The sequence below is a fragment of the Burkholderia sp. CpTa8-5 genome, from assembly GCF_017815045.1.
In the GTDB taxonomy this organism is placed as follows: domain Bacteria; phylum Pseudomonadota; class Gammaproteobacteria; order Burkholderiales; family Burkholderiaceae; genus Burkholderia; species Burkholderia sola.
Window position 1 is genome coordinate 115,344 of sequence record NZ_JAGIQD010000006.1, and the last position, 54,211, is coordinate 169,554.

59 protein-coding genes, 3 tRNA genes and 1 pseudogene (2 of these 63 only partly in view) are annotated in these 54,211 nt (G+C 67.1%); 43 read left to right on the plus strand and 20 right to left on the minus strand.

Annotation, left to right across the window (positions count from 1 at the left end):
- Positions 1-115 carry the 3' end of a cytochrome b/b6 domain-containing protein gene (locus J8I35_RS11945; RefSeq protein WP_050012542.1) on the plus strand. It extends 437 nt beyond the left edge of the window, so the window shows 115 of its 552 coding nt (coding positions 438-552); its start codon lies off the left edge, out of view; it ends in the stop codon at positions 113-115.
- Positions 116-225: 110 nt separating this feature from the next.
- On the opposite strand, the gene J8I35_RS11950 is transcribed toward J8I35_RS11945, so the two are convergent.
- A tRNA-Leu gene (locus J8I35_RS11950) sits at positions 226-312 on the minus strand.
- Between the two features lie 249 nt (positions 313-561).
- On the opposite strand from J8I35_RS11950, the gene rnr reads away from it, so the two are divergent.
- From rnr to J8I35_RS11980, 6 genes are all read left to right on the plus strand, one after another.
- Positions 562-3,039, plus strand: coding sequence for a ribonuclease R (gene rnr / locus J8I35_RS11955; protein WP_050012543.1), 2,478 nt, complete (start codon positions 562-564; stop codon positions 3,037-3,039).
- Between the two features lie 148 nt (positions 3,040-3,187).
- Positions 3,188-3,931: a 23S rRNA (guanosine(2251)-2'-O)-methyltransferase RlmB gene (gene rlmB / locus J8I35_RS11960; protein ID WP_050012544.1), complete on the plus strand. Its 744-nt coding sequence runs from the start codon at positions 3,188-3,190 to the stop codon at positions 3,929-3,931.
- A gap of 104 nt (positions 3,932-4,035) precedes the next feature.
- Positions 4,036-4,908, plus strand: a complete 873-nt coding sequence (locus J8I35_RS11965) for an N-acetylmuramoyl-L-alanine amidase (RefSeq protein WP_209925544.1) — start codon at positions 4,036-4,038, stop codon at positions 4,906-4,908.
- 92 nt (positions 4,909-5,000) lie between these two features.
- Positions 5,001-5,696: a ribose-5-phosphate isomerase RpiA gene (gene rpiA / locus J8I35_RS11970; RefSeq protein WP_069621409.1), complete on the plus strand. Its 696-nt coding sequence runs from the start codon at positions 5,001-5,003 to the stop codon at positions 5,694-5,696.
- A 282-nt stretch (positions 5,697-5,978) separates the two neighbouring features.
- The gene (locus J8I35_RS11975) at positions 5,979-6,695 is read left to right on the plus strand and encodes an FCD domain-containing protein (protein WP_069621410.1); all 717 of its coding nucleotides are present in this window, start codon (positions 5,979-5,981) and stop codon (positions 6,693-6,695) included.
- 101 nt (positions 6,696-6,796) lie between these two features.
- Entirely contained in the window at positions 6,797-7,786 is a 990-nt protein-coding gene (locus tag J8I35_RS11980) for a Gfo/Idh/MocA family oxidoreductase (protein ID WP_209925546.1), read from the plus strand.
- A gap of 70 nt (positions 7,787-7,856) precedes the next feature.
- Here J8I35_RS11980 and J8I35_RS11985 read toward each other — a convergent pair whose 3' ends face one another.
- From J8I35_RS11985 to J8I35_RS12015, 7 genes are all read right to left on the minus strand, one after another.
- A complete protein-coding gene (locus J8I35_RS11985) occupies positions 7,857-8,549 on the minus strand; it encodes an amino acid ABC transporter permease (protein WP_006484207.1) in 693 nt (230 codons plus the stop codon).
- A gap of 122 nt (positions 8,550-8,671) precedes the next feature.
- Entirely contained in the window at positions 8,672-9,466 is a 795-nt protein-coding gene (locus J8I35_RS11990) for a cystine ABC transporter substrate-binding protein (protein ID WP_050012549.1), read from the minus strand.
- A gap of 99 nt (positions 9,467-9,565) precedes the next feature.
- Positions 9,566-10,603, minus strand: coding sequence for a quinone-dependent dihydroorotate dehydrogenase (locus J8I35_RS11995; RefSeq protein WP_209925547.1), 1,038 nt, complete (start codon positions 10,601-10,603; stop codon positions 9,566-9,568).
- 98 nt (positions 10,604-10,701) lie between these two features.
- Positions 10,702-11,532 (minus strand): arginyltransferase, encoded by an 831-nt coding sequence (locus J8I35_RS12000; RefSeq protein ID WP_050012550.1) that lies wholly within the window; start codon positions 11,530-11,532, stop codon positions 10,702-10,704.
- A gap of 33 nt (positions 11,533-11,565) precedes the next feature.
- Positions 11,566-12,330, minus strand: a complete 765-nt coding sequence (gene aat, locus J8I35_RS12005; protein ID WP_050012551.1) for a leucyl/phenylalanyl-tRNA--protein transferase — start codon at positions 12,328-12,330, stop codon at positions 11,566-11,568.
- Between the two features lie 10 nt (positions 12,331-12,340).
- Positions 12,341-12,886, minus strand: a complete 546-nt coding sequence (locus J8I35_RS12010; protein ID WP_006476111.1) for an NUDIX hydrolase — start codon at positions 12,884-12,886, stop codon at positions 12,341-12,343.
- Between the two features lie 183 nt (positions 12,887-13,069).
- Positions 13,070-13,146 (minus strand) — tRNA-Met (locus J8I35_RS12015).
- A 197-nt stretch (positions 13,147-13,343) separates the two neighbouring features.
- Between J8I35_RS12015 and J8I35_RS12020 the strand changes: the two genes are divergently transcribed.
- Genes J8I35_RS12020 through J8I35_RS12030 form a run of 3 tightly spaced genes read left to right on the plus strand, consistent with a single transcriptional unit; the run spans position 13,344 to position 15,369 of the window.
- Complete coding sequence (locus J8I35_RS12020) at positions 13,344-13,841, plus strand: heme-degrading domain-containing protein (RefSeq protein ID WP_069621415.1); 498 nt, start codon at positions 13,344-13,346, stop codon at positions 13,839-13,841.
- Positions 13,842-13,844: 3 nt separating this feature from the next.
- A complete protein-coding gene (locus J8I35_RS12025) occupies positions 13,845-14,183 on the plus strand; it encodes a multidrug efflux SMR transporter (protein WP_011545307.1) in 339 nt (112 codons plus the stop codon).
- A 31-nt stretch (positions 14,184-14,214) separates the two neighbouring features.
- Entirely contained in the window at positions 14,215-15,369 is a 1,155-nt protein-coding gene (locus J8I35_RS12030) for an enoyl-CoA hydratase/isomerase family protein (RefSeq protein ID WP_209925550.1), read from the plus strand.
- Positions 15,370-15,500: 131 nt separating this feature from the next.
- Here the strand turns inward: J8I35_RS12030 and J8I35_RS12035 are convergent, their stop codons facing one another.
- Complete coding sequence (locus J8I35_RS12035; RefSeq protein WP_006484223.1) at positions 15,501-15,929, minus strand: hypothetical protein; 429 nt, start codon at positions 15,927-15,929, stop codon at positions 15,501-15,503.
- A 341-nt stretch (positions 15,930-16,270) separates the two neighbouring features.
- Here J8I35_RS12035 and ssuD point away from each other — a divergent pair, with 341 nt between their 5' ends.
- The 9 genes from ssuD (at position 16,271) to J8I35_RS12080 (ending at position 22,649) form a co-directional block, all read left to right on the plus strand.
- Positions 16,271-17,428 (plus strand): FMNH2-dependent alkanesulfonate monooxygenase, encoded by a 1,158-nt coding sequence (ssuD, locus tag J8I35_RS12040; RefSeq protein ID WP_050012553.1) that lies wholly within the window; start codon positions 16,271-16,273, stop codon positions 17,426-17,428.
- A gap of 16 nt (positions 17,429-17,444) precedes the next feature.
- Positions 17,445-18,257 carry an aliphatic sulfonate ABC transporter permease SsuC gene (gene ssuC, locus J8I35_RS12045; protein ID WP_050012554.1) on the plus strand — a complete coding sequence of 271 codons (813 nt, stop codon included), beginning with the start codon at positions 17,445-17,447 and terminating at the stop codon, positions 18,255-18,257.
- Positions 18,254-19,213 carry an ATP-binding cassette domain-containing protein gene (locus J8I35_RS12050; protein WP_050012555.1) on the plus strand — a complete coding sequence of 320 codons (960 nt, stop codon included), beginning with the start codon at positions 18,254-18,256 and terminating at the stop codon, positions 19,211-19,213. The genes ssuC and J8I35_RS12050 overlap by 4 nt, the downstream gene beginning before the upstream one ends.
- Before the next feature lie 56 nt (positions 19,214-19,269).
- Positions 19,270-19,485, plus strand: coding sequence for a TOBE domain-containing protein (locus J8I35_RS12055; RefSeq protein WP_006476104.1), 216 nt, complete (start codon positions 19,270-19,272; stop codon positions 19,483-19,485).
- Positions 19,486-19,632: 147 nt separating this feature from the next.
- On the plus strand, positions 19,633-19,830 hold the full coding sequence (locus J8I35_RS12060) for a hypothetical protein (RefSeq protein ID WP_050012556.1): 198 nt from the start codon (positions 19,633-19,635) through the stop codon (positions 19,828-19,830).
- A 7-nt stretch (positions 19,831-19,837) separates the two neighbouring features.
- Positions 19,838-20,083 (plus strand): hypothetical protein, encoded by a 246-nt coding sequence (locus tag J8I35_RS12065; RefSeq protein WP_050012557.1) that lies wholly within the window; start codon positions 19,838-19,840, stop codon positions 20,081-20,083.
- A gap of 129 nt (positions 20,084-20,212) precedes the next feature.
- On the plus strand, positions 20,213-21,199 hold the full coding sequence (gene dusA, locus J8I35_RS12070; RefSeq protein WP_239468935.1) for a tRNA dihydrouridine(20/20a) synthase DusA: 987 nt from the start codon (positions 20,213-20,215) through the stop codon (positions 21,197-21,199).
- A gap of 54 nt (positions 21,200-21,253) precedes the next feature.
- A tRNA-His gene (locus J8I35_RS12075) sits at positions 21,254-21,329 on the plus strand.
- A gap of 804 nt (positions 21,330-22,133) precedes the next feature.
- Positions 22,134-22,649 (plus strand): GNAT family N-acetyltransferase, encoded by a 516-nt coding sequence (locus J8I35_RS12080; protein ID WP_124556419.1) that lies wholly within the window; start codon positions 22,134-22,136, stop codon positions 22,647-22,649.
- Between the two features lie 94 nt (positions 22,650-22,743).
- Here J8I35_RS12080 and J8I35_RS12085 read toward each other — a convergent pair whose 3' ends face one another.
- Positions 22,744-23,208, minus strand: a complete 465-nt coding sequence (locus J8I35_RS12085; RefSeq protein ID WP_124680750.1) for a hypothetical protein — start codon at positions 23,206-23,208, stop codon at positions 22,744-22,746.
- A gap of 280 nt (positions 23,209-23,488) precedes the next feature.
- Between J8I35_RS12085 and J8I35_RS12090 the strand changes: the two genes are divergently transcribed.
- Entirely contained in the window at positions 23,489-23,899 is a 411-nt protein-coding gene (locus J8I35_RS12090) for a hypothetical protein (protein ID WP_209925552.1), read from the plus strand.
- A 647-nt stretch (positions 23,900-24,546) separates the two neighbouring features.
- Here J8I35_RS12090 and J8I35_RS12095 read toward each other — a convergent pair.
- Positions 24,547-25,290 carry a DUF695 domain-containing protein gene (locus J8I35_RS12095; RefSeq protein WP_124556397.1) on the minus strand — a complete coding sequence of 248 codons (744 nt, stop codon included), beginning with the start codon at positions 25,288-25,290 and terminating at the stop codon, positions 24,547-24,549.
- Between the two features lie 183 nt (positions 25,291-25,473).
- On the opposite strand from J8I35_RS12095, the gene J8I35_RS12100 reads away from it, so the two are divergent.
- The 5 genes from J8I35_RS12100 (at position 25,474) to J8I35_RS12120 (ending at position 28,094) form a co-directional block, all read left to right on the plus strand.
- A complete protein-coding gene (locus J8I35_RS12100; RefSeq protein ID WP_011545327.1) occupies positions 25,474-25,782 on the plus strand; it encodes a hypothetical protein in 309 nt (102 codons plus the stop codon).
- Between the two features lie 46 nt (positions 25,783-25,828).
- Positions 25,829-26,071: a hypothetical protein gene (locus J8I35_RS12105; protein ID WP_124556399.1), complete on the plus strand. Its 243-nt coding sequence runs from the start codon at positions 25,829-25,831 to the stop codon at positions 26,069-26,071.
- A 103-nt stretch (positions 26,072-26,174) separates the two neighbouring features.
- Positions 26,175-26,693 carry an aspartyl-tRNA synthetase gene (locus J8I35_RS12110; RefSeq protein ID WP_124556400.1) on the plus strand — a complete coding sequence of 173 codons (519 nt, stop codon included), beginning with the start codon at positions 26,175-26,177 and terminating at the stop codon, positions 26,691-26,693.
- 185 nt (positions 26,694-26,878) lie between these two features.
- Positions 26,879-27,352, plus strand: coding sequence for a VOC family protein (locus tag J8I35_RS12115; protein ID WP_089488409.1), 474 nt, complete (start codon positions 26,879-26,881; stop codon positions 27,350-27,352).
- Between the two features lie 514 nt (positions 27,353-27,866).
- On the plus strand, positions 27,867-28,094 hold the full coding sequence (locus J8I35_RS12120) for a hypothetical protein (RefSeq protein ID WP_209925554.1): 228 nt from the start codon (positions 27,867-27,869) through the stop codon (positions 28,092-28,094).
- A 147-nt stretch (positions 28,095-28,241) separates the two neighbouring features.
- Here J8I35_RS12120 and J8I35_RS12125 read toward each other — a convergent pair whose 3' ends face one another.
- Both J8I35_RS12125 and J8I35_RS12130 read right to left on the minus strand, forming a co-directional pair.
- On the minus strand, positions 28,242-28,865 hold the full coding sequence (locus tag J8I35_RS12125; RefSeq protein ID WP_027784365.1) for a phospholipase D family protein: 624 nt from the start codon (positions 28,863-28,865) through the stop codon (positions 28,242-28,244).
- Positions 28,866-29,196: 331 nt separating this feature from the next.
- Positions 29,197-29,685: a helix-turn-helix domain-containing protein gene (locus J8I35_RS12130; RefSeq protein WP_006476090.1), complete on the minus strand. Its 489-nt coding sequence runs from the start codon at positions 29,683-29,685 to the stop codon at positions 29,197-29,199.
- Positions 29,686-29,872: 187 nt separating this feature from the next.
- On the opposite strand from J8I35_RS12130, the gene J8I35_RS12135 reads away from it, so the two are divergent.
- Together J8I35_RS12135 and J8I35_RS12140 are read left to right on the plus strand one after the other, a co-directional pair.
- The gene (locus J8I35_RS12135; RefSeq protein ID WP_050012568.1) at positions 29,873-30,310 is read left to right on the plus strand and encodes a PaaI family thioesterase; all 438 of its coding nucleotides are present in this window, start codon (positions 29,873-29,875) and stop codon (positions 30,308-30,310) included.
- A 141-nt stretch (positions 30,311-30,451) separates the two neighbouring features.
- The gene (locus J8I35_RS12140) at positions 30,452-31,504 is read left to right on the plus strand and encodes an NADP(H)-dependent aldo-keto reductase (RefSeq protein ID WP_050012569.1); all 1,053 of its coding nucleotides are present in this window, start codon (positions 30,452-30,454) and stop codon (positions 31,502-31,504) included.
- A gap of 87 nt (positions 31,505-31,591) precedes the next feature.
- Here the strand turns inward: J8I35_RS12140 and J8I35_RS12145 are convergent, their stop codons facing one another.
- Both J8I35_RS12145 and J8I35_RS12150 read right to left on the minus strand, forming a co-directional pair.
- Positions 31,592-32,878 (minus strand): MFS transporter, encoded by a 1,287-nt coding sequence (locus J8I35_RS12145; RefSeq protein ID WP_089488411.1) that lies wholly within the window; start codon positions 32,876-32,878, stop codon positions 31,592-31,594.
- Between the two features lie 35 nt (positions 32,879-32,913).
- A complete protein-coding gene (locus J8I35_RS12150; RefSeq protein ID WP_124556404.1) occupies positions 32,914-34,335 on the minus strand; it encodes a M20 family metallopeptidase in 1,422 nt (473 codons plus the stop codon).
- Positions 34,336-34,498: 163 nt separating this feature from the next.
- On the opposite strand from J8I35_RS12150, the gene J8I35_RS12155 reads away from it, so the two are divergent.
- The 4 genes from J8I35_RS12155 (at position 34,499) to J8I35_RS12170 (ending at position 38,231) form a co-directional block, all read left to right on the plus strand.
- Complete coding sequence (locus tag J8I35_RS12155; protein WP_050012572.1) at positions 34,499-35,452, plus strand: LysR substrate-binding domain-containing protein; 954 nt, start codon at positions 34,499-34,501, stop codon at positions 35,450-35,452.
- 64 nt (positions 35,453-35,516) lie between these two features.
- Complete coding sequence (gene mnmH / locus J8I35_RS12160) at positions 35,517-36,647, plus strand: tRNA 2-selenouridine(34) synthase MnmH (RefSeq protein WP_209925556.1); 1,131 nt, start codon at positions 35,517-35,519, stop codon at positions 36,645-36,647.
- Positions 36,644-37,702 (plus strand): permease, encoded by a 1,059-nt coding sequence (locus J8I35_RS12165; protein WP_209925558.1) that lies wholly within the window; start codon positions 36,644-36,646, stop codon positions 37,700-37,702. The genes mnmH and J8I35_RS12165 overlap by 4 nt, the downstream gene beginning before the upstream one ends.
- Before the next feature lie 106 nt (positions 37,703-37,808).
- Positions 37,809-38,231, plus strand: coding sequence for a hypothetical protein (locus J8I35_RS12170; RefSeq protein WP_185625021.1), 423 nt, complete (start codon positions 37,809-37,811; stop codon positions 38,229-38,231).
- Between the two features lie 65 nt (positions 38,232-38,296).
- On the opposite strand, the gene J8I35_RS12175 is transcribed toward J8I35_RS12170, so the two are convergent.
- Both J8I35_RS12175 and nodI read right to left on the minus strand, forming a co-directional pair.
- Positions 38,297-39,130, minus strand: a complete 834-nt coding sequence (locus tag J8I35_RS12175; protein WP_209925559.1) for an ABC transporter permease — start codon at positions 39,128-39,130, stop codon at positions 38,297-38,299.
- Between the two features lie 6 nt (positions 39,131-39,136).
- Complete coding sequence (nodI, locus tag J8I35_RS12180) at positions 39,137-40,051, minus strand: nodulation factor ABC transporter ATP-binding protein NodI (RefSeq protein WP_209925565.1); 915 nt, start codon at positions 40,049-40,051, stop codon at positions 39,137-39,139.
- A gap of 331 nt (positions 40,052-40,382) precedes the next feature.
- On the opposite strand from nodI, the gene J8I35_RS12185 reads away from it, so the two are divergent.
- The gene (locus tag J8I35_RS12185; protein WP_089467374.1) at positions 40,383-40,880 is read left to right on the plus strand and encodes a universal stress protein; all 498 of its coding nucleotides are present in this window, start codon (positions 40,383-40,385) and stop codon (positions 40,878-40,880) included.
- A 93-nt stretch (positions 40,881-40,973) separates the two neighbouring features.
- Here the strand turns inward: J8I35_RS12185 and J8I35_RS12190 are convergent, their stop codons facing one another.
- From J8I35_RS12190 to lexA, 3 genes are read right to left on the minus strand one after another with little or no spacing between them, the layout of a single operon-like run.
- Positions 40,974-41,693: a DUF2939 domain-containing protein gene (locus J8I35_RS12190; protein WP_209925567.1), complete on the minus strand. Its 720-nt coding sequence runs from the start codon at positions 41,691-41,693 to the stop codon at positions 40,974-40,976.
- A 29-nt stretch (positions 41,694-41,722) separates the two neighbouring features.
- Positions 41,723-42,058: a hypothetical protein gene (locus J8I35_RS12195; protein ID WP_069621440.1), complete on the minus strand. Its 336-nt coding sequence runs from the start codon at positions 42,056-42,058 to the stop codon at positions 41,723-41,725.
- 25 nt (positions 42,059-42,083) lie between these two features.
- Positions 42,084-42,731 (minus strand): transcriptional repressor LexA, encoded by a 648-nt coding sequence (gene lexA / locus J8I35_RS12200; RefSeq protein ID WP_050012580.1) that lies wholly within the window; start codon positions 42,729-42,731, stop codon positions 42,084-42,086.
- Here lexA and J8I35_RS34965 point away from each other — a divergent pair.
- The 11 genes and pseudogenes from J8I35_RS34965 to rbsK all read left to right on the plus strand — a co-directional run.
- Positions 42,702-42,818: pseudogene (locus J8I35_RS34965) on the plus strand (sodium:proton symporter); the annotation flags it as partial. The gene lexA and the pseudogene J8I35_RS34965 overlap by 30 nt on opposite strands.
- Positions 42,819-42,995: 177 nt before the next feature.
- A complete protein-coding gene (locus J8I35_RS12205) occupies positions 42,996-44,033 on the plus strand; it encodes a sulfate ABC transporter substrate-binding protein (protein ID WP_050012581.1) in 1,038 nt (345 codons plus the stop codon).
- Positions 44,034-44,168: 135 nt separating this feature from the next.
- Positions 44,169-45,068, plus strand: a complete 900-nt coding sequence (cysT, locus tag J8I35_RS12210; RefSeq protein WP_050012582.1) for a sulfate ABC transporter permease subunit CysT — start codon at positions 44,169-44,171, stop codon at positions 45,066-45,068.
- Positions 45,065-46,009: a sulfate ABC transporter permease subunit CysW gene (gene cysW / locus J8I35_RS12215; RefSeq protein ID WP_050012583.1), complete on the plus strand. Its 945-nt coding sequence runs from the start codon at positions 45,065-45,067 to the stop codon at positions 46,007-46,009. Before cysT ends, cysW begins: the two co-directional genes overlap by 4 nt.
- Before the next feature lie 13 nt (positions 46,010-46,022).
- Complete coding sequence (locus J8I35_RS12220) at positions 46,023-47,081, plus strand: sulfate ABC transporter ATP-binding protein (protein WP_209925570.1); 1,059 nt, start codon at positions 46,023-46,025, stop codon at positions 47,079-47,081.
- A 75-nt stretch (positions 47,082-47,156) separates the two neighbouring features.
- Complete coding sequence (locus tag J8I35_RS12225; protein ID WP_034186954.1) at positions 47,157-48,083, plus strand: CysB family HTH-type transcriptional regulator; 927 nt, start codon at positions 47,157-47,159, stop codon at positions 48,081-48,083.
- Between the two features lie 576 nt (positions 48,084-48,659).
- Positions 48,660-49,610, plus strand: coding sequence for a sugar ABC transporter substrate-binding protein (locus J8I35_RS12230; protein WP_050012585.1), 951 nt, complete (start codon positions 48,660-48,662; stop codon positions 49,608-49,610).
- 139 nt (positions 49,611-49,749) lie between these two features.
- Positions 49,750-51,363 carry a sugar ABC transporter ATP-binding protein gene (locus J8I35_RS12235; protein ID WP_089488415.1) on the plus strand — a complete coding sequence of 538 codons (1,614 nt, stop codon included), beginning with the start codon at positions 49,750-49,752 and terminating at the stop codon, positions 51,361-51,363.
- Entirely contained in the window at positions 51,360-52,379 is a 1,020-nt protein-coding gene (locus J8I35_RS12240; RefSeq protein WP_006476069.1) for an ABC transporter permease, read from the plus strand. The genes J8I35_RS12235 and J8I35_RS12240 overlap by 4 nt, the downstream gene beginning before the upstream one ends.
- Before the next feature lie 35 nt (positions 52,380-52,414).
- The gene (locus J8I35_RS12245; RefSeq protein ID WP_050012587.1) at positions 52,415-53,446 is read left to right on the plus strand and encodes a LacI family DNA-binding transcriptional regulator; all 1,032 of its coding nucleotides are present in this window, start codon (positions 52,415-52,417) and stop codon (positions 53,444-53,446) included.
- A protein-coding gene (gene rbsK / locus J8I35_RS12250; protein ID WP_209925571.1) for a ribokinase crosses the window boundary here: on the plus strand, positions 53,443-54,211 show its 5' portion. It continues 161 nt past the right edge of the window; 769 of the gene's 930 nt are visible here — the first part of the coding sequence; its start codon is at positions 53,443-53,445; its stop codon lies beyond the right edge, outside the window. Before J8I35_RS12245 ends, rbsK begins: the two co-directional genes overlap by 4 nt.

Below are 54,211 nucleotides of genomic sequence, written 5' to 3' on the forward strand. Positions count from 1 at the left end.
CGTCCTGCACAAGATCGGCTGCTATCTGCTGGCATTGCTGGTGGTCGCGCACGCGGGCGCCGCGCTCAAGCACCATTTCGTGTCGAAGAACGGCGTGCTGAAGCGCATGCTTTGACGAGGCCGCCGCAGTGAGTCGATGAAAGGGAAGGCGGGCGCGCAGGCGCTTTACTTCCTGGGCCGAAAATGAAAAAAGGCCGGCTAGAAGCCGACCTTTTTAAATACAGATGGTGCCCAGGAGAGGACTCGAACCTCCACGATGTTGCCACCGCTAGGACCTGAACCTAGTGCGTCTACCAATTCCGCCACCTGGGCACGTTTTGCAGTAGCTGCTTGCTGCAAAGAAGCGAAATTATAGCGCCCCAATTATCCCTGTCAACACTTTTTTGCGATGCATCGCAAACCGGCCGTCGCCGCGCGTGCCGGCGGCATTCCCGTCATTTGGCGACACGGGCGGGTGATAGAATGACCCGCCGCCGTCAATATAGAACTGTCAGACGGACACCTCTATGTTGATGCCGTGCACCATCAGTCAACGCAACGAGAACAATCATCGACAAACCCTTGAGCAAATATCCGTACCCCATTCCGAGCCGTGAAGAGATTCTCGGCGTGCTGCGTACGAGCGACGCGCCGCTGGCCGCCAACGACATCGCCGAAGCCCTGTCGATCAAGCGTCAGGAGCGCGAGGGGTTCTTCCGGCGTGTCGCCGCGATGGAGCGCGACGGCCAGATCCGCCTCGACAAGCGCGGCCACTACCAGTTGACCCATCCGTCGAATTTCGTCGCAGGGCGCGTGCAAGGGCATCGCGACGGCTACGGGTTCGTGATCCGCGACGACGGCCAGGACGACCTGTTCTTGCCGAACGGCGAAATGCAGAAGGTGATGCACAACGACCGCGTGCTCGCGCGGATCGTCGGCTACGATCGCCGCGGCCGGCCGGAAGGGCATGTCGTCGAAGTCACCGAGCGCGCGAACAAGCGCGTGATCGGCCGCCTGCTGAACGAGAACGGCGCGCTGATCGTCGCGCCGGAAGACAAGCGCATCGGCCACGACATCCTGATCACGCAGAACGTGAAGAAGGCGAAGGTCGGGCAGGTCGTCGTCGTCGAGCTGACCGATTTCCCGAGCCGTCATTCGCAGCCGCTCGGCCGTGTCGTCGAAGTGCTCGGCGACATCGACGATCCGGGCATGGAAATCGAAATCGCGGTGCGCAAGTACGGCGTGCCGCACGAATTCAGCCAGCCGGCGCTCGACGAAGCCGCCGCGCTGCCCGACAAGGTGCGCCCGGCCGACCTGCGTTTCCGCGTCGACCTGCGCGACGTGCCGCTCGTGACGATCGACGGCGAGGACGCCCGCGACTTCGACGATGCCGTCTACTGCGAGCCGGTCAAGGTCGGCCGCGGCGACGGCTACCGGCTGATCGTCGCGATCGCCGATGTGTCGCACTACGTGCAGCCGGGTAGCGGGCTCGACGCCGACGCGCTCGAGCGCAGCACGTCGGTCTACTTCCCGCGCCGCGTGATCCCGATGCTGCCGGAGAAGCTGTCGAACGGCCTCTGTTCGCTGAATCCGCAGGTTGATCGCTGCGTGCTCGCGTGCGACATGGTGATCACCGGGCGCGGCGAGATCAAGGCATACCAGTTCTATCCGGCCGTGATCCATTCGGCGGCGCGCCTCACGTACACCGAAGTCGCGGCCGTGCTGTCGAACACGAAGGGGCCGGAGGCCGCGCGCCGCGCCGACCTGCTGCCGCACCTGCAGGATCTGTACGGCGTCTACAAGTCGCTGTTCGCCGCCCGTCAAAAGCGCGGCGCGATCGACTTCGACACGACCGAGACCTACATCGTCTGCAATTCGCAGGGCAAGATCGAGCAGATCGTGCCGCGCCAGCGCAACGACGCGCACAAGCTGATCGAGGAATGCATGCTGGCCGCGAACGTCTGCGCGGCCGATTTCCTGAAGCGCAACAAGCATCCGGGCCTGTACCGCGTGCACGCGGGGCCGACGCCGGAGAAGCTCGAGAACCTGCGCGCGTTCCTGCGCGGGATGGGCCTGTCGCTCGGCGGCGGCGACAAGCCGCATGCGAGCGACTACGCGGCGCTGATGGCGCAGATCCGCGACCGGCCGGACGCGCAGATGCTGCAGCCGATGCTGCTGCGCTCGATGCAGCAGGCGGTCTACAGCCCGGACAACATCGGCCACTTCGGTCTCGCGTACGAGGCGTACGCGCACTTCACGAGCCCAATCCGCCGCTACCCGGACCTGCTCACGCACCGCGCGATCTACGCGATCCTGTCGGGCAAGAAGTACGCGCCGAAGGCGCCGGAAGGCTTCGAGCTGAATACCGCGTTGTCGCCGCGCGCCCGCGCGATGCAGCAGGCCGACGACGAAGCGCGCGGCCGTTCGCGCTCGAACACGGCGATCTGGGAAGAGCTTGGCCTGCACTGCTCGGCGAACGAGCGCCGTGCGGACGAAGCGTCGCGCGACGTCGAGGCGTGGCTCAAGTGCTACTTCATGCGCGACAAGCTCGGCGAGGAGTACGGCGGGATGGTGAACGGCGTGACGTCGTTCGGCATCTTCGTGCAGCTCGACACGCTGTTCATCGAAGGGCTCGTGCACGTGACGGAGCTCGGCTCGGACTACTTCCAGTACGACGAGATCAAGAACGAGCTGCGCGGCGAACGCACGGGCATCCGCTATCGCCTGTCGGATCGCGTGCGCGTGCAGGTGAGCCGCGTCGATCTCGATGCGCGCAAGATCGATTTCCGCCTCGTGCGCGATACGCCGGTGAAGGCGCCGCGTCCGTCGCCCGCGCCGGCTGCCGGCGTCGATCGCAACGGCGGCGGCCCGCGCGTGCGTGCGCTGCCGCCGGTCGACGAAGCCGCGCCGCGTCGCAAGCCGGCCGCGAGCGCGCCGAGCGTCGCGGTGAAGGAAGCGCGCGCCGCGCGTGGCGCCGCGAAGAAGAAGGGCGGCGGCGGTGGCGGCGGCGCACCCGCGAAGCCGACCGCGAAGAAGGCCCGCGCCCGCAAGAAGTATTGAGCGTTCGGGGCGGCGTACGCGCACGCCCCGCAGTATCGAGAGACGCCGCGTCACCGGTCATCGGCCGGCCACGCGGCGCTTTCCTTTTCCATGGATCGCGGCCGCGCACGTCGCGCGGCCGCACGTTTGATCGAAGGTTGTTCCAGTCATGTCACGTCTGAAGGTTCTTTACGGTTTTCATGCGGTGACCGCACGTTTGCGGCACGATGCATCGACGGTGGCGGAGGTGCTGTACGACCAGACGCGCCGCGACCGCCGCATGCAGGACTTCCTGCACACCGCGAAGGAAGCGGGCGTGCGGCTGATCGCGGCCGACGAAACGCGCCTGTGGGGCCTCGCGCATACCGAGCGCCACCAGGGCGTCGTCGCGCGCGTCGAGGACATGCCGCTCGCGCAGAACCTGTCCGAGCTGCTCGACGGCATCAACGGGCCCGCGCTGCTGCTCGTGCTCGACGGCGTCACCGATCCGCACAACCTCGGCGCATGCCTGCGGGTCGCCGATTCGGCCGGCGCGCACGCGGTGATCGCGCCGCGCGACCGGGCGGTCGGCCTGAACGCGACCGCGGCCAAGGTGGCGAGCGGCGCGGCCGATACGGTGCCGTACATCACGGTGACGAACCTCGCCCGCGCGCTGCGCGAGCTGAAGGAGGCCGGCGTGTGGATCATCGGCACGTCGGACGAGGCGTCGGCGACGCTCTACGACACGAAGCTCGACGGCCCCGTCGCGCTCGTGATGGGCGCGGAAGGCGAAGGCATGCGCCGGCTCACGCGCGATACCTGCGACGAAGTGATGAGCATCCCGATGGCCGGCAGCGTCGAAAGCCTGAACGTGTCGGTCGCCAGCGGCGTGTGCCTGTACGAAGCCGTGCGCCAGCGGCGCGTGAAGGGCTGAGCCCGGGGCTGCCCCGTCCCGCGCGCGATGCGCGGGCGTCGAATGACCCGAACGACGCGCGCCGCGATGCAACGCGGCACGCGGCTCTGCGGAACCCGCGACCGATGACCCTGTTTCGTGTTGGCGTCTCCTGCGCCGTGCTCGGCCTGCTCGCAGCGTGCACGTCGCCGTCGCTCGTCGAACGCGGCACCTACTACGCCGACACGAGCCTGCACGCGCGCGGCGCCGATTCGCGGATCCGCTTTCTCGTGATGCATTACACCGAGAGCGACGAGACGAAATCGCTGCGTACGCTGACCGGCGAGTCGGTCAGCGTGCACTACGTCATCCCGCCGCAGCCGCGCACCGAGCGCGGGATGCCCGTCGTCTACCAGCTCGTTCCGGAAGCGCGGCGCGCGTGGCACGCGGGCGTCAGCGAGTGGCAGCGCACGACCGAGCTGAATGCGGTGTCGATCGGCATCGAGAACGTGAATCGCGGCCCGCTCGACGCGCAGCAGCGTACCTGGCAGCCGTATCCGCCCGAGCAGGTCGACGCGCTGATCCGTCTGTCGAAGGACATCGTCGCGCGCTACGGGATTGCGCCGACGCGCGTGGTCGGGCACAGCGACATCGCGCCGCAACGCAAGATCGATCCCGGCCCGCTGTTCCCGTGGCATGCGCTCGCGCAAGCCGGCGTCGGCGCATGGCCGGACGACGCGACCGTCGCCGCGCGGCTCGGCGGCCGCGACCCGCACGCGCCGGTCGACGTGCGCGACCTGCAGTTCAAGCTCGCGCGCTACGGCTACGACGTGCCGACCGACGGCGTGCTCGACACGCGCACGCAACGCGTGATCGCGGCGTTCCAGATGCATTTCCGGCCATCCGATTACGCGGGCAATCCGGACGCGGAAAGCGACGCGATCGCGCAGGCGCTGCTCGACAAGTACTTCCCCGGCACGCAAGCGGCGGCCCCCGCACCGGCGGCCGACACGCGCTGACTACGCGGCGTATCGCACGCCGAAAAACGCGGGGGCGTCCGCCGACTCCGGTAAACTGGCAGTTTTCCGCAATCCCGCAGCATTACCACGCCATGACTCAAGACGAACTCAAACGCCTCGTCGGCCAGGCCGCCGCCGATTACGTGATCCAGAACGTGCCGGAAGGCGCCGTGATCGGTGTCGGCACCGGCTCGACCGCCAACTGCTTCATCGACGCGCTCGCCGCCGTCAAATCGCGCTATCGCGGCGCCGTGTCGAGCTCGGTCGCCACGACCGAACGCCTGAAATCGCATGGCATCAAGGTGTTCGACCTGAACGAGATCGAGTCGCTTCAGGTGTACGTCGACGGCGCCGACGAAATCGACGCAGGCGGCGCGATGATCAAGGGCGGCGGCGGCGCGCTGACGCGCGAGAAGATCGTCGCGTCGGTGGCCGACACGTTCGTCTGCATCGCCGACGCCAGCAAGCGCGTGCCGGTGCTCGGCGCGTTCCCGCTGCCGATCGAGGTCGTGCCGATGGCGCGCACCGCGATCGGCCGGCGCGTGACCGCGCTCGGCGGCGTGCCCGTGCTGCGCGTGACGAAGGACGGCGCGCCCTACATCACCGATAACGGTAATGAGATCATCGACGTGAAGGGCCTGCAGATCGCCGATCCGCGCGGTTTCGAAGCGCAGGTGAACGCATGGCCGGGCGTCGTGACGGTTGGCCTGTTCGCCGAACGCGGCGCGAATCTGTGCTTGCTCGGCACGGAAAACGGCGTCGAAACGATCGTTTATCCGGCTGGCTGAAACTGAATGAGAAGCAGTCCGTAACGGTGCGGTATCGGCCGTCATGGATTGGATGGTTAAATCTTGTGGAAACCGGGGTCCGGCAGGCGCGGCGCGCTTCCCGGGCCTTTTTTTTAGCCGTATAAATCACCTCGTTCAAAAGAGGGATAACCCTGTCAGGTGTTTACCAGATAGCGAAATATCGTCGAACTCATCAACTTATAGATCATAAGAACAGAGTAGTTACCAGGGCCGGCGGAACTGCGGAGCAGGTGTTCGCAAATCGACGCACGGGGAGGTGTCATGGAGCAGGGCAAAGACCGGTCACTGGTCGCCAAAGTGATGGATGGGCTTGTCGCGGGTATCGTCGAGGACAAGTACGGCGGCATCTTGCCGCCGCAGGACGTGCTGTCGAAAGAGTTCGATGTGAGCCGCACGGTCATGCGGGAAGCGTTGTCGATGTTGCTTGCGCGCGACATGCTCGACGTGCGTCCGAAAGTCGGGACGCGCGTGCGGCCGATGCGCGACTGGCGGATGATCGACGAGGACGTCGTGAGCTGGCGCTTTCGGGCAAAACCCGATCCGCAGTTCATGCGCGACGTCATCGAATTCCGGATGCTGATCGAGCCACGTGCGACCGCGCAGGCGGCGGTGCGTGCGACGGCGGCCGACATCGCGGGCATTCGCGAAGCGTTCGATGCGTTCAAGGTGCTGCAGCCGGGCGACGCCGGCTACGACACGGCGGACGAGTTGCTGCATACGCGGATCGTCCAGGCGAGCGGCAACCAGTTCTTCCAGCAGATGGCGGCGATCGTGCGCGGCGCTGTGCGTCTCGTGAACCCGCGCGTCGTGCAGAAGGAGGGCGCGCACGACATCGCGGTGAAGGCGCATGCGCGCGTCGTCGATGCGATCGAGCGGCGCGACCCGCGCGAAGCCGAAGCGGCGTCGCTCGCGCTGATCGATTTCAGCGCGGACGAGATTTCGCGCGATTTCTCGGTCGACGTGCCGGTGCGCGCCTGACGCGGCGCATGTCGCTCATCCTCGTGCCGCCGGGCCGTTTATCATGACGGCCGGCCGGCAGCGTGCCGGCCACCGTCATACGACCGACACGGAAGATCAGGATGAACGACAACGACCATCGCCCGGTGCGCTTCGGCATCGTCGGTGCAGGCAGCATTGCGCGCCGCTTCGCGCAAAGCCTCGCACACGTGCCGGGCGCCACGCTCACCGGCGTCTGGGCCCGCCGCGCCGACGCGGCTGCGGCCTTCTGCGGGGCATACGGCGGCACGCCTGCCGCGCGCCTCGACGCGCTCCTCGCGAGCGACGAAATCGACGCGGTCTACATCGCGACGCTCCATGACAGTCACGCGCGGTACACGCTGGCCGCCCTGGCTGCCGGCAAGGCCGTGCTGTGCGAGAAACCCGCGGCGCTGAACGCCGCGCAACTCGACACGGTGCTGCAGGCGGCGCGCGATGCCGGGCAGCTCTTCATGGAGGCGATGAAGCCCCCATTCTTCCCGCTGTATCGTCAACTGCGTGCGCACCTGCGTGACGATCCGATCGGCGAGATCCGGCTCGTGCGGGCGGGCTGCGCATCGTCGTCGGTGCCGGACGACCATTCCGTCTATCGGCTCGATCGCGCAGGCGGCGCGTTGCTCGACATCGGCATCTACGAGGCGTTTCTCGCTGTCGACTGGCTCGGCGCGGCGCGCGACGTACAGACGCTCGGCCGCGTCGGTGCGACCGGTGTCGACCTGTTCGCGAGCCTGAACAGCGTGCATGCGAACGGCGGGATCGCGCAGCTCTTTTGCGGGCTCGACGTGATGGGGCGCGGCGACGCGCTGATCGCCGCGGCCGGCGGCCACGTGACGATTCACGAGAAGTGGTGGAACCCCGAGCGTGCGACGATCCGCTATGCGGACGGGCGCACCGTCGAACTCGACGCACCGGCCGCGGGCGGCGGGCTGAACTACGAAACCGCGCATTTCTGCGACCTGCTGCGCGCGGGCGAGACCGAAAGCCCGATCATGACGCACGACCATTCGCGGCAGATGATTGCGATGACCGATGCGGCGCGCGCCGTGCTCGGCGTGCGTTATTCGGGCGAATAGGCGGAATGGACGAAACAGGCGGGAAGGAAGGCGCCGGGCCCGCGAGCGCGGCCCGGCGTAACTGCGCGGCTCAGTGCCGCGACGGCAGCGACAGGCGCTTTTCGTACCAGCGCTGCACCCATTCGAGAATCTGGCACAGGATCCAGTACACGGCCGCGGCGGCGAGATAGAGCGGCAGCGGCTGATAGGTCGCCGCGATCACTTCCTGCGCGCTGCGCAGCAGTTCGGTCACGGTGATCACCGACACGAGCGACGTGTCCTTGATCAGGCTGATCAGGCTGTTCGACAGGCTCGGCACCGCGATGCGCAGCGCCTGCGGGCCGATCACGTAGCGCAGCGTCTGGCCCCACGACAGCCCGAGGCTGTATGCGGCGAGCCATTGGCCGCGCGCGATCCCGTTGATCGCGCCGCGCATGCTTTCCGACATGTAGGCCGCGACGTTCGCGGACAGTGCGATCACGCCGGCCGGCGTCGGGTCGAGCGAGATGCCGAGGCTCGGCAGCCCGTAATAGATCACGAAGATCTGCACGAGCAGCGGCGTGCCGCGCATCAGGCTCACGTACGCGCGCGCCAGCCACGCGAGCGCGTTGACCCAGATGCGCTCGAAGCCGTCGAGCGCTTCGCTTTGCCGGATGCCCATCATCGCGAGCACGACGGCGCCAAGCAGGCCGAACACCATCGACAGCACGGCGAACTTGACGGTCAGCACGGCACCCTGGGCGAGCACCGGCAGCGATTGGACGAGCAGGGACGTTGTCGACATGGAATACGAAGCGAATGCGTGCGCGAAAGCGCAATCATAAACCGGACCGATAAAACAAAGGGCGGCATCGTTGCGGATGCCGCCCTTTCCGGCCCGCCGTCAGGCGGGAAATGCAGGCGTGCTTACTTGATCGGTTTCGTCACGTCGATGCCGAACCACTTGTCGGAGATCTTCGTGAACGTGCCGTCGGCCTCGAGCTGCGTCATCGCGTCGTCGATCGCCTTCTGGAACTTCGGGTTGCCCTTCTTGAACGGGATACCCGACGGGTTCGCCGAACCGACGTTCGCGCCCGGGCGCAGCGGCAACTGCGAGTTCTTCGTCAGGTACGCGAGCATCAGGCGGTCGTTGAGCGCCGCGTCGAGGCGGCCGGCCGCGAGATCGCGCAGGTACTCGGGCGCGCCCGGGTACGTCTTCACGTCGATGCCGGGCACCGATTTCGCCATGTCCATGTAGTTGGTGCCGAGCGCGACGCCGAGCTTCTTGCCCTTCAGGTCTTCCAGCGACTTGAACTCGCGCGTGTCGTCCTTGCGCTGGATCAGCTGCGCGGACGAGAACGTGTACGCAGGCGAGAAGTCGAGCGTTTCCTTGCGCTTGTCGGTGATGCCGACCTGGTTGGCGATCACGTCGAACTTGCCCGCCTGCAGGCCCGCGATGATGCCGCTCCATTCGGTCGTCACGAACTCGGCCTTCACGCCGAGCTTCGCGGCGACGGCCTTCGCGATGTCGACGTCGAAGCCGACGAGTTCGCCTTGCGGGTTCTTCGAGTTGAACGGCGGGAACGTGCCTTCGAGGCCGACGCGCAGCGTGCCGCGCTGCTTGACCTGGTCGAGGAGGTCGGCCGCGTGGGCGGTTGCCGCAGCGAACGACGTGCCGATCACGCCGGCAACCAGCAGCTTCTTCAACAGCGAAAATTTCATCGTGTGTGTCCTTGCCCTGTCCGGGTCAATGATTCTGATGGTGAAGCGATGATAGCAAAAATGCTATCGATATCTAAATAAAGTTTGTTTATGGCTATATTACGCGGTGCGTTCGCGGGCGATCGCCTTCACGCATTCGGACACGAGCGCCGGGCCGCGATAGATGAAGCCGGTATAGAGCTGGACGAGCGCCGCGCCGGCCGCGAGCTTCGCACGGGCATCCTCGCCCGAGAAAATGCCGCCGACGCCAATGATCGGCACGTCGTTGCCGACTTCGGCGTGCAGTTTGCGGATCACTTCGTTCGACGCGTCGAACACCGGGCGGCCCGACAGGCCGCCGGCTTCGTCCGCGTGCGGCAGGCCCTGGACGGCCGCGCGCGACAGCGTCGTATTGGTGGCGATCACCGCTTCGATCTTGTGGCGCAGCACCGTGTCGCCGATTTCCTTGACCTGCTCGTCGTCGAGATCGGGCGCGATCTTCAGCGCGAGCGGCACGAGCTTGCCGTGCAGGTCGGCGAGGCGCTGCTGCTTGTCCTTCAGCGCGGCGAGCAGCGCGTCGAGTTCGCCCGCGCCCTGCAATTGGCGCAGGTTCTTCGTGTTCGGCGACGAGATGTTGATCGTCACGTAGCTCGCGAACGGGTACACGCGCTCGAGGCAGTACAGGTAATCCTCGGCCGCGCGTTCGATCGGCGTGTCGGCGTTCTTGCCGATGTTCAGGCCGAGGATGCCGCGATAGCGGGCGGCCTGCACGTTCTTCACGAACTGGTCGACGCCGTGGTTGTTGAAGCCCATCCGGTTGATCAGCGCTTCGGCCTGCGGCAGCCGGAACATCCGCGGGCGCGGGTTGCCGGGCTGCGGGCGCGGCGTGACCGTGCCGACCTCGATGAAGCCGAAGCCGAGCGCCGCGAGGCCGTCGATGGCCGCGCCGTCCTTGTCGAGGCCGGCCGCGAGGCCGACCGGGTTGCGGAACGTGAGCCCCATCACGGTGCGCGGCGCGTCGGGCACGCGGGCCGACAGCGCGCAGGCGAGGCCCGTGCGTCCGGCCGCGCCGAGCGCGCGCAGCGTAAGGTGGTGAGCGTCTTCCGCATCCATTTTGAACAGGGATGCGCGGGCCAGCGGGTAGAGGGAACTGAACACGGGAATGGGGCGGACGGCCGAAATGAATGACAACCCGCTATTTTACCGGGAGTTGCGCGGCACGGGCGTGCTTCGCTTCGTAGCCGCCGCTACGCGCGTCAGCCCGAGCCGGAATGTCCGCCCGGCAACGGCGCGCGCGCCAGCGCCGCGTCGACGGGCGGCAGGTCGATCCGTTCCGGATCGAGCGTCTTCCAGCGGCCGTCGATCAGCCCTTCGAGCGGATGGAAGTTCGCCTTGTAGGCCATCTTCGGGCTCTCGCGGATCCAGTAGCCGAGGTACACGTAGGGCAGCCCGAGGCTCTTCGCCTGCTCGATCTGCCACAGGATGTTGTAGGTGCCGTAGCTCGTGTGCCGGTCGTCGGGCTCGAAGAACGTATAGACCGACGACAGCCCGTCGCCGAGGATGTCGATCATGCTGACCATCCGCAGCTTGCCGGGTTCGCCGCCCGGTGCGTCGAGGTCGCGGAATTCGACGAGGCGCGAGTTGATCCGGCTTTGCAGCAGGAACTGTTCGTACTGGTCGCGACTGTCGCGATCCATGCCGCCGCCCGCGTGGCGCGCGGACTGGTAGCGCATGTAGAGCGCGTAGTGCTCTTCGTCGTAGTGCAGCGGCGACACCGTCGCGACCAGCGTGCGGTGCCGCTTCCACATCCTGCGCTGCGTGCGCGTCGGCGCGAACTCGCCGACCGGCACGCGCACCGGCACGCATGCGCGGCAGCCGTCGCAGTACGGACGGTACGTGAAGACGCCCGAGCGGCGGAAGCCGGCCTTCACGAGTTCGGTGTAGATGTCGGAATTGATCAGGTGGCTCGGCGTCGCGACTTGCGAGCGTGCGATGCGGCCGTCCAGATAGCTGCACGGATAGGGCGCCGTTGCATAGAATTGCAACGCCGAAAGCGGTGAAAGCGGCAGCTCAGTCGGGTGAGTCATGGGCAGCTCTCGATGCAGGGAAGGAGTGCCGCGCTAGCGCTCGCTCCCGGTGGGCGCCGCCGTTTCGGCGGGGCTCGTCAGCGCGGCGAGCACGCGCTTGTCGAACTGCCACGGAATCGGCGGTTCGGCTGCCGCGCGGCGCACGTGAGCGACAAAGGCCTGGCGTGCGATCTCGCGGCCGCCGAGCGACGCTAGATGCGACGTATTCTGCTGGCAGTCTATCATTTCCAACCCCTGCTCGCGAAGGTGCGCGACGAGCGCGGCCAGCGCGATTTTCGATGCATCGGTCACGTCCGCATACATCGACTCGCCGAAAAACATCCGGCCGAACGACACGCCATAGAGGCCGCCGACGCGGCGCCCGTCGTGCCACGTTTCGATGCTGTGCGCGTTGCCGGAGCGGTAGAGCGACGTATAGGCGTCGATGATCTCGGCGGTGATCCAGGTGCCGCGCTGCCCGCGGCGCGGCGCCTGCGCGCACGCGCGCATCACGCCGGGAAAGTCGTGATCGACGCGCACTTCCCATTCCGGCGTGCGCAGCACGCGCTTCAGCGTCTTGCGCAGCGACGGCGACACCTTGAATTCGGCCGGCACCAGGATCATGCGAGGGTCGGGGCTCCACCACAGCACCGGCTGGCCGTCCGAGTACCACGGGAAGATGCCGCGCCGGTACGCGTCGATGAGGCGCGACGGCAGCAGGTCGGCGCTCGCGGCGAGCAGCCCGGGCGCGCCGGTCGCGGGGCCGAGCGCGCGTTCGATGGACGGAAACGGATCGTCCGGGCCGAGCCAGGGAACCATGGGTGGGGGCTCAGCCGTTGCGCAGCGAGCGGAAGATATCGCCGGTGTGCACGCCGTAGTCGCCGGCTGCGCGATCGGCGAAGAAGAAGCGCAGCGTCTGGCTGACGGTCGGGAACGCGATCTCGTCCCACGGAATGTCGGCTTCGTCGAACAGTTTCACTTCGAGGCTTTCCTCGCCGGCTTCGAAACCCGGATCGGTGAGCCGCGCGAGGTAGAACAGATGGACTTGATGCACGTGCGGCACGTTGAGCAGCGTGAACAGGTTCTGCACCTCGACGCGCGCGCCGGCTTCCTCGAGCGTTTCGCGCGCGGCGGCTTCCGCGGTCGTCTCGCCCATTTCCATGAAACCCGCCGGCAGCGTCCAGAATCCGTAGCGCGGTTCGATCGCACGGCGGCACAGCAGGATCTGGTCGCCCCAGACCGGCACCGTGCCGACGACGTTGCGCGGATTCTGATAGTGGATCGTGCCGCAGTGATCGCAGACGAAGCGTTCACGGTTGTCGCCAGGCGGAATGCGCGCGAGGACTTCGTGACCGCAGACGGAGCAGAATTTCATGTCGAGTGGAAGGGACGAGGTGATGCGAGTGTATCACCGGCCCGCGGCATTCTTGAACGCCTGCGCATGCGGCGGCGTGTCGGGCGAAACGGCGCGCGCGTGCGCGAAGAGGGCGCGGCGTCCGGACGCGCGAAAACAAAAAGCCCGGCGCGAGGCCGGGCTTTTTGCGACATTCTGGACGGTTGGTTGCGGGGGTAGGATTTGAACCTACGACCTTCGGGTTATGAGCCCGACGAGCTGCCAGACTGCTCCACCCCGCGTCCGTCGAAGAAATGAATTATATGGTCTTACCCGAATGCGTGCAAGTGTTTTCTGACAATCGCGTGACGAGCGCTGGTGGGGCCGGTACGGGGAGGCGCGTGCGCTAGAATCGAGCGGTTTGTGTCGTCATCCCGGCAGCGGCCCTGCGCGAGCGCATCTGCGCCGTTCCGATACTCATTACTGCATCGACGGATTCATGGATATCGCTCACGATCTGCAATCGATCGGCGCGCAGGAACAGGCGCTCGTGTTTCCCCATTTCGACCCGGCCCGCGCGTGGGCGCTCGGCAACCGGATGCACGCGCTCGCGACGTCGCGCGGCCATGCGATCGCGATCGACATCGTCACGTTCGGCCAGCCGCTGTTCTACGCGGCGCTCGCCGGCGCGACGCCCGACAACGCCGACTGGGTGCGCCGCAAGCGCAACGTCGTCGCGCATTTTCGCCGCAGTTCTTACGCGATCGGCCTGCGCATGCAGCAGGCCGGCGCGACGCTCGCGGACAAGCACGGGCTGCCGGCCGCCGACTATGCGTCGCACGGCGGTTCGTTTCCGCTGACCGTCGCCGGCGCCGGCGTGATCGGCTCGATCACCGCGTCCGGGCTGCCGCAGCGCGCGGACCACGAGTTCGTCGTCGAGGCGCTGTGCGCGGAACTCGGTCACGACTACGCGGTACTGGCCCTCGCAAGGAGCTGAGCGATGCAACTGCCCGGTTACGCATGGCTCGCGATCGCGATCGTCGCGGAAGTGATCGGCACGTCCGCGCTGCGCGCGGCGGACGGCTTCACGCGCCTCTGGCCGTCGGTGCTCGTCGTCGCCGGTTACGGCGTCGCGTTCTACTGCCTGTCGCTCACGTTGCGCACGATGCCCGTCGGCATCATCTATGCCGTCTGGTCGGGCGCCGGCATCGTGCTGATCACGCTCGTCGCGATGCTGCTCTATCGCCAGGTGCCGGACGTGCCGGCGGTGATCGGTCTCGGGCTGATCATCGCGGGCGTCGTGGTGCTGAACCTGTTCTCGAAGATGCAGGCGCACTGAGCGTGCGACTGCCGTTTGCCGGATGACCGTCATGACCGATTCCACTCCCGCCGCCGTTTCCGCCGAATCCGCCCAGCCCGACGTGTGCGCGTACGTCGCGAACCGCATCGGCTTTCTCGAACTGAACCGGCCGAAGGCGCTGAATGCGCTGTCGGTCGGCATGATCCGGCTGATGCAGCAGGCGCTCGACGCGTGGCGCGACGATCCCGACGTCGTCGCGGTCGTCGTGCACAGCCCGCATCCGCGCGCATTCTGCGCGGGCGGCGACGTGCGCTTCTTCCACGACGCGTGGCGGCGCGGCGACCGCGGTGCGGTCGACACGTTCTTCATCGACGAATACACGCTGAACCATGCGATCTTCACGTATCCGAAGCCGTACATCGCGCTGATGCACGGCGTCGTGATGGGCGGCGGCATGGGGATATCGCAGGCGGCGCGGCATACCGGCGGCCTGCGCGTCGTGACCGACTCGACGAAGATGGCGATGCCCGAAACGCGCATCGGCCTGTTCCCGGACGTCGGGATGAGCTGGTTTCTCGCGCGCACGCCCGGCGCGATCGGCCGCTATCTCGCGGTGACCGGCGCGACGCTCGACGCGGCCGGTGCGCTGTACGCGCAACTCGCCGACGTCTATCTGCCCGACGCCGCGCTGCCGGCGCTGCTCGACACGCTGCGTACCGCGCGCATCGACAGCGGCGCGCAGGCCGTCGCATGCGTGAAACACGCGGCAGCCGCGCACAAGGTCGTGCCGACGCCCGACACGTCGGCGCTCGCCGATGCGCGTGCCGCGATCGACCGGCATTTCGCGCAGCCGGACATCAACGCGATCCTCGCGTCGCTCGACGCCGAGCAGGATTGCGCGGCGGTCGACGGGTGGGTCGAGAAGGCGACCCACGCGATGCGCGAGCAGTTGTCGCCGCTGTCGATGGCCGTGTCGCTCGAAGTCGTCGAACGCGCGCGCGGCGCGACGATGGCCGATTGCCTGCGGCGCGATCTCGATCTCACGCGCTCGACCTTCGCGCGCGGCGACGTGATCGAAGGCGTGCGCGCGCTGATCGTCGACAAGGATCACCAGCCCGTGTGGCGTTTCAAGTCGGCTGCCGACGTCCGGCGCGCCGACGTGCTCGCGATGTTCGACAGCCCGTGGGCGCCCGACGCGCATCCGCTGCGCGAGCTGAAGGACTGACGTCGATCAGGCTGACCCGCGCGAGCCGATCGACGCGCGACACGGAAACGAAAAGGCCGCGTGCACGATGCACGCGGCCTTTTTCATGGAAGTCGGCCGGTCCTGAAGGGCGCGTCGCCCGCGCCGCGGCGTTATTCGTCGCCCGCGTCGTCCGACATGAACGCGCGCATGAACACGAGCGCGCCGAAACCCCACACCGCATTGGCCGCGAAGCCGGCCGCGAGCACGGGCATCATGTTGCCCGACGGCCAGATGCCGCGCAGCGGATCGATCGCGAACACGCGAGCGGCCGTCAGCACGATGCCGCCGAACACGAGTGCGCCGATCCACGATGCTTCGCGTTCCGGCGACACGCGCAACAACCACGCCATCGGAATCGCGCAGCACGCGCTGATCAGCGCATTCGCGACAAATTCAGGAATGCCGAGCGGCGCGAACGGTTGTGTCGAGAAGCCGGTTGCGGCGATCAGGTCGGCCGTGTGAAGGAGGGCCAGCGTGGCCTCGCGGAAGAACAGTGCGGCCAGGAAGCCGGACAGGAAGGGCAGGATGACTTTCTGCATCGATGAGTGCACCGCAGGCGCGCACGGCCGGGGCCGGGCGCGCGGAGTTATTCGGATAGGTGCGCCATTATAGGGCCCGGCCGCGGCGATATTCGCTCCAGCGTCGTGCTAATCACGAAAGCGGAAAACCTAAGCTCAAAAAAATCGTTCCAAAGCCCTGTACCGGTCCCTAGACTGATTTCCCAGAAACAGCCGTGCAATCGCGTCCTCGTCCGCGGCACGGCCTGACCGGCGAGCCATCCCGATTCGAATGCACACCATGCATGCGTCGCTCATCCGCGACGCGAGCAGGGCGATGTCTTTTTCAAATTTCGGCAGTGACAGTCAAGCAGGAGCAGCAGATGAATGTGTTCTGGTTTATCCCCACGCATGGCGACAGCCGCTATCTCGGCACGGCCGAAGGCGCGCGAGCCGCGGACTACGATTACTTCAAGCAGGTCGCCGTGGCGGCCGACACGCTCGGCTACGACGGCGTGCTGCTGCCGACCGGCCGTTCCTGCGAGGATGCGTGGGTCGTCGCGTCGAGCCTGATTCCGGCGACGCAGCGCCTGAAGTTCCTGGTCGCCGTGCGTCCCGGCATCGCTTCGCCGGGGCTGGCCGCGCGGATGGCCGCGACGTTCGACCGTCTGTCGGGCGGCCGCCTGCTGATCAACGTCGTCACGGGCGGCGATGCGGCCGAGCTCGAAGGCGACGGCCTGTTCGCCGATCACGACACGCGCTACGAGATCACCGACGATTTCCTGAACATCTGGCGTGGGCTGCTGACCGCGTCGCACGACAACGGCGGATTCGACTACATCGGCAAGCACCTGCAGTCGAAAGGCGGCAAGGCGCTTTATCCGCCGGTGCAGCATCCGCATCCGCCGCTGTGGTTCGGCGGCTCGTCGCCGGCCGCTCACGCGATTGCCGCCGATCACATCGATACCTACCTGACCTGGGGCGAGCCGCCCGAGGCCGTCGCGAAGAAGATCGCCGACATCCGCGCCCGTGCCGACGCGCGCGGCCGCAAGATCAAGTTCGGCATCCGCCTGCACGTGATCGTGCGCGAGACCGAGGACGAAGCATGGCGCGACGCCGAGCGGCTGATCAGCCGGCTCGACGACGACACGATCGCGCGGGCGCAGAAGGCGTTCGCGAATATGGATTCGGAAGGCCAGCGCCGGATGGCCGCGCTGCACGGCGGCAAGCGCGGCGGCCGCGAGGCGCTCGAGGTCTATCCGAACCTGTGGGCCGGCGTGGGGCTGGTGCGCGGCGGCGCCGGCACGGCGCTCGTCGGCAATCCCGAGCAGGTCGCCGAACGCATGCGCGAATACGCGGATCTCGGTATCGAGACGTTCATCCTGTCCGGCTATCCGCACCTCGAGGAGTCGTATCGCTTCGCGGAACTCGTGTTCCCGCTGATCAAGGGCCAGGGTGTCGAGAAGGCGGCCGGTCCGTTGTCGGGGCCGTTCGGCGAGATCGTCGGCAACAACTATCTGCCGAAGACGAGCCAGAGCTGAGCGACGGAGGCTTACGATGACAACGAAAACGTCGAAGACGGGCGTCGCCGTGGCCGCCCGCGCATGGCGCGGCGTCGCGCCGTGGCTCGTGCCGCTCGCGTTGCTGGTGGTGTGGGAAGTCGGTGCGCGCACCGGCTGGCTGTCGACCCGCGTGCTGCCCGAGCCGGTGGCGGTCGTGCGCGCGGCCTGGTCGCTCGTGACGTCGGGCGAAATGTGGGCGAACGTGAAAGTGAGCACGTGGCGCGCGCTGTTCGGCTTCGCGATCGGCGGCGGCGTCGGCCTCGCGCTGGGGCTTGCGACCGGGCTGTCGAAGGCCGCCGAGGTCGCGCTCGACTCGACGATCCAGATGATCCGCAACATCCCGGCGCTCGCGATGATTCCGCTCGTGATCCTGTGGTTCGGCATCGACGAGAAGGCGAAGCTGTTCCTCGTCGCGCTCGGCGTGTTCTTCCCCGTCTACATCAATACGTATCACGGGATCCGCTCGGTCGACGCGAACCTGATCGAGATGGCGAAGAGTTACGGCGTGCGCGGCTTCGCGCTGTACCGCGACGTGATCCTGCCGGGCGCGCTGCCGTCGATTCTCGTCGGCGTGCGTTTCGCGCTCGGGCTGATGTGGGTGATGCTGATCGTCGCGGAAACGATCTCCGCGCAGTCGGGCATCGGCTACATGACGATGAACGCGCGGGAATTCCTGCAAACCGACGTGGTCGTGGTCGGCATCCTGCTGTACGCGGTGCTCGGCAAGCTGGCCGATGTGCTGGCGAAATGGATCGAGCGCGTGACGCTGCGCTGGCACCCCGCCTATCAATCAGGAGCAAAGGCATGAATGCGACGACTTCGGCGGCCGCCTACGGCCCGCTCGCCGGCGCAGACCTCGAGGCCGAGCTGGCGCAGGCCCGCGTCGCGGACGGCGATGCGCGCGATGCGGCCATCCTCGAACGTGACGGCGGCGCATCGGTCGTGCCGCTCGCGCGGCGGCGCGCGGGCGGTCCGGCATCCGACGACGCGGTCACGCTGTCGGGCGTCAGCAAGCGCTTCGGCGCCCGCACGGTGCTCGACAACGTCGAGCTGAACATCGCGCGCGGCAGCTTCGTCGCGATCGTCGGCCGCAGCGGCTGCGGGAAATCGACGCTGCTGCGTCTCGTCGCGGGACTCGAGCAGCCGAGCAGCGGCGCGCTCGTGACGCACGGCGACGGCGGCGGCGCGCTCGATACGCGGATCATGTACCAGGACGCGCGCCTGCTGCCGTGGAAGACCGTGCTGCAGAACGTGATGCTGGGCCTCGGCCGCGGCGCGCGCGACCGGGCCCGCGCGGTGCTCGACGAAGTCGGGCTGCTGGAACGCGCGAACGACTGGCCCGCGCAACTGTCGGGCGGGCAGCGGCAGCGCGTCGCACTGGCCCGTGCGCTCGTGCACCGGCCGCAACTGCTGCTGCTCGACGAGCCGCTCGGCGCACTCGATGCGCTGACCCGCATCGAAATGCACGCGCTGATCGAGCGCCTGTGGCGCGAACATCGATTCACCGCGCTGCTCGTCACGCACGACGTGCAGGAAGCCGTCGCGCTCGGCGACCGCATCCTGCTGATCGAGCAGGGGCGGGTGGCGCTCGACCAGCCGGTGCCGCTCGACCGGCCGCGTGCCCGCGCGTCGGCGGCCTTCGCGGCACTCGAGGATCGCGTGCTGAAACGCGTGCTCGCCGGCGGCCCCGGCGCGGTCGATCAAGACACGCAGCATGAAGCAGACAAGGTTCGACCGGTCGGGCAGATCCGCTGGGCCGTTTAATGCCGGGCGGCTCCGGCCGCCCGTTCTGAGACTTTTTCTTCGGAGCGATCATCCCGATGAGCATCACCGCAATCAACGTACGTAACCAGTTCAAGGGCAAGGTCAAGGAGATCATTCGCGGGTCCGTGGTCTCCGAAGTCGACGTCGAGACGCCGTTCGGCATCGTCACGTCGGTGATCACCACCCGTTCGGTGGACGAACTCGAACTGAAGGTCGGCGCCGAAGTCGTCGCGCTCGTGAAGTCGACGGAAGTCTCGATCGCGCGTCTCTGAGCGCGTGGGTCGCGCGTCGGTGCGGCGCCGCCGGGCAGGCAACGTGCCCGGCGGCGCCGCATTGCATTCGTGGAGCGCGTTTGCCTCGGTATTCGACTGCCGGACGAAGTGCTAGGATGGAACGACACCGATGCCGGAGGCGAACGCATGACCCCCATCCTTTCCCCCGAAGCCATCGAGGCGCTGAAATGGATCGACCAGTTCGGCGACAGCCGGCCGGTTCCCGCCGCGTTCAATGACGTTATCTACGCATTGCTGAACGACGGGCTGATCTATCAGGCGACGGCCGACCGGGTCGACCTGACGGCCGATGGCCGGTCATTTTTGTCAGACGAATACGATTGAGCGCGCGATGGAACCGAGAGGCAGCGACCTCGGCGATTTCAGCGAGCCGTACCGCGGCTTCGAGATCGAGGTGAAGACCGAGCAGGTCTGGGACGGCGAGCATGCGCATTACCGCGTGCTGCGAGGCGATACCGTGCGGATCGACTGGCGGCTGGTCAAGGTCGACGGGATGCTGTTGACCGAGCGGCACGTGATCGAGCGCGTGTTCGACGAGGCGCGCCGGGCGGTCGATGCGGAGCTGGGCGACCGGTAGCGCGCGTGTCGGGCGGGCATGGCCGGGATTGCGGTAAAATACCCGGTTGTTTCCGCGCCGCCTGGCCTGTACCCGAATTCCATGTCCGTTTCGTCCTCGCTTCCTCCCCGCCGTGTATCGGTCGCGCCAATGCTCGACTGGACCGACCGCCATTGCCGGTCGTTCCACCGCACGCTGACGCGCAATACGTGGCTGTATACGGAGATGATCACGACGGGCGCGCTGCTGTTCGGCGATGCCCAGCGGCATCTTGCGTTCACGCCGAGCGAATCGCCGGTCGCGCTGCAACTCGGCGGCAGCGAGCGGGACGACCTCGCGCGCGCGGCGAAGCTCGGCGAGCAGTGGGGCTACGACGAAATCAACTTGAATTGCGGTTGCCCATCCGAGCGCGTGCAACGCGGCGCGTTCGGTGCATGCCTGATGAACGAGCCGCAGCTCGTCGCCGACTGCGTGAAGGCGATGCGCGATGCGGTGTCGGTGCCGGTCACGGTCAAGCACCGGATCGGCGTCGATGCGGTCGAGGACTACGCGTTCGTGCGCGACTTCGTCGGCACGGTGGCCGAGGCCGGTTGCGAAACGTTCGTCGTGCATGCCCGCAACGCGATCCTGAAGGGGCTGTCGCCGAAGGAGAATCGCGAGATCCCGCCGCTCAAGTACGACTATGCGTATCGGTTGAAGCGCGATTTTCCGTCGCTGGAGATCGTGATCAATGGTGGCATCACGACGCTCGATGAAGTCGCGCAGCATCTGGAGCATGTCGACGGCGTGATGCTCGGCCGCGAGGCGTATCACAACCCGTACGTGCTGGCGGAGGTCGATGCGCGCTTCTACGGATCGAGCGCGGCGGTGCCGACGCGCGAAGCGGCCGAAGCGCAACTGATCGCGTATTGCGCGGCCGAGCTGAAGCGCGGCACCTACCTCGGCGCGATCGTGCGGCACGCACTCGGGTTGTATCGCGGCATGCCGGGCGCGCGTGGCTGGCGTCGCGTGCTGTCCGACAACAAGAAGCTCGCACGCGGCGATCTGGCCGTGTTCGACGAGGCACGCGCGCATCTGAACGAAGCCGAAGAATTTTTTGAAAAAAAGGCTTTGCAAGATTCAAAAGTGTTCGTATAATCTTGTTCTTCGCTGCTGAAACAAAACAGCGAAACGAAGCAAGCAGTATCAGTGGTGGCTGTAGCTCAGTTGGTAGAGTCCAGGATTGTGATTCCTGTCGTCGTGGGTTCGAGTCCCATCAGCCACCCCAACAAATTCAAGCAAAAAGCCCGGTTCATTGAACCGGGCTTTTTGCTTTCTGGCGTTCGGACACAGCTAATGCGTGTCTTGGTCCCGGCTTCTTTAACGAAGTGGCATTCCCGTATTCAGCGAATCAACCACGGCACCATTTCGGCCTCGCGCGCGTCAAAAGAGCGGTTGCATAAATCGAGTCGTCCCGGCGATATGACTTCGCTACCGAATACGAGACCTCGAATGAGACGACGCGGGCAGGTATCGAAATCGGGCGCGCGATCGTTCGTGGTATCGACGGATGGCCGCTTGTCCCGCATCGCCGATGTGGATGACGGAGATGGCGACGAGGCCCCCGGGCCTGCTTCGTATCGCGTTTCCTTGTCGTTGCGCTGACAACGTTCGTACCCATGCTCGCGCCGTTTCCTTTCCCGTCTAAGGTTCCCGCGCGCCGTGCCGTTATCTTCTCTGGACAGCCCTCGTGCCTCGAATGCTGATCCGTTTTCTTGCCTGCTCGCGCTAAACGCGAGCAGGCTTTTTTCGTTTACGGCCGCTCGTAACCGGCTGATTGGCGGAATCGAACAAGGGCTTGGCGCAAACCGACAAAGCGCAACAGTCTTACATGCGTGTAATGTAGGACCTTCCTCGTGCCCTCATGCTTTGCAGGGCCGTTCGATCCCGACGACCGGAGAAGGTGTCGGGATTTTTTTTGGGCGCTCGCCGACGATCGCCGACAAGCCCTGCGAAATGCATCCCGCAAAGCGCGGTATATTTTGCGACGACACAGGCCGATCAAGAGAACCTACACGAGGAGTGGCTATCGATGCCGGACACCCGGGTCACACTGCGCGCCGCGACGCGGCCCGACGCGAGCCACATTGCTCGCCTGCACACGCTGAGCTGGCAAACCGCCTATAGCCACATCCTTCCGGCCAGCTATCTGTCCGATGAGGTGCCGACGGAGCATGCGATCCGGTGGCGCAACTATTTCGATCGCAACGAGAGTGAGTGGGGTCTCGTGCTGATCGCCGAGTCGAACGGCGAGCCCGTCGGCTTCGTCAGCGCCGAGCGCCCCGTCGATCCGGCGCTGGGTGTGCTGCTCGACTGCCTGCACGTTCATCCTTCGCATCACGGCGGCGGCACGGGCAAGCGCATGATCGAAGCCGTTCGCGCATGGGCTCGCTCGATCGGCGTGGACAAGGTCCATCTGCAGGTACTCGAGGGCAACGTGCGTGCGATCGGGTTCTACGAACACAACGGCTGGCAATTGGCCGGTGTCGAAACGTGTCGCATCGGCCAGACGCAAGTCACCGACCGGATTTACGCAATCCACGCTTGAACGCCCGCCGGCATCGATGCGAGCGGCGGCAAGCGAGTGCAATTGCGCCTGGCTGCTAGGGAAGCGCCGGGTGAAAGCCGAACGGACTTTGCCCTCACTCGCCGCAATACCGCACAAGCAAATCGGCTTCGGTCTCGTGAATTTCGACGGGCAAGATCGTCGCGCCGGCATAGGCGAGATAGCGCGCGCGATGCTGGCCGTTACGGAACGATGCGACGCCGATTTTCGACAGGCCGGGAATGCCGAGCAACGTTCGCGTTCTCGTCTCGCGAAACGTGATGAACGGCATGTCCGGAATCCGGTCCTGGCCCGGATCGAGGAATTCGCGAATGCCCGCGGCTTTTCCAGGGGCCCAGTACTGGACCGACGGCAACACATAGTCGGTGGTGTCTCGGTCGGCGCAGGCGAGCAGTTTCCTCAGGTCGATCGTCACGACCCGATGGCGAGAGTCGTCGGACGAGAATACCCGCTTGAGGTGCGTGTAGGCATAGGGAACGTGCCCGGGAAGCTGGACGATCCAGACATCTACGCCGCTTTGTCGTGCGTGAGCGAGCGTCATTATTTCCTCTGGTAGCGCAAGCGGTCTTTGTGATCCGAGTTTAGCAGCGCGGACGGCTGTGCAGCAGGTCGAGACCAAAAATAGGAAAACAGAGCGACTTGCGGCTCAATCTGCAAAAGGAATGGGGGCGGCCATCCGTTGACGGCCCATATCGACGGGCCGCAACAATATCGCGATACGGCCAGCGAGAATGAAGCGCTGCGCGAAATTCTCGCAAGATTCATACTGTGTGGCGAAGCATGCGTCACGCACCGGGCATCACGAAAACTGAGAGGGCACATTGAACGGAGAGGCCAAGTCGTCGAAACTCGAGATCGACCATCTCGATTACCGCTTCACGGCAACGCTCGACATCACGGAGTCCGGCCGTACCGCCGTTGTCGACAGGCAACTCGAGTCCGAGGTACGCAGCAAGACGCTCGGGTGGATCGTGTTCGATCGTTTTCTCGAGCGGAACGACTTCGCCGATGAGGCGGACGCGCGCGCCAAAATCGTCGACTGGCTGGCGCGGCTGGCCGATCCGAGGTCCGTTGCCTCGGCCGAGATTGCGAAGGCGCGCGCGGTGGCAACCGGCGTGGTGGCGGCAGATCTGTCGACAGGCGAAATCGTCGGCGGCGCCGCTATTGAAATCGCCGGCAATCTCGACTGGATCGATAGGACGGTCGACTGGTTTTCCAGTGGTGCGTTGTAGCGATGAACGCGTGTTTTCGTGACGTAGATCATTGCGCGCAAGAAATTCCGCACATAAAAATGAGATGGAAATCGCATTGCGCAAAAAAATAGAATAATCCTGCTTTGACAATATCTGCGACTTACCGGAAACTGCCGCGGGTCTGAAAACCAGATTTGAATTAAAAAGAAATAAAAGGCTGGAATGAAAAACCGAACGCGGTCGGCCGGTTCCTCGCGCTTGAATCACGATGGTATTCGCCGGCACGCGCGCATGCCGGTTGCCGTCGCGTTGTCACTAAAGGGTGAGTTGCCGCACAGACCGTCGCGCAGCCCGCGATCACAATTTGACCGGTTGACCGTTCTTCCCCGGCCCGGTCAACCGTTTCCCCGCTCGCTCGTGCAGGAGCGGGGGCTTTTTGCCCCCCCGACGCCGGAAGATTGCGTCGGCGGAATCGGACAGGCGTTCGGCGGGCTGCGCGACGGCACACGTTCGCCCCCGACATCCGTTCGCCCGATCCGGACGAATTGCTTTCCTCGTGCCTGAGCGAACCCTCAGGCCCATCGCCGGTCCTTGCCGGCGATGCCTTGTCCCGGCGGCGCGTCACAGCGCTGCCGGGATGTTTTTTGCGTCACGTCACATCGCGCGTCACGGGCATCGCGCTCCGCTCAGCCCGCCTGTTCGACGCTGGTTTCCCATCCGTCATAGTTCCCGCCGAGCGCGCGCACCTCGCGATTGAGCGCGACCGTGTGGCGCGTGATGTCGGCGAGCGCCATCGTGCCTTCGTGCGAAAACCGCACCGCCGACTTGCCGTCCTCGGTCGGCGCGACCGATTCGACCGGATAGCCTTTCGCTTCGGCCCAGTCCGCGAACTGGTGCGCGTCGCTCGGGTCGGGGAAGTACGCCCAGTGCATCACGCGCCGGCTCACGTCCGGCGCGTCGCCTTGCTGCCGCAGCGCATCCAGCGTGCGCATGTCGCGCATGATCTGCCAGTCGTCGTCGGTCGGGTAGAGCGTCTGCCAGTATGTCGTCTTGTCCGGGTCGTCCTGATGGGCATACTGAAGCGCATAGGTCGTCTGGTCGGCCAGCGAGTCGACGATCTCCGCGGCCGCCTCTTCGTCGAACGGCACGTAGAAAAGAAAATCCCGGTTGCCGTCGACGGTGATGCGGCCGACCTGCACGCCGCCTTTCGCGACGATCGCGGCGTCGAGCAGATCCTCGATCTTCGCGAGATCGGCGAATTCGTCGCCGGTCGGCAGACCTTCGGGCGACGGATGTGCAAAGGGGACGCGCACGCTGAGCAGCGACGTGCGCGGATCGCCTTCGGCGATTTCCGCAAAGCCGTGATTGAAGCTGATGAAAGCCTGATGGTCGCCCATTCTGGCAGGGAAGGTTCCCCAGGCGTCGCTCATGTGTTTCTCCCGTACACGATTGTCTGTTGACGGTTGCAAAGCGTCCCAATGTATCATCGAAAATCGCGTTGGCCGGAGCCGCGCACCCGATCGCGGGCCGTGTGCGCCGCGCCCGCGGGATCCGGGCTGTTCGCAGCGCGCCGCATGCATGCGGCCGGCCGCAAAAATTCAAGGGAGATGCCGATGTCGACGTTCGCGGTGAATGGTGTCCGAATCGATCCGCTCAGCGCGCGCGTGACGCACGTGCGCTGGGCGGCCGTGAACCCGGCCGATCGCTCGTGGGCGGCGACGCCCCGCGAGGCACCGGTGGCGGACGTGGCGCGCGCGCTTGCGTCCGGTAACGATGTCCGCGCGATCTTCTCGGCCTCGGACACCACCGCAATCGGGCCCAGGCTGAAACGCGTGCTGTATCGCGATGCGTCGGAAGGCATCGAGCTCGACATCGATGCAACGAGCGAGTCGCGCACGTTGCGCGATCTGCCGCAGATCTGACCGCGAGCCGTTTCCCCAACCGAATCGCGCGAACGCGCCCACGACCATGTCCAGATTCGCCATTTTTCCGCTGGCATTCGCGCTTTGTCTGGCGCTTGCCGCCTGCCAGACCGCGTCCGGGCCGACGCCCGTGCACCCGTCGCCCGAAACCGCGTCGACGACCGTTCCCGCATCGTCGCCGCCGGCCGCGCCGATTCGCGGCATCGGCGTCGCGCCTCGTCTGGCCGGGCAGAGTCACGCGGCCGTCGGTCAATGCACGACCAACGGTACCGTCAACGTATGCAATTGACCGGCGTCGGCGCGATGGCGCGTGATGCGTGCAAACGGAATCGGAATCCCGACATGTCGCCCGCGTCGATGGACGGGCGGCCGTCGACACGAGCCGGCGAGCAATGAACGACGAACGCGAAACGACGGATTCCGGCTGGCACGTCGATCCCGTTGCGGGAACGGTCACCGGCGCGTTGCCGGTGACGCTCGCGGTCGACAGCCGAAGCCTGAAAAGCAGGGCGGTCGTGTGTGCGGGGCTGGCCGCGGCGAGCCTGTGCGGTTACGTGGCCGCCCCGACGCTCTGGCCGCTAGCGGCGCTGGCCGCGTTGCTGGGGCTCGCCAGTGCCGCGTTGTTCGTCTCGTCGCGGCGCAAGCTGGCGCTGCAGGTCGACGAGACGGGCTTCCGGCTGATCGGTTCCGCCCGCGAAAAACCCGTCACGCCGTGGCGGGACGTCGCTGAATTCCGGATCGTCAGCGTCGCCGGTAATCGTTACATCGGCTACCAGTTCTCCGTACATTCTTCCCGTACGAAGGTGCCGGGCGGCGTGATGCTGCCGATTGCCCGGTTTGCCGATCTTCCGCTCGACGCGGTGGCCGCGTTGCTGGAGGCTTGCCGCCGGCAGTTCGGCTTGCCGGACTAACCGGCCGACCGAACGGGCCGGTAACGCCCGATGCGGCTTCCTGCGCGCCCCGTCACTCGAGCAAACAGAAAAATCCCGGGCGCCGTGTCGATTTCCGCGGGAGTCGTCCGTCGTAGCATCGGAGGCGTGCGCATCGCGCGTCCGTCCCGATTTTCGATACGACAACCGACTGAAGGAGCGACACCATGGCCACATCCGTCAAGCCGATCCCGGAAGGGATGCGCACGCTGACCCCGCACCTGATTTGTGCGGGCGCTACCGCCGCCATCGACTTCTACAAGCGCGCATTCAATGCGACCGAACAGTTTCGCCTCGCGATGCCCGACGGCCGGCTCGCGCATGCGTGCCTGGCGATTGGCGATTCGACGCTGATGCTGGTCGATGAAATGCCCGAACACGGCGCGCTGGGGCCGAAGGCGCTGAAAGGCACGCCCGTCTGCCTGCATCTGTACGTGCCGGACACCGATGCGGCGATCGAGAGGGCGGTCGCGGCCGGTGCGACGGTCACGATTCCGGCGGCCGACATGTTCTGGGGCGATCGTTACGGGCAGGTCGAGGATCCGTTCGGGCATCGCTGGTCGCTGGCGACGCATCAGCGCGATCTGACACCCGAGCAGATCGCGGACGCCATGGCCAGCGCGCCGCCCTGCGGCAGTTGAATCGACACCGTCGCACGAGCGCGGCGACGGACGGCGACGGGCAGCGCGGCGGCTTGATCGCGCCGCGCCGGCCTGGCTCGTCGGCGGTCATGCGCGGGCCGTCCGGCCGCGCTGCTTGTGTTAGTCCATTCGCCGATCGGCCGAGGCAAGCAGGTCGGCGACGGTGCGATGGCGGGCGGGATCATAGGCAACGTGTCCGACCGGGCCGCCACGTCGGCCGGTTTCGGTGCGATTTGCGTGAGTCTTGTCTCGTGTCCCGACTGTCAGGTCGGTCATGGTTCGTCGAACAGTATTGCGCACGGTTCGATGCATCGCCACGCTACAACTCCCGCCGCGGCGGCGATCGGGTTCGCGAGTGTCGGTGAAGATGCGGCGAGAAGCGAGGGGCATCGGCCCGCGTTCCGTCCCGATGCGGAATCGGACCCGCGATGCCTCAAGGGCGCGCGTCGCCCTGCCGTAAACAGGACGAGTCCAATCGTTCATCTCATCTCATCTCATCTCATCCGATCGCACCATGGTTCGAATTCTGTACGCGGGCTATCTCGCGTTTGCGCTGTATCTCCTTTACCCGCTGGTTCAGAGCTCGCTGATGTTCAGCACCGCGTGCGTGCGCAGCGTGCTGCCGATGGGCGACCACGGGCTGTCGGCGAATTCGGCCAGCGGCGCGGACGGGCACGCGAGCCGTTGTGTCGCGAGCGCGCCTGCGCGCGTCGCGACCGGGCGGGCGCCGGAAATCCATTGAACGCGTCGCGTCGCGCGTGAAGGGCGCTTCGCGACGCCGCGTGCCGGCCATTTGGCCGAATTGAACATCGCGCCATGCTCGCCGATCATCTGCAATGCGGCGGCAGAAATGCGAGGGGCGAGCGCCACGAGAAGGCGTGTGTCGGCGTCAGTAGCTGGAGCGATACGGCGTGCCCTGGTCGAAGCGGCTTTGCCAGTGCGTGAGGTAGCGTGACGCGAGTTGCGGGTTGTTCCAGACCACGACGACGTTCTCGGAATTGCGGCTGGCCGCCGACGCACTGTAGTTGAACGAACCCGTTTCGACGTGCTCGGCGTCGATCACGAGGTACTTGTCGTGATGGATCGCATAGGCATCGATCGTGCGCGTCGGGATGCCGGCGTTGACGAGCAGGTTCAATGCCTGCTTGCTGCTCTTCGCGCGATTGCCCTTGTCGTCGACGACCACCGCGACGTTGACGCCGCGGCGCTTGGCGGCAAGCAGCGCACGCGCGACGGGCGGCGACGTAAACGAGTACGCGGCGACCCGGATCGAGCTGCGCGCCGCCCCGATCGCTTTCAGCACGAGCGCCTCGGCGCCGCCGTCGGGCGAGAATGCCGATTCGACGACCTGGGTCGCGGGGGCTTCGTGAGTGGGGGCCGGCAGCCATCGCGACACGAGGTCGATCGCTTGCTGGAGCAGCGATTCGCTTTGCGTCTTGCCGAAGGCGGCGAAGGGTGTGGCGAGCAGGGAAGCGGCGAGACAGGCGGCGGCGAGGCGATTGCGCGACAACATCTTGGACAGCGAATAATTTCGAGACAGCGGGCCGTGAGTGTAACGCACGCATGCCGGCCCGGTCACGCGCGGATGCGAAACGAGGGCGTGCGCAGTGATCGGCAGGGGTGGACAGGGTGACGCAAAGTTGCGTTATGCAGCCGGTGCGGGCGAGCGGGCGATCAACGCACAGCGATAGTGCCGGCGATGGCAGGCGATTGCGTTTGCCGTTGCGGCGCACCGGCGTGCGAACGATGCGTGCGCCGGCGGGCGGACTGCGACTCGATGCGGCCTGTGGCCCAAGCGTATGTCTAGCAGGCGCGTCGGAACGACATCCGCGCGCGACGTATCGTCAATCCGTGGATGCGGACGCCTCGGTCCCGTCGGACGCGATCCATCCGGGCCCCGGCTCGGGCTGCACGTCGCGTGCGTCGAGCGGTTCGCCGCACGCCGAGCATACGGTGACCGCGTGCATCAGTTGCCCGCAGGCCCGGTGGCGTAATTGCACCGGCGGCCCCTGGCCGTCGTCCTTCCAGCGATCGCCCCACGCCATCAGCGCGAGCAGGGCCGGGTAGAGGTCGAGGCCCTTTTCCGTCAGCCGGTATTCGAAGCGCGGCGGGCGTTCCTGATACGCGCGCTTGACGAGCACGCCTTCGTCGACGAGCCGCGCGAGCCGTTCGGCCAGCACGTGGCGCGTCAGGCCAAGCTGGGCCTGGAACGCGTCGAAGCGGCGGCAGCCGAGGAATGCGTTGCGCAGGATCAGCATGGTCCAGCGGTCGCCGAGCACGGCGAGCGTGCGCGCGACCGAACAGTTCAGCGTGCCGATGTCATCCCATTTCATTGTCGAGTCTCGTGCCCGTTGCGGCAGTCTTGCGGCGGTTCAGCGAAATAGCGGGTTCGATTATAGAACCCGCCTTCGGTCGCAACGGGCGCAGCCGCGTTGACAACGGCCCGCCTCGTTGACAATAATGAGTTCCAATTTAGAACTTACTCGCGCGGCGACGTGCTTTCAACCCGGAGACAACCCGATGAACCCGCTTTCCCTGTCTGGCCTCGATCTGCTGCGTGCCGCCGCGTCCGGAGACGCGCCCCTTGCGTCGATTTCCGAGACGATTCCGATGCGCCCGCTCGATGTCGAGCTCGGTTACGTGAAGTTTTCGGCGCGGGCGGACGGCCGGCACCTGAACCCGCTGGGCGGCGTGCACGGCGGGTTCGCCGCGACGGTGCTCGATTCGGTCACCGGGTGCGCGGTGCATTCGATGCTCGACGCGGGCGTCGGTTACGGCACCGTCGATCTGCACGTGAAGATGCTGCGGCCCGTGCCGCGCGACGTCGACCTGATCGCGGAAGGACGCGTGATTCACCTGTCGCGTTCGCTGGGCGTCGCGGAGGGCACGCTGAAGACGCCGGACGACAAGATCGTCGCGCATGCGTCGGCGACCTGCTTCATCCAGCGACCGCAGTGACGGAGCGCGGCCGCATCCGGGCGGGCGCGTGAACGCGCGGGGCAGCGCTGGAGGCCGTCTGTAAGCGTGCGCCGCGCCTGCCTGAAGCAGTTGCGTCAATGTGATAGCTTTCCTGCTTTCCACCGACGCGACAGGAACAGCATGGAATACCGCACACTCGGCGATTCGGGTCTCGAGGTCAGCCTGATCGGTCTCGGCACGATGACGTGGGGCGAGCAGAATTCGGAGCGCGACGCGCACGAGCAGATCGACTACGCGCTCGGGCAGGGCGTGACGCTGATCGACGCCGCGGAGATGTATCCGGTGCCGCCGAAGCCCGACACGCAGGGCCGCACCGAGCAATACATCGGCACCTGGATCGCGCAGCATCGCGCGCAGCGCGACCGTATCGTGCTCGCGACAAAGATCGCGGGGCCGGCGCGGCAGCCGCACAATCCGCGCCATATTCGCGGCGAGGGCAACCAGTTCGACCGCAAGAACCTGACCGAAGCGCTCGACGGCAGCCTCAAGCGCCTGCAGACCGACTATGTCGATCTCTACCAGTTGCACTGGCCCGATCGCAGTACGACCACGTTTGGCCGGCCCGCGTATCCGTGGGTCGACGACACATACACGGTGCCGATCGAGGAAACGCTCGGCGTGCTCGCGGAATTCGTGAAGGCCGGCAAGGTGCGCGCGATCGGCGTGTCGAACGAAACGCCGTGGGGTGTCGCGCAGTTCCTGCGCGCGGCCGAAAAGCTCGGGCTGCCGCGCATCGCGAGCATCCAGAATCCGTACAGCCTGCTGAACCGCACGTTCGAGAACGGGCTGTCGGAATTCACGCATCGCGACGGCGTCGGCCTGCTCGCGTATTCGCCGCTTGCGTTCGGCTGGCTGTCCGGCAAGTACGAGAACGGCGCGCGTCCGGCCGGTGCGCGCATCACGCTGTTCGAGCGTTTCCAGCGCTACAGCAAGCCGCAGGCCGTCGAGGCGACGTCGCGTTACGTCGCGCTCGCGCGGCGTCACGGGCTGTCGCCCGCGCAACTGGCGCTCGCGTTCGTCAACAGCCGCCCGTTCGTGCGCAGCAACCTGGTCGGCGCGACGTCGCTCGAGCAGTTGAAGGAGAACATCGGCAGCATCGACGTGGCGCTGTCCGACGAGATCCTCGCCGAGATCGACGCATTGCACGAACGGCAGCCGAACCCGGCGCCGTAAACGGCACGCGGCCCGCGCGGCAGCGATGCCGCGACGGGCCGAGTCGGGCGGTTGCGGCGGCGCCGCGCCGCGCCGTCGTTTCTCGCGTCAGCGCATCTTCAGCCGCGTGCGCGCGACGAACAGCGCGGCGAGGCTCAGCAGCGCGCATCCCATCAGATAGAGCGCCGGCGACAGCCGGTTGCCGGTCGTGCTGATCAGCCAGGTGATGACGAACGGCGCGAAGCCGCCGAACAGCGTGACGCCGGTGTTGTAGCTGACCGCGAGCCCGGTGGCGCGTGTTTGCGACGGGAACAGTTCGGCCATCAGCGCCGGCAGCGCGCCGCAGTACATCGCCTTCAGCGCGCCGATCCAGATCAGTGCGGCGAGCATCGTCGCGAACGATGCGTGGCGCGTGAGCCACGCGAACGTCGGCCACACGGTCAGCAGCATCAGCACGGCCGCGACCGCCATCATGCGGATCCGCCCGGTGCGGTCGGACAGATGGCCGACGACCGGCGTGACGAGCGTCAGCACGAACCCGGTCGCGAGCGTCGCCGCGAAGCCCGTCGATGCCGGCAGCCCGAGCTGCTTGATCGCGTAGGTCGGCATGTACAGGATCATGTAGTTGACCGCGGTCGAGATCACGAGCGCGCCGATCGACAGCAGCAGCCGCACCTTCTGGTCCGCGAACAGCTCGCGAACCGGCGCCTCGGAGCGCGCCTGCGTCTTGAACTCGACGCCTTCGTCGACGTAGCGGCGGATATACAGCCCGACCGGGCCGATCGCGAGCCCGAACAGGAACGGCACGCGCCAGCCCCAGCTTTCGAGTTGCGCGGTGGTCAGCGTGGCCGTCAGCAGCGCGCCGAAGCCCGACGCGAGCAACGTCGCGAGGCCCTGGCTCGCGAACTGCCAGCTCGACATGAAACCGCGCCGCTGCGGCGCGTGTTCGACGAGAAATGCGGTCGAACTCGCGAATTCGCCGCCCGCGGAAAAGCCCTGCATCAGCCGCGACAGCATGATCCCGAGCGGCGCGAGCATGCCGATCGATGCGTAGGTCGGCATCAGCGCGATCAGCAGCGTGCCGACCATCATCATCGCGATCGACAATAGCAGCGACGCCTTGCGGCCCGCGCGGTCGGCATACGCGCCGAGCACGAAGCCGCCGATCGGCCGGATCAGGTAGGACAGCCCGAACGTGCCGAGCGTCAGCATCAGCGACGTCGCTTCGCTCGTGGCGGGGAAGAACAGCTTGGCGATCGTCACCGCGAAGAAGCCGTAGACGATCAGGTCGAACCATTCGAGCGCGTTGCCGATCGACGCGGCGAAGATGATGCGGCGGATTTTCGCGGCGCTCGGGCGCGCGGCGTCCTGCGCGGTGAGGGTGGTCGTATTCATCGTGTGTGCAGATCCCGTGAAAGGGGCGAAGCGCGTTACAGGGCGGCGCCGGCCGCGGCGGATGCCGCGCGGCGAACGGGCGGCGCGTCGTCGCCGAGATCCCAGAAGAGGCCGGCCATCATCTGCAGCCCCTCGCTGACGACGCTCGCGAGCAGATGCTCGTCGGGCGCGTGCTGCGCGCACGCCGGGTAAGAGTGCGGCACCCACAGCGTCGGCAGCCCGAGCGTGTCGGCAAACACCTCGTTCGGCAGCGTGCCGCCGAGATTCGGCAGGATCGCGGGCTTCTTGCCGGTGGTGCGCGCGAGCGACGCGACGGCCCAGCGCACCCACGGATCGTCCGGCGGCACGCGCGTCGCCGGTGCGCCGCGCTCGACGTCGATCTCGATATCGGCGAAGCCGTGCGCATCGAGGTGCGCGCGCAGGTGCGCATGCAGTGCTTCCCAGTCGGTGCCGACGACGAAGCGCAACTGGCAGTGCGCATACGCGGCGGGCGGGATCGCGTTGACGGGGTGCTCCGGATTGCCGGCCTTGAACGCGAGGATCTCGAACGTGTTCCAGCCGAACACGCGCTCGGCCGCGGACAGGCCGGGCTCGCCCCAGTCGGCGTCGAGCGCCGGGTCGCCGGGGCCGCCGCCGACGGAAAGATCGGCGAGCGCGTCGCGCACCGCGGCCGGGATCGGCGGCGGGCGCAGCCCCGCGACGCGAATCGCGCCGCGCGCGTCGACGAGGCTCGCGAGCGCATGCGCGAGCACGATCGCCGGATTGCGCAGCAGTCCGCCCCAGTTGCCGGAATGATGCGCACCGTCGCGGGCGCGCAGGCTCAGCTTGAAGTTGACCGCGCCGCGCGAGCCGAGGAAGACCGTCGGGCGCGCGGCGGCGATGCGCGGGCCGTCCGACGCGATCAGCACGTCGGCCGCGAGCGCGTCGCGCTCCTGGCGGCACAGCGCGTCGAGCCCCGGCGACCCGGTTTCCTCGCCCATCTCGATCAGCAGCTTCGCGTTGAAGCCGAGCCGGCCGCCGCGCGCATCGAGCACGCTCGCCAGCGCGGCGAGGTTGATCGTGTGCTGGCCCTTGTTGTCGGCGCTGCCGCGGCCATACCAGCGGTCGCCGTCGGCCGTCAGCGTCCACGGCGACAGCGGCGCGCGCCACTGCGCGTCGTAGCCGCGCACGACGTCGCCGTGGCCGTAGATCAGCACGGTCGGCAGCGCGTCGTCTTCGTGGCGCGACGCGAGCAGGAACGGGCCGCCGCCGTCGACCGGGTTGTCGACGATCCGCGACGTGAAACCGAGGCGGGCGGCCTCGGGCGCGATCTCGTCGGTCAGATAGGCGCGCAGCGCGGCGCCGCTGCCGCATTCCTGGCTTTCGGTGCGCAGGCCGACGCGGCGGCTCAGGGTCGTGAAGAACGCGCCGGATTCGAACTGGTTCAGCGCATGCTGGATGGCGGCGGTACGGCTCAAATCGTGTCTCCTTGGTCGGGTTCGCCGTGCGCGGGCCGCGCAGGCAACGTGAAGTGCGATCGATTCTAGAAAGCCGCTTTTTTTGTCACAATGATCGAATTTCGAACCTTTCTTTGCCGAAAAGGCAAAGCAGCGCGGCCGGACGCGGCGCGGAGACAGAACGATGGCGGCTTTCCTGCATGGCCTGGGGTTGCGGTATTTCGTCGAGGTGGCGCGTACCGGCTCGATCAGCGACGCGTCCGCGCGGCTGCACGTGGCCGTGTCGGCGATCAGCCGCCAGATCGCGAAGCTGGAGAGCGAGCTCGGCGCGCCGCTGTTCGAGCGGCGGCCGCGCGGGATGGCGTTGTCGGAGGCGGGGGAGCGGTTGCTGGCGTTCGCGCAGCGCAGCCTGCTGGAGGCCGAGCACGTGATGAAGGACATCGGCGGGCTCGACGCGCTGCACGGCAGCCTGCTGAAGATCGCGTGCTCGGAAGGGTTCGCGATCGATTTCCTGCCCGGCGTGCTCGCGAGCTTCAAGGCGCGCCACCCGGGCGTCGATTTCACCGTATGGGTCGTATCGCCGGCGGACGCGACCCGGCGCGTGCGCGACGGCGATGCGGACATCGCATTGACGTTCAGCCTCGCGCCGGAGAAAGGCGTGCGTGTCGACCACACCGAGCGCGCGCCGGTCTTTGCGCTGGTCCGGCACGATCACCCGCTCGCGGCGCGCGATGCGGTGTCGCTTGCCGATGTCGCGCGGCACGCGCACGTGCTGCCCGAGGCCGGCACGACGGTGCGCCAGTTGATCGACATCGCGTGCGCGCTCGACGGGCTGCTGCTCGAGCCCGAACTGACCAGTAACAACACAGCGGCGATGTACGGCTACGCGCGCCGCACGGGTGCGGTGATGTTCACGGGGCTGTTGTCGGTGCGCGATCGCGCCGATGCGGACGGCTTCGTCGTCGTGCCGGTGACGAACCCGCAACTGCGCGAACGCAGCATCCAGGTGCAGACGATGGCCGGGCGCGATCTGCCCGCGTCGGTGCGCGCGTTCCGCGACCATCTGATCGACGCGATGCAGGCCGCGTCGTCGTCGCCGACTGCCGCACGAGGCCCGGGACGCCGGCCCGTGAGATAATCGTCAATCCGCCTTCCGTGCCCATGCGGCTCCCCGAGCCGCATCGCCCCTGTTCGACGCCAAATTGAAGAACCTGATTGTCACCCTCGATCGCGCCGGCGAGTTCGACGAGATCATCGACGTGCGCACGCCGCTCGAGTTCGCCGAGGACCATATCCCCGGCGCGCTGAACGCGCCCGTGCTCAGCAACGAAGAGCGCGTGCTCGTCGGCACGATGTACCGGCAGGTGTCGCCGTACGAGGCGACGCGCGTCGGCGCGGCGATCGTCGCGCGCAACATCGCACGCCATCTCGACACGACGTTCGCCGACCGGCCGCGCAACTGGCGACCGCTGATCTACTGCTGGCGCGGCGGCAAGCGTTCGGGCTCGATGACGACCTGGTTCAACCTGATCGGCTGGAAGGCGCGCCAGCTCGACGGCGGCTACAAGGCATACCGCCGGTCGGTGTGCGCGACGCTCGACTCGCTGCCGACGCGCTTTCGCTACATCGCGCTCGTCGGCCATACGGGCTGCGGCAAGACACGCCTGCTGAACGCGCTGCGCGACGTGGGCGCGCAGACGCTCGATCTCGAAGCACTCGCGTGCCATCGCGGCTCCCTGCTCGGCGCGCTGCCGGGCAAGCCGCAGCCCACGCAAAAGGGGTTCGATTCCGGGCTCGTCGAGACGCTCGGGCGTTTCGACCCCCAATGGCCAGTATTCGTCGAGTCGGAAAGCCGCAGGATCGGGCTCGTGCAGTTGCCGATCGCGCTGATCGAAGCGTTTCACGCGGGGCCGTGGGTGCAGGTCGAAGCGGCGCACGACGAGCGAATCGCGTTCCTGCTCGACGATTACGCGCACCTGTTCGACGAACCGGACGCATTCAAGGCGCAGCTTCATCGGCTGATCGGCCTGCACAGCCGCGAAGAGGTGATGCGCTGGAAGGCGCTGATCGATGCCGGCGCGCGGGCCGATCTGTTCACCGAACTGATCGACAGGCATTACGATCCCGCCTATGCGCGCACTTACCGCGCGACGTACAACAAGCCGAACCGCGCGCTGACGTTCACGTTCCGGCCCAACGCGGACGACGTACGCGCTCAGGCGCGCACGCTGCTGGCCGAACTCGCGCAGGCCGGATTGCCCGCATCGGCCGCGCTTGCCGGCGGCACGACATCCGAAACCGACAAAAACCAATCGACGATCACCACACGATGACGACCACACGCACCCAACCGAACCCGGCCCTCGGCTGGATGACCTTCCTGCTGATCGCGGTCGCGGGACTGTTCTACGTAAAATGGTTCCCGTACTACAACAAGGCGTTCGTTGCCGCCGAGCACCATTCGATCGGCCAGTCGATCCTGATGGGCACGTCGGCGGCCGCACCCGAGCCGTCGCTGAAGGCGGCGCTCGACTACGCATGGGCATACGGCAAGGCGATCTGGCAGGCGATGGTGCTCGGCCTGCTGCTCGGCTCGGCCGTGCAGGCGCTGCTGCCCGCGCATTGGGTGGCGCGCGTGCTCGGCCGCACGGGCTTCGGCAGCGTCGCCGCGGGCGGGCTGCTGTCGCTGCCCGGGATGATGTGCACGTGCTGCGCGGCGCCGGTCGTCGCGGGCCTGCGTGCGCGCCATGCATCGCCGGGCGGCGCGGTCGCGTTCTGGCTCGGCAATACGGTGCTGAATCCGGCCGCACTGGTATTCATGGGCTTCGTGCTCGGCTGGCACTGGAGCGCGCTGCGCGTCGTGCTCGGCATCGCGATGGTGTTCGGGATCGGCTATCTGCTGAACCGCATCGCGCGCCCCGAAGACCACAGCATCGACGATGCGCAGCTCGCCGCGCTGGCGGCCGAACAGGCCGCTGCCGGCAATCCGTTCGTCCGCTGGATGAAACTGCTCGCGCGCATGGCCGTGCGGCTCGTGCCCGAATACATCGTGCTCGTGCTGCTGCTCGGCGCCGCGCGCGCGTGGCTGTTTCCGCACATCGGCCCGGACATCGGCAATCATCTCGGCTGGATCGTCGCGTTCGCGGTCGCGGGCATGCTGTTCGTGATCCCGACGGCCGGCGAGGTGCCGATCATCCAGGCGATGCTGTCGCTCGGCATGGGCGTCGGTCCGGCCGCCGCGCTGCTGATGACGCTGCCGCCGATCAGCGTGCCGTCGCTCGCGATGCTCGCGCGTTCGTTCAAGCCCTACATGCTGGCGATCGTCGCGACGCTCGTCGTCGTATTCGGGATCGTGAGCGGCTTGCTCGCGATCGCGTTCGGGTTCTGACAACGCGGGCGACACGCCGGCCCGGCGCACGCGTCGCATTCGTATTCATCCGGCGCCGCCGCTTCACGCGTGCGGCGCCCTTTACAAGAAGCAAACAGGAAAACGCATGACCCAACCGAAGATCCATCCTCGACTCGAAAAGGCGCTGACGCGCGGCGATCTCGCGATCCGCCAGGCCAATTCCGCGCGGGCGACTGCCGTGTTGCACGCACTCGGCACGATGATCATCGAGGCATCCGCAACGATCGGCGTCGAGGCCAGCATCGACATTCCGCAAGGCGATCGCATCTACGATCCGGTCAACGGCCTGTGGCCGCAGAAGATGCTGGTGTCGTTCGACGGCCCGGTGAACGAAGCCGACAAGGAAGAACTGCGCACGGTCTATCTGGTGGCCGACGATCCGGGCACGCAGTTCCGCGTCGAATGGCATCGCGCGGACGGCAAGCTCGGCCGCCAGGAAGGCGGCCCGCTCGCGACCGTCGCGTTCCTGACCGACGTCGAAATTCCGTGGAGCGACGATGACGAGTAACGTCGTCGCATGAAGCCGGTGCCCGGCGCCTGGTGCCCGACGCCTGGTGCCCGACGCGCCGGCCGTCAGCGCATCATCCGCCGCCGGAACAGCCACGCGGACAGCAGGAACCCGCCGACCGCGTAGCCGGCGAGCACCACGACGTGCAACGCGATGTCGGTCGCCGGCCGACCGAGCATCGCAGGCCGGATCAGCTCGACCGCATTCGCGAGCGGCAGCGCCTGCGCCGCGTGCCGCGCGAGCGGCGGCAACTGCGTGATCGGGAAGAACACGCCCGACAGCAGCAGCATCGGCGTCAGCACGAGCGTCTGGTAGAACATGAAGAAATCGTAGGATGGCGCGAGCGCCGTGACGATCATCGCGAGGCTGGCGAACGCGAGGCCGGCCAGCGCGATCACGGGCAGCACCGCGAGCATCGACGGAAACGTCGCGTAGCCGAGCACGCCCGCGACGAGCATGATCGCGCTCCCCGACAGCATCGCCTTGCTGGCCGCCCAGACGATCTCGCCGAGCACGATGTCGCCGAGCGCGAGCGGCGTATGCATGATCGCTTCCCACGTGCGCTGCACGTGCATCCGCGAGAAACCCGAATACATCGATTCGAAGCTCGCGGACATCATCACGCTCGAGCCGACCGTGCCGGCCGCGAGGAACGCGATATACGACACGCCGTCGACATGGCCGAGCATCAGGCCGAGCCCGAAACCCAGCCCGAACAGATAGATCATCGGATCGGCGAGATTGCCGAACATCGACGCGAGCGCGAGCTTGCGCCACACGAGATAGTTGCGCCGCCAGACGGCGACCCAGTTGCTTGCGTTCGCCGGCATCGCGATCGCGAAGCGCGACGCGCGCGGCGGGGCCGATGGCGTGGTGGCGGAATAGTTGCGGACGTCCATGGTCGATCAGTCCTGCATCTCGCGGCCCGTGAGCCGCAGGAACACATCCTCCAGATTGGCCGGGCGATGCAGATAGCGCAACCCCGGGCGGCCCGTGAGGCGTGCGCTGACCGGTTCGGGGTCGGTCACGTAGCAGAACAGCGTCTCGCCGCTGATCTCGGTGTGCTTCGCGAATGCCGACAACTCGTCGCGCAGCGCGGCCGGATCCGGCCCGTAGATCTCGATCACGTCGCAGCCGATCTCCGATTCGATCAGTGCATGCGGCGCACCTTCGGCGATCTTGCGGCCTTCCTCGATCACGCACAGCCGATCGCACAGGCGCTCGGCTTCTTCCATGAAATGCGTGGTGATCAGGATCGTCTTGCCGCGCGCGAGCAGCGAGCGCAGCCGCTCCCACATCAGGTGGCGCGCCTGCGGATCGAGGCCCGTCGTCGGCTCGTCGAGCACCAGCACGTCGGGATCGTTGACGAGCGCGCGGGCGAGCGTGAGGCGGCGTTTCATGCCGCCCGACAGTTCGCCGACTTTTGCATCGGCCTTGTTTTCCAGCTTCGCGAATTCGAGCAGCGGCGGCACGAGCGCGCGTGCGGCCTGCGCGGACATCCCGAAATAGCGGCTGAACACGAGCAGGTTTTCACGGACGGTGAAGTCGGGGTCGAGGTTGTCGAACTGCGGGACGACCCCGACTCGCCGGCGTGCATGTCGCGCACGCGATGGAACCGGTTCGCCGCACAGCGCAATCGTGCCTGCGTCGGGATGCGCGAGGCCGAGCAGCATCTTCAGCGTCGTGGTCTTGCCGGCGCCATTCGGCCCGAGCAGACCATAGCATTCGCCGGCCTTCACGTTGAAGGACAGGCCATTGACGACGAGCTTGTCGCCATAGCGCTTTTCGACGTTGCGGAAATCGATTGGTGCGACGGACATGGGCGTGTTGTCGTTGTAAGCGGGTGCGTTCCGCTGCCCGGCCCGCGGCCCGTGTGCGAACGGATCGCGCGAAGGCGTGTCACATGGGCATGGCCGAAGCATACGACGCCGGCGCGAGCTGGCCCGCCGGACGTGGAACGGGGCCATTCTAGTGCATCGCTGCATCGCTTGAGGGCATGCGCGCACGGTGCGAGGCAAGCACGCACCGATCGTGCACTGCATCATCGCGCACGCGCCGAGCGGGGCGAATCAGCGTTTTCCATCCCTTGCGTCCTGAATTGCGGCGCACCATGATGAATGCGTAGGCTCGTTGTCGCGATAGGGAGGCTTCATGGCTAGCTACAACAAGATTTTGCTGTGTTACGACGGCACGCTCGAAGGGCGCAAGGCGCTGCGTTACGGCGCCAATCTCGCAATGGACCTGAAGGCCGAAACGCACTTGCTGTCGGTCGTGGACATGCGTTCGAGCATCGCGCAAAGCGCGGGTTTGCTGACCGACGTCGCATGCGGCCGCTTCGAGGAAACCGCGCGCGAAATCCTGCAGGAAGGCGTGAACTGGCTGCGCGAGCGCGGCGTCCAGGCCGAAGGCCATTTCGCATTCGGTTATCCGATCGACGAAATCGCGAATCTCGCGTCGGAGCTGAAGGTCGACCTCGTCGTCGTCGGCCACCGGTGCCGCAGCGGATTGTCGAGATGGTGGATGGGGTCGGGCAATACGCAACTGCTCGATCGCGTGAACTGCAGCATTCTGGTCGCGTGCTCGTCGGCGGAAGAGCAGAAGGCCGAAATCGCGCGCGAACGTGAAGCGGCCACGGCGAGCAGCCAATGACCTAAAGGCTGGATGACCCTGACAGCCCGACCGGCGATGCGGGCCGGTCAGGCGTCGTGCTGCATTGGCAGCGCGCGCACCGAGCGCGGCCTGTTATGCGTGCAGGTCGATTCCGGACAATTTCCACGAGAACAGCCCGAAGCGGTGGAAGATCGCCGCATAGCGCGTGCCGTCGGCGCTGCGCTGATATGTGACGACGAATTCATCGATATTCCGGTAGCCCGCGCTGGTTTGCTGCTGGCGCGGCGCTTGCGTTGCTTCGCTCGGGCTGGCTGGTGCGGCGGGCGCAGGTGCCGGCGACGATGCGGCCGAAGCGGCCGCGTTGCCGCCCGGTACCGCAGCACTTGCCGGCGCCGGATTGACGGGCGGTGCGGCAGGCGGGTTGCCGGACGCATTGCCTGCTGGCGGCTGATTCGACCACTCGGGCGGGCGCTCGCCGGGATTGCCGCGCGGCGGCAATCCGCTCATCAACGCGGCGACGCCTTCCGGGGTCGCGTACGCATCGACCAGCGGGCCGATCAGCGCCGACCCGATCAGCGCGCCAATCACCGCTAACGGATTGTTCTTCTTCACGGCGTCGATCCGGCGCATCAACTCTTCCGTGACCTGCTGCTTCAGGCTGATGCGCAGCGACGGAAAATCGACATACTCGCTGATCGCCTGCGCATCGCGCGCATCGATCGCCGATTTCAGGCGACCGAGCGCGACATACGGTGACGCGTACGCATAGCCGAGCGCCGCAATGAGGGCGACGACCAGCGCGACGATCAGCAGCGGCTTGATTCGCCAAGCGCGGCGCGACGATTCAGTCACGTTGCCTCCGGTGCGGGAAGGTTCCGCAATCAGAGACCGCCCGGCGTGGCCGATCGTTCCTCCGCGATGCAGCGATCGATCATCCGGCACACGGCATCGATCGTGCCCACCATGATCAGGCGCGAGCGGCCGTGATAGACGCGCACCGGCGCGCGGCGCGCGGGTTCCGCATGGTTAAGACCGGCGTTCAGCGACACCCGCGCGAACGCGGGGAGCGCTGACGGCAGCAGGGACGCCTGCCGTTCGACTGCGATTTCTTCTTGCACAGGCGCCGCCGCGGACAGCGGTGCGCAGGGCGTGCGGCCGCGCAGATGACGCAGGCGACCGAATTGACGGAAAGGCAGCAGGCGGGAAAGGCGTTCCATGATGTTCTCCTAGCGAGACGGAATGTCAGAGTTCGCCCGAGCGGATCAGCCCGACGGCGATGCCTTCCAGCGCGAAATCCGCGCTGCCGGCCTTGACGAAGATGTTTTCGTAATCCGGGTTCTCCGCGATCAGCTCGAGGCCGCCGGGCCGGCGCATCAGGCGCTTGACCGTGACGTCGTCGCCCAGACGCGCGACGATGATCTGGCCGTCCTTCGCTTCCGTGCGCTTCTGCACGGCGAGGAGGTCGCCGTCGAGAATGCCGGCGTCGCGCATCGACAGGCCGCGCACCTTCAGCAGATAGTCGGGCTTGCTGGTGAACAGCGCGGGATCGCACGCGTAGTGCTGCGAGATGTGCTCCTGCGCGAGGATCGGGCTACCGGCCGCGACGCGGCCGACGAGCGGCAGCGACAGTTGCATCAGGCCGGCGTGCGGCAGCGTGAACTGATGCGGGGCGTCGTCGAGGCCGAGCAGCCGGATGCCGCGCGACGCGCCGGCCGCCAGCTCGATCACGCCCTTGCGCGCCAGCGCGCGCAGGTGCTCCTCGGCGGCATTCGGCGAACTGAAGCCCAGCTCGGCCGCGATCTCGGCACGGGTGGGCGGGAATCCGGAGCGCTCGATCGCGCGACGGATCAAGTCGAACACTTGCTGCTGACGGGCGGTGAGTTTGGTCATGGCTGAACTGTATGGATAGACAGTGAGCTGTATTTTTATACAGTACTTGGGGAATTTCAAGTGTTACTTGAGGTTCGACGCGATCGCGCCGGTTCCGGCGTGATTTCGCGACGTCCTGACGCCGGTTTGTCCGCCGCAACCGTCCATCCCGTCTGCGTTAGCACTTTTGAGTATTAAAAAATAAGGAACGATTATTTTTAATCATGTAACCCGTTCGATAGACTGGCCCGACATCGCAATACCGACAACACTGGAGAACCAAGGATGGCGAAGCGCAATACGGGGCTGGTGGGCGGAGTGGGTCGCCTGATCGCAACACTCGCGCTGGGCGCGGCGGCGGCGCTGGGCGTCGCGACGCATGCGCAGGCCGATACGACCTTCCTGAACGTGTCGTACGACCCGACGCGCGAGCTGTATCAGGATTTCAACCAGGCGTTCGGCAAGGAGTGGAAGGCGAAGACGGGCGAAACGGTCAACTTCAAGCAGTCGCACGGCGGTTCGGGCGCGCAGGCGCGCTCGGTGCTCGACGGGCTGCAGGCCGACGTCGTCACGCTGGCGCTCGCGTACGACATCGACGCGCTCGCGAACAAGGGGCTGGTGAACAAGGATTGGCAGAAGCGCCTGCCCGACAACGCGTCGCCGTACACGTCGACGATCGTGTTCCTCGTGCGCAAGGGCAATCCGAAGGGGATCAAGGACTGGGACGACCTGACCAAGCCGGGCATCTCGATCGTCACGCCGAACCCGAAGACCTCGGGCGGCGCGCGCTGGAACTACCTGGCCGCATGGGCGTACGCCCAGCACAAGCCGGGCGGCAACGAGCAGACCGCGAAGGAATTCGTCTCGAAGCTCTACAAGAACGCAGGCGTGCTCGATTCGGGCGCGCGGGGCGCGACGACGAGCTTCGTGCAGCGCGGGATCGGCGACGTGCTGATCGCATGGGAAAACGAGGCATTCCTGTCGGTCAAGGAATTCGGCACCGACAAGTTCGAGATCGTCGTGCCGTCGGTGAGCATCCTGGCCGAGCCGCCCGTCGCGGTGGTCGACAAGGTGGTCGACAAGAAGGGCACGCGCAAGCTGGCCGAGGCATACCTGAATTTTCTGTACAGCCCGCAGGGCCAGGAAATCGCGGCGCGCAACTACTACCGGCCGCGTTCGAAGAACGTGCCGGCGGAGCTGACCAAGCAGTTCCCGAAGCTGAAGCTGTACACGGTCGACGACACGTTCGGCGGCTGGACCAATGCGCAGAAGACGCATTTCGCGGACGGCGGCGTGTTCGATTCGATCTACAAGCCGCAGTAACGCACGCAGTCACACCATAACGACAAGCGGCGCGCCACGACAGCGCGCCGCGTCCCCGACGGCTCGCCGGCGCGATTCACTGCGCCGGCGTTTGCGTCGGACCCGTGAGCAGCATCGACCCAGCAAGAGCATCCGATGACGACGTACACCTTTCGCAAGCCGAGCGCGCTGCCCGGTTTCGGCGTGACACTCGGCATCACGGTGGCCTATTTGAGCCTCGTGGTGCTGATTCCGCTCGCCGCCACGTTCCTGAAGACCGCGACGCTGTCGTGGGACCAGTTCGTCACCGCCGTCACGTCGCCGCGCGTGCTCGCGTCGTACCGGCTGACGTTCTCGGCCGCGCTCGGCGGCGCGCTGATCAACGCCGTGTTCGGCTTCCTCGTCGCATGGGTGCTGGTGCGCTACACGTTCCCGTTCAAGCGCCTCGTCGACGCGGTCGTCGACCTGCCGTTCGCGCTGCCGACGTCGGTGGCCGGCATCTCGCTCGCGGCCGTCTACGCGACCAACGGCTGGGTCGGCCAGTATCTCGCGCCGCTCGGCATCAAGATCGCGTTCACGCCGGCCGGCGTGCTGGTCGCGCTGACCTTCATCGGGCTGCCGTTCGTCGTGCGCACCGTGCAGCCGGTGCTCGAGGATTTCGAGCGCGAGCAGGAAGAAGCCGCCGCGTGCCTCGGCGCGTCGCGCTGGCTGACGTTCCGCCGCGTCGTGCTGCCGGCCGTGCTGCCGGCGCTGCTCACCGGTTTCGCGCTGTCGTTCGCGCGCGCGCTCGGCGAATACGGGTCGGTGATCTTCATCGCCGGCAACGTGCCGATGAAATCCGAGATCACGTCGCTGCTGATCATCACGAAGCTCGAGCAGTACGACTACGCGGGCGCGACCGCGCTGGCGGTCGTGATGCTGGTCGTGTCGTTCCTGATGCTGCTGCTGATCAACACGCTGCAGTGGTATCTGCAGCGTCGTACGAGCAAGGGGGCGAGCGGCCCGGCGCCCGCCACCGTCACCGCCGCTGCTGCCGCCGCAGGAGGCCAGCAATGAGCCAGGAGGCCACCGTCGTGCTGAAAACCCCGTCGCCGGCCGCGCGTGCCGCGAAGCGGCTCGACCCGGTCAGCGAGTCGCGCGTCGTGCGCTGGCTGCTCACCGGGATCGCGCTGGCGTTCCTCGCGTTCTTCCTCGTCGTGCCGCTCGCCGCGGTGTTCGTCGAGGCGTTGCGCAAGGGCGTCGGCTTCTATCTCGAATCGCTCGCCGATTCCGATGCGTGGTCGGCGATCAAGCTGACGCTGACCGTCGCCGTGATCGCGGTGCCGCTGAACCTCGTGTTCGGCGTGTGCGCATCGTGGGCGATCGCGAAATTCGAATTCCGCGGCAAGGCGCTGCTGACGACGCTGATCGACCTGCCGTTCTCGGTGTCGCCGGTGATCTCGGGCCTCGTGTACGTGCTGCTGTTCGGCGCGCAGGGCTGGTTCGGGCCGTGGCTGCAGGATCACGACGTGCAGATCATCTTCGCGGTGCCGGGCATCGTGCTCGCGACGATCTTCGTCACGTTCCCGTTCGTCGCGCGCGAGCTGATTCCGCTGATGCAGGCGCAAGGCACCGACGAGGAAGAAGCCGCGCGCGTGCTCGGCGCGTCGGGCTGGCAGATCTTCCGGCGCGTGACGCTGCCGAACGTGAGGTGGGGCCTGCTGTACGGCGTGATCCTGTGCAATGCGCGCGCGATGGGCGAGTTCGGCGCGGTGTCGGTCGTGTCCGGCCACATTCGCGGCGTGACCGACACGATGCCGCTGCACGTAGAGATCCTGTACAACGAATACAACTTCGCGGCGGCGTTCGCGGTGGCGTCGGTGCTGGCGCTGCTCGCGCTCGTCACGCTCGCGCTGAAGCTGATCGCCGAGCGTCATCTTGCGGCCGAACTGGCCGACGCGCACGACGCCGTTCCCGCACATGCCGGCCCCGTCGGCGCCGTTTCGTCGAAATCGTAAAGAGGCAACCAGAATGGGTATCACCGTCCGTCACCTTCAGAAGCGCTTCGGCGATTTCACGGCGCTCGACAACGTCTCGCTCGACTTCCCGCCCGGCGAACTGGTCGCGCTGCTCGGGCCGTCCGGCTGCGGCAAGACCACGCTGCTGCGCGTGATCGCGGGCCTCGAGCACGCGGACGCCGGCCAGGTCGTGCTGCAGGGGCTCGACGTCGCGTCGGTCGGCGCGCGCGAGCGGCAGGTCGGCTTCGTGTTCCAGCATTACGCGCTATTCCGCCACATGACGGTGTTCGAGAACGTCGCGTTCGGGCTGCGCGTGAAGCCGCGCCGCGAGCGGCCGTCCGAAGCCGCGATTCGCGAGAAGGTGCACGAGCTGCTCAAGCTCGTGCAGCTCGACTGGCTCGCGCAGCGCTATCCGTCCGAGCTGTCGGGCGGCCAGCGTCAGCGCATCGCGCTTGCCCGCGCGCTAGCGGTCGAGCCGAAGGTGCTGCTGCTCGACGAACCGTTCGGCGCGCTCGACGCGAAGGTCCGCAAGGAGCTGCGCGGCTGGCTGCGTCGCCTGCACGACGACCTGCACATCTCGACGATCTTCGTCACGCACGACCAGGAAGAGGCGCTCGAAGTGGCCGATCGCATCGTCGTACTCAATCGCGGCCACGTCGAGCAGGTCGGCAGCCCGCAGGACGTCTACGACCATCCGCAAAGCGCGTTCGTGTACGAGTTTCTCGGCGCGGCGAACCGGCTGCCGGGCACGGTGGCCGGGCGCGGCTTCGTCGCCGAGGGCGCGGCGGCGGCGATCGAGGTCGACGCCGATTTCGCGGGCCCCGCGAACGCGTACGTGCGGCCGCACGATCTGCAGCTGTGGCCGGCGGGCGAAGGGCACAGCGACGGCATCGCGGTGGACGTGCGGCGCGTGATTCCGCTCGGCGGTTCGGTGCGCGTGGAGCTCGAGGCGCGCGCGGGCGGCGCGCTCGAGGCGGAACTCGACCGCGACGCATGGCGCGCGCTTTCGCTGCAGGTCGGCGACGGCGCGACCGCCGTGCCGCGCGCCGTGCGGGTATTTCCCGCGCGTTGACGAGACAACGCAGGGCAGAGGGCGGGATTCGCGCCGATTCGACAATCAAACAACGACAGCCTAAGAGGCATACCCATGAATTTTCAGCAATTGCGGTTCGTGCGCGAAGCGGTGCGCCAGAACATGAACCTGACGGAAGTCGCGAACGTGCTGTACACGTCGCAGTCGGGCGTGTCGAAACAGATCAAGGATCTGGAAGATGAGCTGGGCGTCGACATCTTCATTCGGCGCGGCAAGCGGCTGACGGGGCTCACGGAGCCCGGCAAGGCGGTGCACCAGCTGATCGAGCGGATGCTGCTCGACGCCGAGAACCTGCGCCGCGTCGCACGCCAGTTCGCCGATCAGGACAGCGGCCACCTCGTCGTCGCGACGACGCACACGCAGGCGCGCTACGCGCTGCCGAAGGTGATCCGGCAGTTCACCGAGGTGTTCCCGAAGGTGCATCTCGCGCTGCGTCAGGGCAGCCCGCAGCAGATCGCGCAGATGATCCTGAACGGCGAGGCCGATCTCGGTATCTCGACCGAGGCGCTCGACCGCTATCCGGACATCGTCACGTTCCCGTGCTATTCGTGGCACCACACGGTCGTCGTGCCGAAGGGCCACCCGCTCGTCGGTCGCGAGAACCTGACGCTCGAGGAAATCGCCGAATACCCGATCATCACGTACGACCAGGACTTCACGGGCCGCTCGCACATCGACCAGGCGTTCACGCAGGCGGGCGCGGTGCCCGACGTCGTGCTGACCGCGATCGACGCGGACGTGATCAAGACCTACGTCGAGCTCGGGATGGGGATCGGCGTGGTCGCGGCGATGGCCTACGACCCGCAGCGCGACACGGGGCTCGTCGCGCTCGACACGCAGCACCTGTTCGAGGCGAGCACGACGCGGGTCGGGCTGCGCAAGGGCGCATTCCTGCGTGCGTATGCGTACCGGCTGATCGAAATGTTCGCGCCGCACCTGAACGAAGCGGAAATCGCGGGGCTGTTGCGCGAAGCCGTTTGATTCGCGCGTGTCGCGCGCTGTCCGGGCGGATCCCGCGGACGGCGCGCGACACGCATGACGCGCACCTTGCCGTACGCCGCACCGGGCGGCGGCGGGGGGGTGGCCGCCGTCACGCTTCAAGCATCGGCCGACGCTGCCGGTCCGGTCCGGTCCGGTGCGTCGCGTCAGCCGACGATCGACCTGCGTTCCCGTGCGGACAGAAAAACAAGAACAACCGGCAACGCAGAACCTGCATGCACCGCGCTTCGGCGAACCGCCGCCGGCATCGCGAGTGTCGTATTTGCGCGTCGCGAAGCGCGCTCGCGCGCTCCGAATAAACCCTTAAATATTGATTAGACAGGTTGCGCGCCGAAGCGAATCGGTACAGCATAGCCTTCACTCCGCCGGCGTCCCGCCGGCGGTGGCGCGTCAACGCCAGCACGCGCCAGGCAGTCGGCCGTCTGCCTCGCTTCCATTCCGTGGTACCGACAGCAACATCGATGGCCATTGCCCGGGTAGTGTGGCGCAAACGTTTGCTCACATTAAAACAACAACCGAACAACAATCGGCCTTCGGGCCAGTCGCCAGGAGATGTGTATGAATGTCCGCTTTCGCCGTCGCTTCCTGACCGCCGCGCTCGCCGCCGTCGCGGTGGCCGCTGCCCCGGCTGTCCACGCGCAGTCCGCGGCCAAGCCGAAGGTCGCGCTCGTGATGAAGTCGCTCGCCAACGAGTTCTTCCTGACCATGGAAACGGGCGCAAAGGAATACCAGAAGCACAACGCGAACCAGTTCGACCTGATCACCAACGGCATCAAGGACGAGACCGACACCGCGAACCAGATCCGCATCGTCGAGCAGATGATCGTGTCGAAGGTCGACGCGATCGTGCTCGCGCCGGCCGATTCGAAGGCGCTCGTGCCGGTCGTGAAGAAGGCCGTCGACGCCGGCATCGTCGTCGTGAACATCGACAACCGGCTCGATCCCGACGTGCTGAAGTCGAAGAACCTGAACGTGCCGTTCGTCGGCCCGGACAACCGCAAGGGCGCGCGCAAGATCGGCGACTACCTTGCGAAGCGGCTGAAGGCGGGCGACCAGGTCGGCATCGTCGAAGGCGTGTCGACGACGACCAACGCGCAGCAGCGCACGGCCGGCTTCCAGGACGCGATGAAGGCGGGCGGGATGAAGGTCGTGTCGGTGCAGTCGGGTGAATGGGAGATCGACAAGGGCAATGCGGTGGCCGCCGCGATGCTCAACGAATACCCGAACCTGAAGGCGCTGCTGTGCGGCAACGACAACATGGCGATCGGCGCCGTGTCGGCCGTGCGCGCGGCCGGCAAGCAGGGCAAGGTGCTCGTGGTCGGCTACGACAACATCAACGCGATCAAGCCGATGCTGAAGGACGGCCGCGTGCTCGCGACCGCCGACCAGTATGCGGCGAAGCAGGCCGTGTTCGGCATCGACACGGCGCTCAAGGCGATCGCCGAGCATCGCAAGCAGGCCGACCTGTCCGGCGTGGTCGAGACGCCGGTGGATCTCGTGACGAAGTAACGCCGCACCGGTCCGGCCGCCGCGCTCAAGAATCCGGCGCGGCGGCCGTTATCCGGTGTGAGCGCGATCACGGCCACTGCATGCACTTGTGAGCGTCATACCCGCGCGCCCCGTGCGCGCGGCCGCAACCAGGATCGCGATGGAACCGACCTTCCAACCCTCCCGTTCAGCCCACCCCGTGCTGTCCGTCTCCGGCATCGGCAAGACCTATGCCGAACCCGTGCTCGCCGACGTCACGCTGACGCTCGACGCGGGCCAGGCGCTCGCGCTGACCGGCGAGAACGGCGCCGGCAAGAGCACGCTGTCGAAAATCATCGGCGGGCTCGTCGACCCGACCACCGGCACGATGCAGCTCGGCGGCGAGGCCTATGCGCCGGCGAGCCGCACGCAGGCCGAGGCGCTCGGCGTGCGCATGGTGATGCAGGAGCTGAACCTGCTGCCGACGCTGAGCGTCGCCGAAAACCTGTTCCTGAACCGCCTGCCGCGGCGCTTCGGCATCATCGATCGCGCGCGGCTGCGCGACGACGCGCGCGCGGCGATGGCGCAGGTCGGGCTCGACGCGGTCGACCCCGATACGCCGGTCGGCGCGCTCGGCATCGGCCATCAGCAGATGGTCGAGATCGCGCGCAACCTGATCGGCGACTGCCGCGTGCTGATTCTCGACGAACCGACCGCGATGCTGACCGCGCGCGAAGTCGAGCTGCTGTTCGAGCAGATCGACCGGCTGAAGGCGCGCGGCGTCGCGATCGTCTACATCTCGCACCGGCTCGAAGAGCTCGCGCGCGTCGCCGAGCGCGTCGCGGTGCTGCGCGACGGCCGGCTCGTGCATGCGGGCGACATGGCGGCGACGACGTCCGACGGGCTCGTCACGCTGATGGTCGGGCGCGAGGTCGGCGAACACATCGATCTCGGCGAGCGCCGCTTCGGCGCGCCGCGGCTCGCCGTATCGGGCCTCACGCGCGGGACGGCGGTGCGCGACGTGTCGCTCGAGGTGCGCGCGGGCGAGATCTTCGGCATCTCGGGGCTGATCGGCGCGGGACGCACCGAGCTGCTGCGGCTGATCTACGGCGCCGATACGCCGGATGCCGGGACGATCGCCGTCGGTCAGCCGTTGAAGCCGGCGCGGATCGCGTCGCCCGTCGATGCGGTGAAGCTCGGCATCGCGCTGATCACCGAGGATCGCAAGGGCGAAGGGCTGCTGCTGTCGCAGTCGATCACCGCGAACGTGTCGCTCGGCCAGCTCGACCGGCTCGCGCGCGGCGGCATCGTCGATTCGGCCCGCGAAACGGCGCTCGCCGAACAGCAGATCGATGCGCTGCGGATCCGTACGCACGGCGCGGCGCAGCCGGTCGGCGAGCTGTCGGGCGGCAACCAGCAGAAGGTCGTGATCGGCCGCTGGCTCGCGCGCGACATGGGCGTGCTGCTGTTCGACGAGCCGACCCGCGGGATCGACGTCGGCGCCAAATTCGAGATCTACACTTTGATGGGCGCGCTCGCGCGCGAAGGCCGCGCGCTGGTGGTCGTATCGAGCGACCTGCGCGAGCTGATGCTGATCTGCGACCGGATCGGCGTGATGTCGGCCGGGCGCATGACCGCCGTGTTCGAGCGCGGCAACTGGACCCAGGACGCGCTGCTGGCCGCGGCGTTCGCCGGCTTCGGCCGCGAGACGCCGGCGGCCGCCATGCAGCATCCGGACCCGGAGCACGCGCGCGGCGCCGCTCCGGGCACTTCGACGACAGGACGACAGCAATGACCCAGCCTCCCGTATCCCCGACCGACGCAGGCGCGCAGCAGGACGTGACGGGACGCCGCGCGCGCACGCTGTCCGGCACGCGGCTCGGCCTGTCGAACTATCTCGGGCTCGCCGGCGCGCTGGCCGCGATGATCGCGCTGTTCTCGGTGCTGAGCTCGCATTTCCTGACCTACGACACGTTCAGCACGATCGCGAACCAGATTCCCGATCTCGTCGTGATGTCGGTCGGGATGACCTTCGTGCTGATCATTGCCGGGATCGACCTGTCGGTCGGCTCGGTGCTCGCGCTCGCCGCGTCGATGGTCAGCGTCGCCGCGCTGAAATGGCAGTGGGGGCCGCTGCCGGCCGCGTTGATCGGCATCGCGGTCGCGACCGCCACGGGCGCGCTGACGGGCGCGGTCACGGTCGGCTGGCGGATCCCGTCGTTCATCGTGTCGCTCGGCGTGCTGGAGGCCGCGCGCGGCCTCGCGTACCAGCTGACGAATTCGCGCACCGCGTATATCGGCGACGCGTTCGACTTCCTGTCGAACCCGATCGCGCTGGGCATCTCGCCGGCGTTCCTGATCGCGGTCGCGGTGATGATCGCGGCCCAGTTTGTGCTGACGCGCACGGTGTTCGGACGCTATCTGGTGGGCATCGGCACGAACGAGGAAGCGGTGCGACTTGCAGGGGTTAACCCGCGGCCGTATAAAATCCTCGTATTCGCACTGATGGGCGCGCTCGCGGGGCTCGCGTCGCTGTTCCAGATTTCGCGGCTCGAGGCGGCCGATCCGAACGCGGGCGCGGGCCTCGAACTGCAGGTCATCGCCGCCGTCGTGATCGGCGGCACGAGCCTGATGGGCGGGCGCGGCTCGGTGATCAGCACGTTCTTCGGCGTGTTGATCATCTCCGTGCTGGCCGCGGGGCTCGCGCAGATCGGTGCGAACGAGCCGACGAAACGGATCATCACGGGTGCGGTGATCGTGGTGGCGGTCGTGCTCGATACGTATCGCAGCCGGCGTACGCGCGTGCGGTAAAAAGACAGACAGAACAGACCAGAGAGAAACGGGAAATGGCGACGATCAAGGATGTGGCGGCCATGGCGGGCGTGTCGTTTACGACCGTCTCGCACGTGGTGAACAATTCGCGGCCGGTGTCCGCCGACGTGCGTGCGAAGGTCGAGGGCGCGATCCGCGAGCTGAATTACGTGCCATCGGCCGTGGCGCGCTCGCTGAAGGCGCGGGCGACGGCGACCATCGGCCTCGTCGTGCCGAACAGCACGAATCCGTACTTCGCCGAGCTGGCGCGCGGCATCGAGGATCAGTGCGCGGCCAACGGCTATTGCGTGTTCTTCTGCAATTCGGACGACGATCCCGTGAAGCAGCGCAACTACCTGCGCGTGCTGCAGGAAAAACGCATCGATGGGCTGATCGTCGCATCGGCCGGCGAGGACGCGGTGCTCGCGCAGACGCTCGCGGATATCCATGCGCCGCTCGTCGTCGTCGACCGCAACATCGAGGGGCTCGCGGCCGATCTCGTGCAGATCGACCACGAGCGCGGCGCATACCTGGCGACGCGCCACCTGCTCGAACTCGGACACGCGAAGATCGGCTGCATCACCGGGCCGACCGACACCGCGGTCAGCGCGATGCGCGTACACGGCTTCATCCGCGCGATGGCCGAGCGCGGCGTCGACATCGTGCCGGGCGCGATCGCCGAAAGCGATTTCTCATGCCTCGGCGGCTATCACGCGGCGTCGCGGTTGTTCGAATCGGTACGGCCGAGCGCGATCTTCGCGGGCAACGACCTGATGGGGGTCGGCGCGCTGCGCGCGGCGGCCGAGCGCGGGCTGCGCGTGCCCGACGACTGTTCGATCATCGGCTTCGACGACATCGAATTTTCCCGCTACACGTATCCGGCGCTGTCGACGGTCGGCCAGTCGGTGCGTGCGCTCGGCGAAATGGCCGCGCAGACGTTGATCGAACGGATCGGCGGCGGCTCGACCGCCGTGCCGAGCCGCCGCCGTGTCGTGTCGCCGCGCCTCGTGCTGCGCGAATCGACGGCCGTCTATCGCGAGCCGGCCGCGCCGGGTGCGCGCGCATGACGGCGAGCGCAACGGGCGCCGGCCGCGTGACGGTGGTCGGCAGCCTCAACATGGATCTCGTCGTGCGCGCGCCGCGGCTGCCGCTGCCGGGCGAAACGCTCGCCGGGCACGCGTTCGCGCAGGCGGCGGGCGGCAAGGGCGGCAACCAGGCCGTCGCCGCCGCCCGGCTCGGCGCGCAGGTCGCGATGATCGGCTGCGTCGGCGCGGATGCGCACGGCGCGGCACTGCGCGCGGGCCTCGAGGCCGAGGGCATCGACTGCACGGGGCTCGCGACGAGCGCGTCGGCGTCGACCGGCGTCGCGCTGATCGTCGTCGACGATGCGAGCCAGAACGCGATCGTGATCGTCGCGGGCGGCAACGGCGAGGTCACGACCGACACGATCGCACGGCACGAGGCCGCGCTGGCGACGGCCGACGTGCTGATCTGCCAGCTCGAGACGCCGCCGGACGCGGTGTTCGCGGCGCTGTCGGCCGGACGCCGGCTCGGCCGCACGGTGGTGCTCAATCCGGCCCCGGCCGTCGCGCCGCTGCCGGACGGCTGGCTGCCGCTCGTCGATTACCTGATCCCGAACGAGGTCGAGGCGGCCGCGCTGACCGGGCTGCCGGTGCGCGACCCGGCCGACGCCGAAGCCGCCGCGCGGGCGCTCCAGGCCGGCGGCGCGCGCAACGTGCTGATCACGCTCGGCGCGCGCGGCGTGCTCGCGCTGACGGCCGACGGCGCCGCGCGGCACTATCCGGCGCCGGTCGTGCAGGCCATCGACACGA

What these genes read in the sequence shown, in the direction of transcription:
- J8I35_RS12165 (WP_209925558.1), top strand. Translation starts at nt 36,644, where the DNA reads ATGACGACCACACGCACCCAACCGAACCCGGCCCTCGGCTGGATGACC.
- J8I35_RS12245 (WP_050012587.1), top strand. Translation starts at nt 52,415, where the DNA reads ATGGCGACGATCAAGGATGTGGCGGCCATGGCGGGCGTGTCGTTTACG.
- cysW (WP_050012583.1), top strand. Translation starts at nt 45,065, where the DNA reads ATGAGCCAGGAGGCCACCGTCGTGCTGAAAACCCCGTCGCCGGCCGCG.
- J8I35_RS12175 (WP_209925559.1), bottom strand. Translation starts at nt 39,130, where the DNA reads ATGGACGTCCGCAACTATTCCGCCACCACGCCATCGGCCCCGCCGCGC.
- J8I35_RS12055 (WP_006476104.1), top strand. Translation starts at nt 19,270, where the DNA reads ATGAGCATCACCGCAATCAACGTACGTAACCAGTTCAAGGGCAAGGTC.
- J8I35_RS11980 (WP_209925546.1), top strand. Translation starts at nt 6,797, where the DNA reads ATGAACGACAACGACCATCGCCCGGTGCGCTTCGGCATCGTCGGTGCA.
- J8I35_RS12170 (WP_185625021.1), top strand. Translation starts at nt 37,809, where the DNA reads ATGACCCAACCGAAGATCCATCCTCGACTCGAAAAGGCGCTGACGCGC.
- J8I35_RS12095 (WP_124556397.1), bottom strand. Translation starts at nt 25,290, where the DNA reads ATGAGCGACGCCTGGGGAACCTTCCCTGCCAGAATGGGCGACCATCAG.
- J8I35_RS12125 (WP_027784365.1), bottom strand. Translation starts at nt 28,865, where the DNA reads ATGTTGTCGCGCAATCGCCTCGCCGCCGCCTGTCTCGCCGCTTCCCTG.
- J8I35_RS12140 (WP_050012569.1), top strand. Translation starts at nt 30,452, where the DNA reads ATGGAATACCGCACACTCGGCGATTCGGGTCTCGAGGTCAGCCTGATC.
- J8I35_RS12185 (WP_089467374.1), top strand. Translation starts at nt 40,383, where the DNA reads ATGGCTAGCTACAACAAGATTTTGCTGTGTTACGACGGCACGCTCGAA.
- J8I35_RS12155 (WP_050012572.1), top strand. Translation starts at nt 34,499, where the DNA reads ATGGCGGCTTTCCTGCATGGCCTGGGGTTGCGGTATTTCGTCGAGGTG.
- nodI (WP_209925565.1), bottom strand. Translation starts at nt 40,051, where the DNA reads ATGTCCGTCGCACCAATCGATTTCCGCAACGTCGAAAAGCGCTATGGC.
- J8I35_RS12195 (WP_069621440.1), bottom strand. Translation starts at nt 42,058, where the DNA reads ATGGAACGCCTTTCCCGCCTGCTGCCTTTCCGTCAATTCGGTCGCCTG.
- J8I35_RS12115 (WP_089488409.1), top strand. Translation starts at nt 26,879, where the DNA reads ATGGCCACATCCGTCAAGCCGATCCCGGAAGGGATGCGCACGCTGACC.
- J8I35_RS11975 (WP_069621410.1), top strand. Translation starts at nt 5,979, where the DNA reads ATGGAGCAGGGCAAAGACCGGTCACTGGTCGCCAAAGTGATGGATGGG.
- J8I35_RS11965 (WP_209925544.1), top strand. Translation starts at nt 4,036, where the DNA reads ATGACCCTGTTTCGTGTTGGCGTCTCCTGCGCCGTGCTCGGCCTGCTC.
- J8I35_RS11985 (WP_006484207.1), bottom strand. Translation starts at nt 8,549, where the DNA reads ATGTCGACAACGTCCCTGCTCGTCCAATCGCTGCCGGTGCTCGCCCAG.
- J8I35_RS12020 (WP_069621415.1), top strand. Translation starts at nt 13,344, where the DNA reads ATGGATATCGCTCACGATCTGCAATCGATCGGCGCGCAGGAACAGGCG.
- dusA (WP_239468935.1), top strand. Translation starts at nt 20,213, where the DNA reads ATGCTCGACTGGACCGACCGCCATTGCCGGTCGTTCCACCGCACGCTG.
- rpiA (WP_069621409.1), top strand. Translation starts at nt 5,001, where the DNA reads ATGACTCAAGACGAACTCAAACGCCTCGTCGGCCAGGCCGCCGCCGAT.
- J8I35_RS12080 (WP_124556419.1), top strand. Translation starts at nt 22,134, where the DNA reads ATGCCGGACACCCGGGTCACACTGCGCGCCGCGACGCGGCCCGACGCG.
- J8I35_RS12000 (WP_050012550.1), bottom strand. Translation starts at nt 11,532, where the DNA reads ATGACTCACCCGACTGAGCTGCCGCTTTCACCGCTTTCGGCGTTGCAA.
- J8I35_RS12230 (WP_050012585.1), top strand. Translation starts at nt 48,660, where the DNA reads ATGAATGTCCGCTTTCGCCGTCGCTTCCTGACCGCCGCGCTCGCCGCC.
- J8I35_RS12100 (WP_011545327.1), top strand. Translation starts at nt 25,474, where the DNA reads ATGTCGACGTTCGCGGTGAATGGTGTCCGAATCGATCCGCTCAGCGCG.
- J8I35_RS12145 (WP_089488411.1), bottom strand. Translation starts at nt 32,878, where the DNA reads ATGAATACGACCACCCTCACCGCGCAGGACGCCGCGCGCCCGAGCGCC.
- J8I35_RS12135 (WP_050012568.1), top strand. Translation starts at nt 29,873, where the DNA reads ATGAACCCGCTTTCCCTGTCTGGCCTCGATCTGCTGCGTGCCGCCGCG.
- rlmB (WP_050012544.1), top strand. Translation starts at nt 3,188, where the DNA reads ATGTCACGTCTGAAGGTTCTTTACGGTTTTCATGCGGTGACCGCACGT.
- ssuC (WP_050012554.1), top strand. Translation starts at nt 17,445, where the DNA reads ATGACAACGAAAACGTCGAAGACGGGCGTCGCCGTGGCCGCCCGCGCA.
- J8I35_RS12205 (WP_050012581.1), top strand. Translation starts at nt 42,996, where the DNA reads ATGGCGAAGCGCAATACGGGGCTGGTGGGCGGAGTGGGTCGCCTGATC.
- J8I35_RS12130 (WP_006476090.1), bottom strand. Translation starts at nt 29,685, where the DNA reads ATGAAATGGGATGACATCGGCACGCTGAACTGTTCGGTCGCGCGCACG.
- J8I35_RS12105 (WP_124556399.1), top strand. Translation starts at nt 25,829, where the DNA reads ATGTCCAGATTCGCCATTTTTCCGCTGGCATTCGCGCTTTGTCTGGCG.
- J8I35_RS12110 (WP_124556400.1), top strand. Translation starts at nt 26,175, where the DNA reads ATGAACGACGAACGCGAAACGACGGATTCCGGCTGGCACGTCGATCCC.
- J8I35_RS12035 (WP_006484223.1), bottom strand. Translation starts at nt 15,929, where the DNA reads ATGCAGAAAGTCATCCTGCCCTTCCTGTCCGGCTTCCTGGCCGCACTG.
- J8I35_RS12060 (WP_050012556.1), top strand. Translation starts at nt 19,633, where the DNA reads ATGACCCCCATCCTTTCCCCCGAAGCCATCGAGGCGCTGAAATGGATC.
- J8I35_RS12220 (WP_209925570.1), top strand. Translation starts at nt 46,023, where the DNA reads ATGGGTATCACCGTCCGTCACCTTCAGAAGCGCTTCGGCGATTTCACG.
- J8I35_RS12025 (WP_011545307.1), top strand. Translation starts at nt 13,845, where the DNA reads ATGCAACTGCCCGGTTACGCATGGCTCGCGATCGCGATCGTCGCGGAA.
- J8I35_RS12120 (WP_209925554.1), top strand. Translation starts at nt 27,867, where the DNA reads ATGGTTCGAATTCTGTACGCGGGCTATCTCGCGTTTGCGCTGTATCTC.
- aat (WP_050012551.1), bottom strand. Translation starts at nt 12,330, where the DNA reads ATGGTTCCCTGGCTCGGCCCGGACGATCCGTTTCCGTCCATCGAACGC.
- lexA (WP_050012580.1), bottom strand. Translation starts at nt 42,731, where the DNA reads ATGACCAAACTCACCGCCCGTCAGCAGCAAGTGTTCGACTTGATCCGT.
- J8I35_RS12240 (WP_006476069.1), top strand. Translation starts at nt 51,360, where the DNA reads ATGACCCAGCCTCCCGTATCCCCGACCGACGCAGGCGCGCAGCAGGAC.
- J8I35_RS12050 (WP_050012555.1), top strand. Translation starts at nt 18,254, where the DNA reads ATGAATGCGACGACTTCGGCGGCCGCCTACGGCCCGCTCGCCGGCGCA.
- J8I35_RS12030 (WP_209925550.1), top strand. Translation starts at nt 14,215, where the DNA reads ATGACCGATTCCACTCCCGCCGCCGTTTCCGCCGAATCCGCCCAGCCC.
- J8I35_RS12225 (WP_034186954.1), top strand. Translation starts at nt 47,157, where the DNA reads ATGAATTTTCAGCAATTGCGGTTCGTGCGCGAAGCGGTGCGCCAGAAC.
- J8I35_RS11990 (WP_050012549.1), bottom strand. Translation starts at nt 9,466, where the DNA reads ATGAAATTTTCGCTGTTGAAGAAGCTGCTGGTTGCCGGCGTGATCGGC.
- ssuD (WP_050012553.1), top strand. Translation starts at nt 16,271, where the DNA reads ATGAATGTGTTCTGGTTTATCCCCACGCATGGCGACAGCCGCTATCTC.
- J8I35_RS12065 (WP_050012557.1), top strand. Translation starts at nt 19,838, where the DNA reads ATGGAACCGAGAGGCAGCGACCTCGGCGATTTCAGCGAGCCGTACCGC.
- J8I35_RS12010 (WP_006476111.1), bottom strand. Translation starts at nt 12,886, where the DNA reads ATGAAATTCTGCTCCGTCTGCGGTCACGAAGTCCTCGCGCGCATTCCG.
- J8I35_RS12085 (WP_124680750.1), bottom strand. Translation starts at nt 23,208, where the DNA reads ATGACGCTCGCTCACGCACGACAAAGCGGCGTAGATGTCTGGATCGTC.
- J8I35_RS12235 (WP_089488415.1), top strand. Translation starts at nt 49,750, where the DNA reads ATGGAACCGACCTTCCAACCCTCCCGTTCAGCCCACCCCGTGCTGTCC.
- cysT (WP_050012582.1), top strand. Translation starts at nt 44,169, where the DNA reads ATGACGACGTACACCTTTCGCAAGCCGAGCGCGCTGCCCGGTTTCGGC.